Annotated in this window: 47 protein-coding genes (1 of these 47 only partly in view); 23 read left to right on the plus strand and 24 right to left on the minus strand. The window is 65.0% G+C overall.

Going from position 1 to position 57,671, the window contains the following annotated elements; all coding sequences use genetic code 11:
- The 3 genes in view from rfbC to rfbB are tightly spaced (at most 11 nt apart) and all read right to left on the minus strand, a layout consistent with a single transcriptional unit that may run on beyond the window.
- Positions 1 to 192, minus strand: the start of a protein-coding gene (gene rfbC / locus JMY28_RS01515; protein WP_201693895.1) for a dTDP-4-dehydrorhamnose 3,5-epimerase. The gene continues 360 nt to the left of window position 1, outside the view; 192 of the gene's 552 nt are visible here — the first part of the coding sequence; it begins with the start codon at positions 190 to 192; its stop codon lies off the left edge, out of view.
- Positions 177 to 1,070, minus strand: coding sequence for a glucose-1-phosphate thymidylyltransferase RfbA (gene rfbA / locus JMY28_RS01520; RefSeq protein ID WP_201693897.1), 894 nt, complete (start codon positions 1,068 to 1,070; stop codon positions 177 to 179). The genes rfbC and rfbA overlap by 16 nt, the downstream gene beginning before the upstream one ends.
- 11 nt (positions 1,071 to 1,081) lie before the next feature.
- The gene (gene rfbB / locus JMY28_RS01525) at positions 1,082 to 2,143 is read right to left on the minus strand and encodes a dTDP-glucose 4,6-dehydratase (protein WP_201693899.1); all 1,062 of its coding nucleotides are present in this window, start codon (positions 2,141 to 2,143) and stop codon (positions 1,082 to 1,084) included.
- A 375-nt stretch (positions 2,144 to 2,518) separates the two neighbouring features.
- Between rfbB and JMY28_RS01530 the strand changes: the two genes are divergently transcribed.
- Positions 2,519 to 3,367, plus strand: a complete 849-nt coding sequence (locus tag JMY28_RS01530; RefSeq protein WP_201693901.1) for a symmetrical bis(5'-nucleosyl)-tetraphosphatase — start codon at positions 2,519 to 2,521, stop codon at positions 3,365 to 3,367.
- Positions 3,368 to 3,403: 36 nt separating this feature from the next.
- Here JMY28_RS01530 and JMY28_RS01535 read toward each other — a convergent pair whose 3' ends face one another.
- The 8 genes from JMY28_RS01535 to JMY28_RS01570 all read right to left on the minus strand — a co-directional run bounded on the left by JMY28_RS01535 (position 3,404) and on the right by JMY28_RS01570 (position 10,339).
- Positions 3,404 to 4,177 carry a lysophospholipid acyltransferase family protein gene (locus JMY28_RS01535; protein ID WP_201693903.1) on the minus strand — a complete coding sequence of 258 codons (774 nt, stop codon included), beginning with the start codon at positions 4,175 to 4,177 and terminating at the stop codon, positions 3,404 to 3,406.
- A 55-nt stretch (positions 4,178 to 4,232) separates the two neighbouring features.
- Positions 4,233 to 5,522: a dihydroorotase gene (locus JMY28_RS01540; RefSeq protein WP_201693905.1), complete on the minus strand. Its 1,290-nt coding sequence runs from the start codon at positions 5,520 to 5,522 to the stop codon at positions 4,233 to 4,235.
- A gap of 26 nt (positions 5,523 to 5,548) precedes the next feature.
- Entirely contained in the window at positions 5,549 to 6,568 is a 1,020-nt protein-coding gene (locus JMY28_RS01545; RefSeq protein WP_201693907.1) for an aspartate carbamoyltransferase catalytic subunit, read from the minus strand.
- 92 nt (positions 6,569 to 6,660) lie between these two features.
- Positions 6,661 to 7,182 (minus strand): bifunctional pyr operon transcriptional regulator/uracil phosphoribosyltransferase PyrR, encoded by a 522-nt coding sequence (pyrR, locus tag JMY28_RS01550; RefSeq protein ID WP_201693909.1) that lies wholly within the window; start codon positions 7,180 to 7,182, stop codon positions 6,661 to 6,663.
- A 19-nt stretch (positions 7,183 to 7,201) separates the two neighbouring features.
- Complete coding sequence (gene ruvX, locus JMY28_RS01555) at positions 7,202 to 7,636, minus strand: Holliday junction resolvase RuvX (RefSeq protein WP_201693911.1); 435 nt, start codon at positions 7,634 to 7,636, stop codon at positions 7,202 to 7,204.
- A complete protein-coding gene (locus JMY28_RS01560; RefSeq protein ID WP_201693913.1) occupies positions 7,633 to 8,211 on the minus strand; it encodes a YqgE/AlgH family protein in 579 nt (192 codons plus the stop codon). The genes ruvX and JMY28_RS01560 overlap by 4 nt, the downstream gene beginning before the upstream one ends.
- Before the next feature lie 234 nt (positions 8,212 to 8,445).
- Positions 8,446 to 9,951 (minus strand): hypothetical protein, encoded by a 1,506-nt coding sequence (locus JMY28_RS01565; protein WP_201693915.1) that lies wholly within the window; start codon positions 9,949 to 9,951, stop codon positions 8,446 to 8,448.
- A gap of 217 nt (positions 9,952 to 10,168) precedes the next feature.
- Positions 10,169 to 10,339, minus strand: coding sequence for a rubredoxin (locus JMY28_RS01570; protein ID WP_008342674.1), 171 nt, complete (start codon positions 10,337 to 10,339; stop codon positions 10,169 to 10,171).
- A gap of 283 nt (positions 10,340 to 10,622) precedes the next feature.
- On the opposite strand from JMY28_RS01570, the gene JMY28_RS01575 reads away from it, so the two are divergent.
- Positions 10,623 to 11,468: a hydroxymethylpyrimidine/phosphomethylpyrimidine kinase gene (locus JMY28_RS01575; protein WP_201693917.1), complete on the plus strand. Its 846-nt coding sequence runs from the start codon at positions 10,623 to 10,625 to the stop codon at positions 11,466 to 11,468.
- A gap of 213 nt (positions 11,469 to 11,681) precedes the next feature.
- Here JMY28_RS01575 and groL read toward each other — a convergent pair whose 3' ends face one another.
- The 5 genes from groL to JMY28_RS01600 form a co-directional block, all read right to left on the minus strand.
- Positions 11,682 to 13,322 carry a chaperonin GroEL gene (groL, locus tag JMY28_RS01580; RefSeq protein WP_201693919.1) on the minus strand — a complete coding sequence of 547 codons (1,641 nt, stop codon included), beginning with the start codon at positions 13,320 to 13,322 and terminating at the stop codon, positions 11,682 to 11,684.
- 44 nt (positions 13,323 to 13,366) lie between these two features.
- On the minus strand, positions 13,367 to 13,657 hold the full coding sequence (gene groES / locus JMY28_RS01585; protein ID WP_028202123.1) for a co-chaperone GroES: 291 nt from the start codon (positions 13,655 to 13,657) through the stop codon (positions 13,367 to 13,369).
- Between the two features lie 574 nt (positions 13,658 to 14,231).
- The gene (locus JMY28_RS01590; protein WP_201693920.1) at positions 14,232 to 14,771 is read right to left on the minus strand and encodes a flavin reductase family protein; all 540 of its coding nucleotides are present in this window, start codon (positions 14,769 to 14,771) and stop codon (positions 14,232 to 14,234) included.
- Positions 14,772 to 14,948: 177 nt separating this feature from the next.
- The gene (locus JMY28_RS01595) at positions 14,949 to 15,770 is read right to left on the minus strand and encodes a class I SAM-dependent methyltransferase (RefSeq protein ID WP_201693922.1); all 822 of its coding nucleotides are present in this window, start codon (positions 15,768 to 15,770) and stop codon (positions 14,949 to 14,951) included.
- Positions 15,767 to 17,614 carry an alpha/beta hydrolase family protein gene (locus tag JMY28_RS01600; protein ID WP_201693924.1) on the minus strand — a complete coding sequence of 616 codons (1,848 nt, stop codon included), beginning with the start codon at positions 17,612 to 17,614 and terminating at the stop codon, positions 15,767 to 15,769. The genes JMY28_RS01595 and JMY28_RS01600 overlap by 4 nt, the downstream gene beginning before the upstream one ends.
- Positions 17,615 to 17,907: 293 nt before the next feature.
- Between JMY28_RS01600 and JMY28_RS01605 the strand changes: the two genes are divergently transcribed.
- Positions 17,908 to 20,067: an acyltransferase family protein gene (locus tag JMY28_RS01605; protein WP_201693926.1), complete on the plus strand. Its 2,160-nt coding sequence runs from the start codon at positions 17,908 to 17,910 to the stop codon at positions 20,065 to 20,067.
- Positions 20,068 to 20,095: 28 nt separating this feature from the next.
- A complete protein-coding gene (locus JMY28_RS01610) occupies positions 20,096 to 21,571 on the plus strand; it encodes an oligosaccharide flippase family protein (RefSeq protein WP_201693933.1) in 1,476 nt (491 codons plus the stop codon).
- Positions 21,572 to 21,646: 75 nt separating this feature from the next.
- On the opposite strand, the gene JMY28_RS01615 is transcribed toward JMY28_RS01610, so the two are convergent.
- The 5 genes from JMY28_RS01615 to JMY28_RS01635 all read right to left on the minus strand — a co-directional run bounded on the left by JMY28_RS01615 (position 21,647) and on the right by JMY28_RS01635 (position 27,382).
- Positions 21,647 to 22,768 carry a glycosyltransferase family 4 protein gene (locus JMY28_RS01615; RefSeq protein WP_201693936.1) on the minus strand — a complete coding sequence of 374 codons (1,122 nt, stop codon included), beginning with the start codon at positions 22,766 to 22,768 and terminating at the stop codon, positions 21,647 to 21,649.
- A gap of 167 nt (positions 22,769 to 22,935) precedes the next feature.
- A complete protein-coding gene (locus tag JMY28_RS01620) occupies positions 22,936 to 24,090 on the minus strand; it encodes a glycosyltransferase family 4 protein (RefSeq protein WP_201693938.1) in 1,155 nt (384 codons plus the stop codon).
- Positions 24,087 to 25,265: a glycosyltransferase family 4 protein gene (locus tag JMY28_RS01625; protein ID WP_201694588.1), complete on the minus strand. Its 1,179-nt coding sequence runs from the start codon at positions 25,263 to 25,265 to the stop codon at positions 24,087 to 24,089. The genes JMY28_RS01620 and JMY28_RS01625 overlap by 4 nt, the downstream gene beginning before the upstream one ends.
- Positions 25,266 to 25,279: 14 nt before the next feature.
- Positions 25,280 to 26,839 (minus strand): hypothetical protein, encoded by a 1,560-nt coding sequence (locus JMY28_RS01630; protein WP_201693940.1) that lies wholly within the window; start codon positions 26,837 to 26,839, stop codon positions 25,280 to 25,282.
- A gap of 9 nt (positions 26,840 to 26,848) precedes the next feature.
- A complete protein-coding gene (locus JMY28_RS01635) occupies positions 26,849 to 27,382 on the minus strand; it encodes a GNAT family N-acetyltransferase (RefSeq protein ID WP_201693947.1) in 534 nt (177 codons plus the stop codon).
- 269 nt (positions 27,383 to 27,651) lie between these two features.
- Here JMY28_RS01635 and JMY28_RS01640 point away from each other — a divergent pair, with 269 nt between their 5' ends.
- The 15 genes from JMY28_RS01640 (at position 27,652) to JMY28_RS01710 (ending at position 48,646) form a co-directional block, all read left to right on the plus strand.
- Complete coding sequence (locus tag JMY28_RS01640; protein WP_158757133.1) at positions 27,652 to 27,903, plus strand: acyl carrier protein; 252 nt, start codon at positions 27,652 to 27,654, stop codon at positions 27,901 to 27,903.
- A complete protein-coding gene (locus JMY28_RS01645; RefSeq protein WP_201693949.1) occupies positions 27,900 to 29,159 on the plus strand; it encodes an acyl-CoA dehydrogenase family protein in 1,260 nt (419 codons plus the stop codon). The genes JMY28_RS01640 and JMY28_RS01645 overlap by 4 nt, the downstream gene beginning before the upstream one ends.
- 1 nt (position 29,160) lies before the next feature.
- Complete coding sequence (locus JMY28_RS01650; RefSeq protein WP_201693951.1) at positions 29,161 to 30,204, plus strand: amino acid--[acyl-carrier-protein] ligase; 1,044 nt, start codon at positions 29,161 to 29,163, stop codon at positions 30,202 to 30,204.
- Positions 30,201 to 31,256: a DUF1839 family protein gene (locus tag JMY28_RS01655; protein WP_201693953.1), complete on the plus strand. Its 1,056-nt coding sequence runs from the start codon at positions 30,201 to 30,203 to the stop codon at positions 31,254 to 31,256. Before JMY28_RS01650 ends, JMY28_RS01655 begins: the two co-directional genes overlap by 4 nt.
- A gap of 79 nt (positions 31,257 to 31,335) precedes the next feature.
- Entirely contained in the window at positions 31,336 to 33,867 is a 2,532-nt protein-coding gene (locus JMY28_RS01660; RefSeq protein ID WP_201693955.1) for a glycoside hydrolase family 2 protein, read from the plus strand.
- Between the two features lie 46 nt (positions 33,868 to 33,913).
- Positions 33,914 to 35,005, plus strand: coding sequence for an acyltransferase family protein (locus JMY28_RS01665; RefSeq protein ID WP_201693957.1), 1,092 nt, complete (start codon positions 33,914 to 33,916; stop codon positions 35,003 to 35,005).
- Positions 35,006 to 35,916: 911 nt separating this feature from the next.
- The gene (locus JMY28_RS01670; RefSeq protein ID WP_201693959.1) at positions 35,917 to 36,651 is read left to right on the plus strand and encodes a Crp/Fnr family transcriptional regulator; all 735 of its coding nucleotides are present in this window, start codon (positions 35,917 to 35,919) and stop codon (positions 36,649 to 36,651) included.
- 26 nt (positions 36,652 to 36,677) lie between these two features.
- Complete coding sequence (locus JMY28_RS01675; RefSeq protein WP_201693966.1) at positions 36,678 to 38,072, plus strand: undecaprenyl-phosphate glucose phosphotransferase; 1,395 nt, start codon at positions 36,678 to 36,680, stop codon at positions 38,070 to 38,072.
- A gap of 19 nt (positions 38,073 to 38,091) precedes the next feature.
- Positions 38,092 to 39,048: a glycosyltransferase family 2 protein gene (locus tag JMY28_RS01680; protein ID WP_201693968.1), complete on the plus strand. Its 957-nt coding sequence runs from the start codon at positions 38,092 to 38,094 to the stop codon at positions 39,046 to 39,048.
- Positions 39,049 to 39,086: 38 nt separating this feature from the next.
- The gene (locus JMY28_RS01685) at positions 39,087 to 40,352 is read left to right on the plus strand and encodes a polysaccharide biosynthesis/export family protein (RefSeq protein WP_201693970.1); all 1,266 of its coding nucleotides are present in this window, start codon (positions 39,087 to 39,089) and stop codon (positions 40,350 to 40,352) included.
- A gap of 24 nt (positions 40,353 to 40,376) precedes the next feature.
- Positions 40,377 to 42,791 carry a polysaccharide biosynthesis tyrosine autokinase gene (locus JMY28_RS01690; protein ID WP_201693978.1) on the plus strand — a complete coding sequence of 805 codons (2,415 nt, stop codon included), beginning with the start codon at positions 40,377 to 40,379 and terminating at the stop codon, positions 42,789 to 42,791.
- 59 nt (positions 42,792 to 42,850) lie between these two features.
- Positions 42,851 to 44,023, plus strand: a complete 1,173-nt coding sequence (locus JMY28_RS01695) for a hypothetical protein (RefSeq protein WP_201693980.1) — start codon at positions 42,851 to 42,853, stop codon at positions 44,021 to 44,023.
- Between the two features lie 98 nt (positions 44,024 to 44,121).
- Complete coding sequence (locus JMY28_RS01700; RefSeq protein ID WP_201693982.1) at positions 44,122 to 45,444, plus strand: hypothetical protein; 1,323 nt, start codon at positions 44,122 to 44,124, stop codon at positions 45,442 to 45,444.
- Positions 45,445 to 45,517: 73 nt separating this feature from the next.
- The gene (locus tag JMY28_RS01705) at positions 45,518 to 46,633 is read left to right on the plus strand and encodes an acyltransferase family protein (protein ID WP_201693983.1); all 1,116 of its coding nucleotides are present in this window, start codon (positions 45,518 to 45,520) and stop codon (positions 46,631 to 46,633) included.
- 300 nt (positions 46,634 to 46,933) lie between these two features.
- Positions 46,934 to 48,646 carry a hypothetical protein gene (locus JMY28_RS01710; protein WP_201693985.1) on the plus strand — a complete coding sequence of 571 codons (1,713 nt, stop codon included), beginning with the start codon at positions 46,934 to 46,936 and terminating at the stop codon, positions 48,644 to 48,646.
- Positions 48,647 to 48,664: 18 nt separating this feature from the next.
- Here JMY28_RS01710 and JMY28_RS01715 read toward each other — a convergent pair whose 3' ends face one another.
- Positions 48,665 to 49,822: a hypothetical protein gene (locus JMY28_RS01715; RefSeq protein ID WP_201693987.1), complete on the minus strand. Its 1,158-nt coding sequence runs from the start codon at positions 49,820 to 49,822 to the stop codon at positions 48,665 to 48,667.
- A gap of 365 nt (positions 49,823 to 50,187) precedes the next feature.
- Here JMY28_RS01715 and JMY28_RS01720 point away from each other — a divergent pair, with 365 nt between their 5' ends.
- From JMY28_RS01720 to JMY28_RS01730, 3 genes are all read left to right on the plus strand, one after another.
- Complete coding sequence (locus tag JMY28_RS01720; protein ID WP_201693989.1) at positions 50,188 to 51,261, plus strand: glycosyltransferase family 2 protein; 1,074 nt, start codon at positions 50,188 to 50,190, stop codon at positions 51,259 to 51,261.
- Entirely contained in the window at positions 51,254 to 51,676 is a 423-nt protein-coding gene (locus JMY28_RS01725; RefSeq protein ID WP_201693991.1) for a GtrA family protein, read from the plus strand. The genes JMY28_RS01720 and JMY28_RS01725 overlap by 8 nt, the downstream gene beginning before the upstream one ends.
- A 110-nt stretch (positions 51,677 to 51,786) precedes the next feature.
- Positions 51,787 to 53,526, plus strand: a complete 1,740-nt coding sequence (locus JMY28_RS01730; protein ID WP_201693993.1) for a 6-pyruvoyl-tetrahydropterin synthase-related protein — start codon at positions 51,787 to 51,789, stop codon at positions 53,524 to 53,526.
- Between the two features lie 96 nt (positions 53,527 to 53,622).
- Here the strand turns inward: JMY28_RS01730 and JMY28_RS01735 are convergent, their stop codons facing one another.
- Both JMY28_RS01735 and JMY28_RS01740 read right to left on the minus strand, forming a co-directional pair.
- Positions 53,623 to 54,600 carry a glycosyltransferase family 2 protein gene (locus JMY28_RS01735; RefSeq protein ID WP_201693994.1) on the minus strand — a complete coding sequence of 326 codons (978 nt, stop codon included), beginning with the start codon at positions 54,598 to 54,600 and terminating at the stop codon, positions 53,623 to 53,625.
- Between the two features lie 186 nt (positions 54,601 to 54,786).
- Positions 54,787 to 56,028 (minus strand): glycosyltransferase family 4 protein, encoded by a 1,242-nt coding sequence (locus tag JMY28_RS01740; protein WP_201693996.1) that lies wholly within the window; start codon positions 56,026 to 56,028, stop codon positions 54,787 to 54,789.
- 239 nt (positions 56,029 to 56,267) lie between these two features.
- Here JMY28_RS01740 and JMY28_RS01745 point away from each other — a divergent pair, with 239 nt between their 5' ends.
- Positions 56,268 to 57,434 (plus strand): glycosyltransferase family 4 protein, encoded by a 1,167-nt coding sequence (locus JMY28_RS01745; protein ID WP_201693998.1) that lies wholly within the window; start codon positions 56,268 to 56,270, stop codon positions 57,432 to 57,434.
- Positions 57,435 to 57,671 lie beyond the last annotated feature (237 nt).

The following is a 57,671-nucleotide window of genomic DNA, read 5'->3' on the forward strand; positions in this document are numbered from 1 at the left end:
GTGCAGCCCGCGCAGCACCCCACGCGACGAACGCGAGTGATTGTCCTGCACGAATTCGACACCCTGCTCCACGTGCTCAGCGAACTCGCGCGCGTTAAAGCTCTCGTAAAAGAAGCCGCGTGCGTCACCGAACACCCTGGGCTCAATGATCTTGACTTCGGGCAATGCCGTCGCCGTTACCTGGATAGCCATGCAACCTGATTGATAAGAATGTTCTGGAGGTACTGCCCGTAGCTGTTCTTCGCCAGCGGTTTGGCAAGCTTCAACACCTGCTCCGCATCAATCCACTGCTTGCGATACGCGATCTCCTCGGGACACGCGACAACGAGGCCTTGGCGCTTCTGCAGCGTCGCAATGAAGGTCGCCGCCTCGATCAACGAATCGTGCGTACCGGTATCGAGCCACGCATACCCGCGCCCCATGATCTCGACGCTGAGCGCACCGTCAGCGAGATAGCGCGAATTCACATCCGTGATTTCCAGTTCGCCGCGCGCCGAAGGTTTGATGTCGGCCGCGATGTCGCACACGCGGTTGTCGTAGAAGTACAGCCCCGTGACCGCATAGTTCGAGCGCGGCTTCGCAGGCTTCTCTTCGATCGATACCGCACGGAACGACTGATCGAATTCGACCACGCCATAACGCTCGGGATCGTGCACGTGATAGGCGAACACCGTTGCGCCAGCCTCTTGCGCATTAGCATGCTCGAGCTGCTTCGCGAGATCGTGTCCGTAGAAAATGTTGTCGCCAAGGATCAGCGCGGACGGATCATTGCCGATGAAATCCTTGCCAATGATGAACGCCTGAGCGAGTCCGTCAGGCGACGGCTGCACCGCGTACTGGATATTCATCCCCCACTGGCTGCCGTCACCGAGCATCGCCTCGAAACGCGGCGTGTCCTGCGGCGTCGAGATGATCAACACGTCGCGAATGCCCGCCATCATCATCGTCGACAGCGGGTAGTAGATCATCGGTTTGTCGTACACCGGCAGCAGCTGTTTCGACACGACGTGCGTGATCGGATACAGCCGCGTTCCGGAGCCGCCCGCGAGAATGATGCCTTTACGTGCCATTGCCTTGTTCCTCACCCGCGCTTTGCATAGTTCGTCTCGACCCAGTTGCGGTAGTCGCCCGACACCACGTCGCCGACCCATGCCTGGTTGTCGAGATACCAGCCGACTGTCTTCGCCAGCCCGGTTTCGAACGTCTCGGCAGGCTTCCAGCCGAGTTCGCGCTCGAGCTTACGCGCATCGATAGCGTAACGGCGATCGTGGCCGGGACGATCCGTCACATAGGTAATCTGATCGCGATACGAGCCGGCAGTCTTCGGGCGCAGTTCGTCGAGCAAGTCGCACAACGTGTGCACGACTTCGAGATTCTTCTTCTCGTTCCAGCCGCCGATGTTATAGGTCTCGCCAACCTTGCCACGGGCGAGCACTTCGCGGATCGCGCTGCAATGGTCGCTCACGTAGAGCCAGTCGCGCACGTTCTGGCCATCGCCGTATACCGGAAGCGGCTTGCCAGCGAGCGCGCTGGCAATCATCAGCGGAATCAGTTTCTCTGGAAACTGGTACGGGCCGTAATTGTTGGAACAATTCGTCGTCAGCGTGGGCAAACCGTACGTGTGATGATAGGCACGCACGAGATGGTCCGAACCCGCCTTTGTCGCAGAATACGGACTATTGGGTGCGTACGGTGTGGTTTCGGAGAATTGCGGATCGGTTGCCGAAAGCGAGCCGAACACTTCGTCCGTCGATACGTGCAGGAAACGGAACGCAGTCCTTTCGGTGGCGGGCAAGTCAGCCCAGTAGCGACGGGCCGCTTCAAGCAAGGTGAAGGTGCCGACAACATTCGTCTGAACAAAATCAGCCGGACCATGAATCGAGCGGTCAACGTGGCTTTCAGCAGCGAAATGCAGTACCGCGCGCGGCTTGTGCTCAGCAAAGAGCGCGTCGAGCGCTGCGCGATCGCAAATATCCACGCGCGCAAAAACGTGCTTCGGATCGTTCTGTAGCGATTTAAGCGTCCCGAGATTACCCGCGTAGGTCAGCTTGTCAGCATTCAGGACCGCTTCGTCCGATTGACTCAGCCAGTCAAGCACAAAGTTAGCGCCGATAAAACCGGCACCGCCCGTAACCAGAATCATGGAACTCCTTTTGTTGCGCGAGGTGGCTACTACACTGGCATGCAAGACCCCGCGCCAGACGCATCAAAGAATGTTGCACACGCGGGTCAGCATCGGCAGTTATGCGACAGGCAATTGAACACATTCACGCCGCATATTCTGGCTCTGATTTTATCCGTAGAGATTATAAGGTTCGCCAGCGCGAACGCCACCCCCTCTAACATCTTGAAACAGCTTGACAAATTCCTTAGACCGCACTTTTCATGCCAAGCTAGGGTCTGAACGTTCATACTGTGGTGGATTTTCATCATTCCCGCGCGACCACGCGGGCGCATTGTTCGTGTGATACCGTCACAGGCTCATGTTCCACGCACGGCAATCCATCCCAACCCCACGATGACGCAAACGCCGCATCCCGCCCCTCTCGCTTTCGGCGACCTCCAGGGCTGCCTCACCCCGTTTCGCGAACTGCTCGCCAAGGCCGCACCCTCCGCGGACACGCCGCTCTGGTTTGCTGGCGACCTGATCAACCGCGGTCCCGCGTCGCTCGAAACGCTGCGTGAGGTGATTGATCTCGGCGAACGCGGCGTGGCAGTGCTGGGCAATCACGACCTGCATCTGCTGTCCGTTTCGGCGGGCATCCGCAAGTCGAAGAAAGACGACACCATCGACGACATCCTGAACGCGCCCGACGCCGAAGATCTGCTGCACTGGGTGCGTCATCGCCCGATCGCGCACTACGAGAACGGCACGCTGATGGTGCATGCCGGCGTTTTGCCGCAATGGGACGTCGATCTCACGATGGAACTCGCGCACGAACTTGAAAAAGCGTTGCGCCGCGACAACTGGCGCGAGACGCTCGCCGGCCTCTATGGCAACCAGCCGAACCGCTGGTCCAAGGATCTGAAAGGTATCGAGCGGCTACGCGTGACCTGCAGCGCGCTTACGCGCGTGCGCTTTTGCAATCGCGACGGCGTGATGGACTTCTCGTCGAGCGGCGGCCTCGACTCCGCGCCGCCGGGCTTCATGCCGTGGTTCGACGTGCCCGGTCGCAAAACGGCCGAAACGACGGTGGTGTTCGGCCATTGGGCAGCACTTGGCCTCACCTTGCGCAAAAACCTGATCGGGCTCGATTCGGGCTGCGTGTGGGGCGAGCAGCTCTCGGCAATCCATCTCGTCGAAGATCCGCGCGAGCGCATCCTCACTCAGGTGCCGTGCGAGAGTTGCCGCGCGATGAACGGCTAGCGCACACCTAGTCGCGCCGGCCCACGCAAGCAGGCGTCAGGTCGCCTGCGCCTCGCCATGCCGATGCGCCGCCGGTTCACCGCGCATCGTCTCCAACGCCTGCCCCACCGCCTCCTGCGCACGCGCCGCCAGCTTGCGTCGGTCGTCCCCGGCTTCGATCGCATCGCCCACGTAGACATGAGCGGTCAGCGGCCCAGCCTTGAGCATCGCGTCCAGCGAATCCTTGAGCGAAAGGTCGTCGATATACGCCGGCGCCACCGACTGCCGTCCCTGTGCATCCTCATACAGAATGCACAGCGGCTGCACAGGCTTCCCTGCCGATACCGCCGCCTGAAACATGTTCGAGTGAAACGGCAAGAGCGCGCGGCCGTCCGACGTCGTGCCTTCAGGAAACACGCACATCAGCTCACCGCGCGTGAGACGCTCGGCCAGTTCATGCATGATGCGGCGCGCGTCGCTGCGCTTCTCGCGCTCAACGAACACGGTGTCGAGATTCTGCGCAAACCAGCCAATGAGCGGCCAATGGCGGATCTCGGCTTTCGAGACGAACGGTGTGGGACGCCACGCGTTGATCACGTAGATATCGATCCACGAAATGTGGTTGCTGACGACGAGCGCGCCCGCGTCGAGCCTCGCCGCGTCGTTGTGCACGACGAGCTTCATGCCGCACAGCTCGAGCATCTTGAGGGACCACGTGCGGTTCATGGCGTGCCGCTGATCAGCGCTCGCGCGCGGAAAACGCATCGCAACGGTCAAGGCGCCGCGCAGTAGATGCGCGAGCAGGCGGGTCTTGCGAATGAAGAGGCTCATGTTCGACGATAGGCTGAATCGCGTGATCCTAGCAGACCCTCATGACACAAATCTGTCATGCGCGATCGAAGCCACGCTCAAAACCCACGCGCCCCGCCACGAGCGTTGCGCGCACCACGGCGGGCAGTTCGTAGCCGAGGAACGGCGTGTTGTGCCCCTGGCTCCTGAGCGCACGCGGCTCGACGCGCCAGTGCGCATGGCGATCGAACACGCAGAGGTCCGCACTCGCGCCCACGGCGAGCCGCCCGGCGTCACGCTGCATCACGGCAGCCGGCGCCGACGTCACATGCGCAAGCGCCTTCGCAAGCGGCACGCGCGCTTCCTGCGCCCATTTCAACGTGAGCGAGAGGAACAGCTCGAGGCCCGTTGCACCCGGAGTCGCTTCAGCGAAAGGCAGCAGCTTTTCGTCATCGTCCACGGGGGTGTGCTGCGAGCAGATCGCATCGATCGTGCCGTCTGCGAGACCCGCGCGAATCGCCTCGCGATCGCGTTGCTGGCGCAGCGGTGGGTCGAGCCGGAACTGCGCGTCGAAATAGCCGATATCCATGTCGATCAGATGCAGATGGTTGGCCGTCACGTCGCAGGTCACGGGCAGGCCCTCGGCCTTCGCGGCGCGCACGAGCGCCACGCCTGCGGCCGACGAAAGATGCTGCACGTGCACGCGCGCGCCCGTCACACGCATCAGTTCGAAGAGCGTATGCAGCGCGATCGTCTCAGCGCTCTCGGGCACGCCGGAAAGGCCAAGGCGCGAAGCCAGTGCGCCGCTCGCGGCCACGCCGCCCTTCGAGAGATACGCGTCCTGCGGCCGCAGCCACACGGCGTACCCATAGGTGCTTGCGTACTGCAGCGCGCGCATCAGGACCTGGGTATCGGCGATCGGTGCATCGGCCTGCGTGAAGCCGATGCAGCCCGCCTCGGTCAGCGACACCATCTCGGTGATCACCTGCCCTTTCAGGCCCACGGTGAGTGCGCCGAGCGGATGCACATGCGCACGCGCGAGCTTGCCCGCGCGGTGCTTGAGCATCTCGACGAGGCCGGCCTCGTCGAGCACCGGGTCGGTGTCCGGCGGACACACGAGGCTCGTCACGCCGCCCGCGAGCGCCGCGTTCATCTCCGAGTCGAGCGTGGCCTTGTGCTCGTAGCCCGGCTCGCGCAAGCGCGCGCTCAGGTCGACGAGACCGGGCGCGACCACGAGGCCACGCGCATCGACCGTTCTGTCCGCCTGGAAGCCCGCGGGCGCCGCGCCAAGCGCGGCGATCTTGCCCGCTTCGATATACACGTCCTGCTGCTGTTCCGTCCCGGCCGCAGGATCGATCAGCGTGCCACCTTGAATATGAATCTTCATCTGCTGCCCTTGTTGTTCTCGCCGCTTCAGTCGTTATTCCCGGCGACGATGCCCATCACCGCCATGCGCACCGCGATACCAAAGCTCACCTGGTCGAGGATCACCGACTGCGGGCCGTCTGCAACCTGCGAGTCGATTTCCACGCCGCGATTCATCGGCCCCGGATGCATGACGATCGCATCCGATGCGGCGAGCGCGAGGCGCTCGGGCGTCAAGCCCCAACTCTTGAAATATTCCTGCGCGGAAGGCAGCAGCGCGCCGCTCATGCGCTCGTTCTGCAAGCGCAGCATGATGATGACGTCGACGTCCTTCAGGCCTTCGTCGAGGTTATGAAACACGCGCACGCCCATCTGCTCGAGGCCGCCCGGCAGCAGCGTACGCGGGCCGATGGCGCGCACTTCGGGCACGCCGAGCGTCGTGAGCGCATGAATGTCCGAGCGCGCCACACGTGAATGCAGGATGTCGCCCACGATCGCCACACGCAGATTCGTGAAATCGCGCTTGTAGTGGCGGATCGTGTACATGTCGAGCAGCCCTTGCGTCGGGTGCGCGTGACGGCCGTCGCCGGCATTGATCACGTGCACGTGCGGCGCGCAGTGTTCGGCGATCAGGTACGGCGCGCCGCTAGACGCGTGGCGCACGACGAACATGTCGGCGTGCATCGCCGAAAGGTTGCCGATGGTGTCGAGCAGCGACTCGCCCTTGCTCGTCGACGAAGCGTTGATGTTCAGGTTGAGCACGTCCGCCGAGAGACGCTTCGCCGCAATCTCGAAGGTGGTGCGCGTGCGCGTTGAGTTCTCGAAGAACAGGTTGAACACCGACTTGCCGCGCAGCAACGGCACCTTCTTCACGTCGCGGTCGGTCACGCTCACGAACTGCGTGGCGGTATCGAGAACGTGCGTGAGGATTGCGCGCGACAGGCCTTCGATCGACAGCAGATGCTTGAGCTCGCCATTCTTCGTGAGCTGCGGATTGCCCTTGAGAAAGCCGTAGCGAAAACGCTTGTCGTCCGCTGTGGATGCGGCGGACGTGGGCTGTGTGTTCATCGCGTGAATCCTGGATGTGATGGGCGGCGCGTGGCCGGATTGCGCGCCTGTGCGCCTGCCGCCGCTGCCGCCAAATGTGTTCGATGTGCGCGTCAGGCGCCGCTGCCCGGCTCGACGTGAAAGGCGAAGCGGCCGTCGGTGCCGTGTGCGAGCACAAGCGTTTCGCGCGTACCGACGCTCACCGCGCCGCCGGTGAAACGCGCGGTCACCGGCAACTCGCGCCCGCCGCGTTCGGCGAGCACCGCGAGTTCGACGGAGGCCGGCCGCCCGTAGTCATAGAGTTCGTTGAGCGCGGCGCGCACGGTGCGGCCCGTGAACAGCACGTCGTCGACGAGCAGTATGTGGCGGCCTTCCACCGCGAAGGGCAGCGCCGTCGGGCTAGCCTTGCTGTGCAAGCCTTTCTTCGCATAGTCGTCGCGGTGCAGCGCAACGTTGAGCACGCCCCATTCGAGCGCCCCGACGTCATGGGCGAGCCGCTCGGCGATCCACGCGCCGCCGCTATGAATGCCGACGATCGCCACGCCACCGGGCGCGCCGAACGCATCGGCGTGATACGCCGCGCGGATCTCGTCGAGAAGGGCGTAATACAGCGCCTCAGCGTCGGGAATGATCATCGGGCAACTCGCGGGCTAGTTAGAGCGGGAGTTCGTCGAGGTACTGCTGGAGAATCACGGAGGCCGCTTCGGCGTCGACATGTTCGACGCGCTCGCCGCGCTCGCGCAGCCGCGCTTCGGCGTCGACGGACGAATAGCGCTCGTCCACCCACACCACCCGCAGACCGAAACGGCCGTTGAGCTGGTTGCCAAAGCGCTTCGCGTGCTGCGTCATGAAGTGCGGCGTGCCGTCCGGATGGCACGGCAAGCCGACCACGAGCAGATCGGGCTGCCATTCGCGCAGCAACGCGCCTATCGCTTCGAAGCGGTAGTCGCGACTCTTGTTTGGAATGACGGTGAGCGCCCGGGCGCTGCGCGTGAGCGCGTTGCCGAGCGCGACGCCGATGCGCTTTTCGCCATAGTCGAACGCAAGCAAGGTGGCCTCGCCGGCCCCTCGCCCAGCTGCCACGCTCATGCGTGACCCGCCTCGCCCGACAGCATCGTCGAGGAAATGCCGAGCAGCGCGAGCGCCGCTTCGAAGCGTTCTTCGGCAGGCACGTCGAATACGATCTTCGGATCCGCCTCGACCGTGAGCCAGCCGTTCTTCGAGATTTCGTCCTCGAGCTGACCCGCGCCCCATCCGGCATGACCGAGCGTGAGCAGGAAGCGTTCGGGGCCGCTGCCGTTGGCGACGGCTTCGAGCACGTCCTTCGACGTGGTCATCTCGAGCCCGCCCGGCACAGACATCGAAGACGTATAGGTCGTGCCTTCGGCGGGCGCGTGCAGCACGAAGCCCCGCTCCGTCTGCACCGGGCCGCCGAAATAGACGGGCACATGCAGCAGCGGCTCGATTTCGAGCTTGAGGTCGATGCGGGAAAAGAGCGCCTCGAGATCGATGTCGGTGGGCCGATTGATGACGAGACCGAGCGCGCCGCGCTCCGAATGATCGCAAAGGTAGACCACCGTTCCTGAAAACGTGGGATCCGCCATGTTTGGCATGGCGATCAGGAACTGGTTGGTCAGATTGATGCGATCGGTACTCTTGGACATGGTTTGAATTCTAGCAAAGACGATGCGCAATGGCGGCACGCTGCCAGGCCGGAGGTCGGGCGCCCGAAGGCTGCCTCGCACCTTGCCAGCCGCTGCGCGTTGCGCATTGCAGGGAATGGCTCACTCTAACACGCGCGTGCTGTGCCCTCGCAAGGCAATCGGCAGATGCCGCAAGGCCGATGCCTGGCCTCTGCGAGGTACGGTCCGCGCCTCGAATCCAGAGGCGCGGCGCAGTCAGTGCGCAATATTTTGCACTGCATTTTGCGGCGCGCCGTTGACGATCGCCACGCCGAGCGCACGCACCGCGGGCGCAGCGTCGGGCTGTGCGATCCCCGCCGCGACCTTGTGCAGCATGGCGCGCAGCGCCTCGCTGGCGTGCTCGATCGCCTCGGCGCCGGGCGGCTGAACCGTCGGTGCGCCCCGAGCCTCGAGTGCCGCGAGCGTTGCCGAGTGCGCGGTGCGCCGCCAGGCGAGGCCTAGCGCGTCCGCGAGCTGGCCGACGTGCCCGAGGCCGAGCGCCCAGGCGGCGGCGCCAATGCGGTACGCCGCTTCGGCCGCGACCAGCGCATCTGCAGGCTCCGGGGTCGCGCCCCCGCCACGTAGCATCAGCGTGCGCGAGTGCATGCCGAGCGCGATCATCGCCGCATCGGCGGTCTGCAGAAAATCTTCATACGCATTGCCGTTCACGACCAGCGCGCCCAGTTCGCGCGTGGACGCAACGCGCGCCGCTAGCGCGCCGGCCTGCGCGCTGCCGGCTTCCCACAGCGCCTCCGAGGCTTGCGTGCCGGCAATGTGCCATTCCACGGTCAAACCGTAGTCGTGCAGCAGATCGACGTCAGCGGTATCTTCCGCGGCGGCCCCGAAAAGCGCGTAGTCGCGCCATAGCAACGCCAGCGTCGAGCGCACGAGCGTTTGTGGCGCGAAGCGCAGGCCGCGCGCGTGCTCGCCGATCAGCAGATTGCAGCGCGCGTAAAGCCGCCGCACGCGTTCGTCGCCCCACGACGCCACGCCGCGCCGCAGCGCGCGTCCGCACGCAGCAGCAAGACGCCAGAAGTCGTAGGGATCGGGACTCGATAGCTCGGCCATGCAGGCGTCCATCTCGTCGAACGCCGCGAGCGCGAGCGCATTGGCCGCACGGCTGCCATTGCCGAGCTGGGATTTCAGCGCATGCAGGAGCGCCTGCTCAAAGCGCGCGCGCACCTGACCAAACCGCTGCGCAGGCTGCGGATGCAACGAAGCGGGCGCGATCGGCCGGCCCTGCAGCGCCACGTCCTCGTAGGCTAGCGCGACGCCCGGCATGTGCTGCGCAAGCGCGGCCACGAGCGCATGCTGCCGCGCGAAAAGCGAGGGCGAGCACGCCAGCTCGCGCAGATTGCGGCGTTCGAGCGCAGCGGCAAGATCTTCGAGCGCCTCGCTGAACGAGGCGCGGATTTCAGCGCCCTGCGCTTCCTCGGGCGCATGGAGCGGCCGCACGGGCAAGCCCGGCGGCGGCGCTACTGGCACCGGCGCGGCAAGCGCGAGCGGGGAAGCGAGGAGCAGCGTGTCGGCAAAGCGCGCGGCAGCGAGCCAGCCGGCGTCGTGCAGCGTGCGGGCGGCCTGGCGCAGCGGCCGGGCGACGTCACGCTGCTCCTGGAACGCGGCGAGCGCCTGCGCGAGCGCGCCGTGCGCGAACGGCACCGTGCCGCCGCGCGGATTCGGCAACGCTTCGAACCGCACATCAGAGCTTGAAGGATGACTCATAGGGCAGCGCCGAAAACGTTAGCGGGCCGACCAGGCGGGCAATTTCGACGAAAGCGTCGACAACCGCGACGGCAATCGCAAATACGGTGCCACCCGTTGCGGCACCGCACTCGACACACTTCTGGAATCTGCAGCCAGACTGCGCGCCGGCGACCACCAGCTACCTGTGAACCGACTCAGAAACGCGCGAAAACCGCGCTCAGCCGCCAGCGAGGTCTCAGATCTGCACCATTTCGAAGTCTTCCTTGCGCGCGCCGCACTCAGGGCAGGTCCAGTTGATCGGGACATCCTCCCAGCGCGTGCCGGGGGCAATGCCTTCGTCTGGCAAACCGGCTTCTTCGTCGTAAATCCAGCCGCAGATCAGGCACATCCAGCTTCTATATTCCATTCTTATGCCGCGTCGAAAAGTCCGAAACCAGTCGGAAAAAAATCGGGGAAACGAGAGCCATGATGGTACCTTGTTGCCGTTTCCATGCCTAGCAAGAGGAAATCTGGCCTGCACGGGATCAAACGAAATGCGTCGCCGCGAGCGGCTGGTGCAGCGCGAAATAGTCCTCGCGCGCGCCAGGGTCATCCGTCCCCCGGATTCATCGATAAGCCGCATAATTAAAGCATTCTCTTATGACGGCGCGGTACGCCGCGCCCGAAGTTCAATCCATCTCGCCACGTTCATGCCCAGCGACACCCCTCCCATCGTCCTCACCTTCGGCCTTTCCGACCCGACGGGTGGCGGCGGACTGCAAGCCGACCTGCTCACGCTCGCCAGCATGGGTTGCCACGGCGTCACCGCGCTGACCGGCTACACCGTGCGCGACTCCGCGGGCTGCGACGAAGTGACCGGTCTCGATCCGGAAACCGTCGCCACCCAGGCGCGCATGCTGCTCGAAGACATGCCCATCGCGGCGTTCAAGGTAGGTGCGGGCGCGCGCGCCGAAGTCGTAACCGCAATCGCGGAAGTGGTCGCCGACTACGACGACTTACCGCTTATCCTTGCTCCCGACTTCACGCTCGATGACGAGCACGTACTCGCCGCCGACGAGCTACGCGAAGCCATGGCCGACCTGCTCGTGCCGCAAACCACGCTGCTTGTGGCTGACTCCGCCACGCTGATCGCGCTCGCGCAGCCGGACGGCGACGCGGAGGCGCCCAGCGTCGACGCGGCCATCGCGCACCTGCTCGCCACGGGTTGCGAGTACATCCTGGCGATGGAAACGGGCACGCATCGCGTGGTCAACACGTTGTATTGCGAAGACGGACAGCTGCGCCAGGACCTGTGGGACCGCTCCACGCAGCCGATGATGGGTCTGACGGACACGCTCGGCGCCGCCATCGCCGCGCTGCTCGCGAATGGGCAGGAGCCGCCCGAGGCCGTGCGGGAGGCGCAAGAGTATCTGTATCAGGCCGTGCAGAACGCGTTCAGGCCGGGCATGGGTGCCTGGCTGCCAGATCGCTTCTTCTGGGCGCGGAGCAACGATACGGATGCGGACGAGGCCACGCCTGGCGAAGCGAAGCAATAACGCTCGCGGCGCGGCTTTCGGCTCCGAGGCAGGGGCGCGCAACGTGCAAAAACCGCACGGACGAAAAAAAACCCGCATCGCTGCGGGTTTTTTCTTTTCGGGCTAGGGAAACACGCCTCACGGCGCATTTCCCGCACGTCGATGTAATTTCGGCGCGAGCCTTGCTCTGCATGAGACCGGAGTAGGCGCTGAAGCGCCAACTCCGGATCGCAATTACATGTCCATGCCCATGCCGCCCATGCCACCGGGCATGCCACCACCCATCGGAGCATCTTCCTTCGGCACTTCAGCAACCGCTGCGTCCGTCGTCAGAAGCAGGCCAGCAACCGAAGCTGCGTTTTGCAGCGCGGTGCGCGTGACCTTCGTCGGGTCGACCACGCCGGCTTCAACCATGTCGACGTACTCACCCGTCGCTGCGTTGTAGCCGTAGTTGCCTTGACCAGCCGCAACCGCTGCCACGACCACCGACGCTTCTTCGCCACCGTTCGTGACGATCTGGCGCAGCGGCTCTTCCATGGCGCGCAGGACGATCTTGATACCGGCGTCCTGGTCAGCGTTGGCACCCTTCACGCTGGCGATCGCCGTACGTGCACGGATCAGCGCAACGCCGCCGCCCGGGACGATGCCTTCTTCAACGGCAGCGCGGGTTGCGTGCAGCGCGTCTTCCACGCGTGCCTTCTTTTCCTTCATTTCGATTTCGGTCGCAGCGCCGACCTTGATCACTGCAACACCGCCTGCCAGCTTGGCAACGCGCTCTTGCAGCTTTTCACGGTCGTAGTCCGACGTCGCTTCTTCGATCTGCGTGCGGATTTGCTTCACGCGTGCTTCGATCGTCGAACCTTCGCCAGCGCCGTCGATGATCGTCGTGTTTTCCTTGCCCACTTCGATGCGCTTCGCTTGACCGAGTTCGGCCAGCGTTGCCTTTTCGAGCGTGAGGCCGGTTTCTTCCGCGATGACTTGACCGCCGGTCAGGATCGCGATGTCTTCCAGCATGGCCTTGCGACGGTCGCCGAAGCCCGGAGCCTTGACAGCAACGGTCTTCAGGATGCCGCGGATGTTGTTGACGACCAGCGTTGCCAGAGCTTCGCCTTCGACGTCTTCAGCGATGATCAGGAGCGGACGGCCAGCCTTCGCGACTTGTTCCAGAACCGGCAGCAGATCACGGATGTTCGAGATCTTCTTGTCGAACAGCAGGACGAACGGGCTTTCCAGCACGGCGACTTGCTTGTCCGGGTTGTTGATGAAGTACGGCGAGAGGTAGCCGCGGTCGAACTGCATACCTTCGACGACTTCCAGCTCGTCTTGCAGCGACTTGCCGTCTTCGACTGTGATGACGCCTTCCTTGCCAACCTTGTCCATCGCTTCAGCGATACGGTCGCCGATCGACGTGTCGCTGTTTGCCGAGATCGAGCCGACTTGAGCGATTTCCTTGTTGGTCGTGCAAGGCTTGCTGACCTTGCGCAGTTCTTCGATCGCTGCTGCGACGGCCTTGTCGATGCCGCGCTTCAGGTCCATCGGGTTCATGCCCGATGCGACGTACTTCATGCCTTCGCGGACGATCGACTGGGCCAGAACCGTAGCCGTCGTCGTGCCGTCACCGGCGTTGTCGCTGGTCTTGGAAGCCACTTCCTTGACCATTTGCGCGCCCATGTTCTGGAGCTTGTCCTTGAGCTCGATTTCCTTTGCGACCGAGACACCGTCCTTGGTGACCGTCGGGCCGCCGAACGAGCGCTCGAGGACCACGTTGCGGCCCTTCGGACCCAGCGTGACCTTCACTGCGTTGGCGAGAATGTTCACGCCTTCAACCATCTTGGAACGGGCGGAATCGCCGAACACGACGTCTTTAGCTGCCATCTTCTAACTCCTTGGATTCTTGAATAGTGAGCGGTGGAATGAACTTACTTGTTCACCACGGCCATGATGTCTTCTTCGCGCATCACGAGCAGTTCGTTGCCATCGACCTTGACGGTCTGGCCAGCGTACTTGCCGAACAGGACGCGATCGCCGACCTTCACGTCGAGCGCGATCAGGGCGCCCTTGTCGTCGCGCTTGCCCGGGCCGATGGCGAGGACTTCGCCTTGGTCCGGCTTTTCTGCCGCTGCGTCCGGGATCACGATGCCCGAAGCGGTCTTGGTTTCTTGATCCAGGCGCTTGACGATCACGCGATCATGCAAAGGACGAAGGTTCATGGATGTTCCTCTGTTGATTGGGACTTGAAGAGACTCAAGAAAACCTGGCTGCCGACAACCGCCAGCCAGAGATGTTTATGCACCGAGCGTTGTTAGCACTCTCATGCGGTGAGTGCTAATTATATGGACGAGGGATGACAAATTCAAGAAGTGGGGCGGAACGGGGGAATGCGGGCGTCAAGACAGCCTGGATCGGTGTCCGACAGCAGCGGCCGACACGCAGCCAATCATCAGAATTTCTCAATAAAAACAAAGCCATAGAGAAAGGCTGCGCTGAATGCGGCAAGGCCCGGGAGGCGCTACGGCCCACCGCACCAAGGCTGGATTTGCCCCGCGTCGCAACGATTCAGACTTCCCAGGGGAATCCCGAAGCTGGCTGAGAAACCGTCCGTCACGCGGCTGTGAAGCCGCCTCTCCTGTATCGGCAACAAAAGGGGCTGGATTGATGGATATGTCCCGAATAGAGCGCTGGGGCGCCAGTCGATCGGAAAGCGCGGCGACCAGAAAAGCGCCGAACTCCCGGTAAGCTGGATTTGAACCGATGAATCCGGGCGCGACGGAAAGTCAAAGCGCCTCAGCGCCCCTGCGCGACCGACGCGTAACGGCCACCGTAAAACACGAGAGGCGCATCCTCTTCCAGCGAGAACGAAAGCACCTCGCCGACGAACAGCGTGTGATCGCCGCAAGGGTGCCGGTCGACGACCCGCGCGGCGAAGCGAGCGAGCGCGCGGTGCAGCAGCGCCACGCCGCCCAGTCCATCCACCTCTGTGAAGCACGGCGCGAGCCATTCCTGGGGCTCTCCGGCGAAGTGCCGGCTGTGCGACTCCTGCTCTTCGGACAGCACGCTCACGCCGAACAGCTCGGCCTGCATCATCCGCGTGTGCATGCGCGCGTGATGTCCCACCGAGACGACGATCAACGGCGGCCTGAGCGACCCCGACATGAACGCATTCGCGGTCATCGCGTGCAGCGCTTCGCCCGTGCCCGTGGAAATCACCACGACGCCAGTGGCGAAACGGCCGAGCGCGTTACGTAAGCGGCGTTCGTCCAGCTCGCCGCCGGGCACCGGACTTTCCGCCGAATTCTCAGCCCTGCGCAGTACGTTCGCGTGCATTGTCGCTCTCCTCCATGCGGCCGTATCGTCTTCGCGGCGAACAACACCGCCTTCGACCACGTCATTGAAACCGCGCGGCCACCGCCCGATCTGTGCGAGCGCAGACAGATCCCTTGCCCTTCCCACTTCGCTCGCGCGCTTGTGTGAAGCACCGCACGCAAGCCGCGAGCGCGCCCCTCAACCCTGCTTCGGCTTGCGCGCGATGAAATGAAACCAGAACGCGTCGCTCGAGGTCTTTTCCGCCGGAATGCGCTGACCGTCACAACTGCCGAACACCGCATCGATTTCGAAGCCGAGCGAGGTGAGCTGGCGCCGCTGCTCTGGCAACGTCGTGTAAACAATGACAATGCCGAAGAAATGCGCGCCCGCGGTCTTGATCGAATACCCCGGGTAGTCGCGATGAAAACGCACATGCCGCAGGTAGTTATACGTCGCGAGCGGAAACACGCGCATCGAGCGCAGCGTGCGCCAGCCAAAACGCAAAGGATTCGGCGAAAACCGCGGCAGCAGCTTCCAGATACTTTCGTTAAAGCCCGGGCCTTCGCGGTTATGCGTCGAGAACAGCACGAGGCCGCCGGGCCGCGTCACGCGGTACATCTCCTTGAGGATGCGCACGCGGTCTTCATAGTCCACACAGTCGATGCCGTTCCAGCTGAACGCCGTGAGCGCGAAGTGGTCCGACGGCAGATCGGCCATGTCGCGCGCGTCCATGTGGCGCAAGTCGAGGCCCGGAAAGCGCGTGCTCGCCTGCTCGAGCAGCTTCGCCGTGTAGTCGATGCCGGTGTACTTCTGCGAAATCCGCAACATCAGCGGAATCGTGCGGCCCGCGCCAATGCCAATATCGAGAATCGGCTCGCCCGCGCACTCGGCATAGACCCAGTCGAACGCGGCTTCTTCGCCGAGATCCGTGAAGGTCTTGCCCATCGTGAATTCGCGCATTGCATCGTGCGAGTTCCACGCGCGCTGGTTGATCTGGTCCAGCGGAAGCTCAATGTTCATTGATGCGCTCCATCAAGATGAGAACTGCAAGTAACCTGGCTTGCTCGCTCGACCGCCACACGCGGCCGTGCAACCGGCACAGGGCCGTGCCATGCTGTTTCGTCCTGCGTCTGCCGCTTGCAGAAACGCTCGAAAAACCACTGCCGCGCGTCGGCCATTGCCGCTTCGCGCGCAGCCTGGGTGAAAAGTGCGTGATCGAGCTTCGGCAGCGTCGCCGCGCGCACGCGCGTAAAGCCGCGCAAACCGCCCATCTTTGCGCCGAACTGGACCTTGAGTTCGTCGAGGCCGAGATCGTAGTCGCCATACACGAGCCGCACTTCGGCGCCCTTCGCGTGAATACGCTGCATCAGGCGTCGCGCCTCGCCCGGTGCCGGCGACCAACCGGTAGTCGCGTCGATGAAGTCAATCACACGGCGCGTCATCGTGCGGGTGAATCGCTGCGCGAGGCCACTGACCACACGCGAAAGCGAGGTCTCGCCGCGCAACACCTTTTTCCATTTCTCCACGCTGACCGCGGATTGCCTCAGCACCCGGTTCGACGCGAGGCCCGTCGTGCCGGGCGTGCGGTCGGCGCCGTCCCAGATGAACTTCTGCAGGTTCACGCCGAAGCTGCCGACGACATTCGGATGCTGCGCGCACGCGTGCAGACCGACAAAGGCGCCACCGCACACACCGAACACGACCACGCGAGCATGGCCGCGCGCCACGAGCCAGTCGACGCCACGCGCCGCATCCGCGGAGGACTCCGGAGAATAGATCGTGTCGAGCGTGACCGAACGCGCGGCCGGCGTGCTGTCGCCGAGACCGCCGAGATCCATTCTCAGCGACGAAATACCGAGCGCCGCGAGCCGACGCGCGAACAGCACGAAAATGCGTCCGTCGCCAATATGGTGGCTCGCGCCCGTATTGAGGAACAGCAAGGCGGGCGCATCCGCGCGCGGGTCGGCGCTCTGGCAGTGCACGCCGAAGTAGTCGCCGAAGACCACCGGCTGCTCGATGAATTGCGTAGCTGCGAGTTGCGGTTGCGCCCAATCGCGCGGTTCGAACGCGGGCGTCGCGCCTGCGTCCTCACGCAGCGGCGCATTAGCGAGCCACTGCGTCACGGCATCGAACGCAACGACAGGCTCTTCGCTGTACAGCGCCTCGACCAGGAAGCGGTCCGCCTCGTCGAACGACTGGCGCTCTACTTCAACACCATGCGCCACGTAGTGATCGACGAGCGCACCGGCGCGCGCGCGGTCGCTCGCATCGAGCAGCAAAACACGACGCGCGGGCGCTTTCGTATCGGCGCGCAGATCGACCACACCAAGCCGCGCGATATCGTCGCCGTGCAGGCCGAAGCCGAACGCTTCGACGTAAGCCGCCGATTCGGGAATCGGGTCCGCCGTCATGCCTGCCGGCGTGCTCAGCCAGCTTTGCCGATGCGCTCGCAATTCCCGCAGATAGTTGCGGCCCGACAACGCGGGCGAAAGCAGCACGAGGCCGTCGATATCGCCGATGCGCTCGCCTGCGAGCGCCGCGAGCGTCGCGCCCAGGCGCAGGCCGCACAGGGACACCTGCGCCACGCCCGTGCGTTCGCGCAGATGGCGCACCGCGGCCGCGATGCTCTCGATCCAAGCCTCGACGCGGCCCGGTTCTTCCTCGTCGCCGAGCGAATCGCCGGCGCCGGGATAGTCGAAACGCAGCACGGGCATCCCGCTCGCCGCCAGGCGTTCGGCGAGGCGCCGCCAGCCGCGATGGGTGCACAACGCGTCATAGCCGAACGGATTGCACAAGACCACCCCATGCCGGCCGTTAGCCGGATGAAGCCAGCCGAAACAGCCGTCGAAGACGACAGGTTCCATCGGATATCCCTATGCGATGACGCGGCAAGAATGAAGGATGCGTATGACAGCCGCTCGGGCGCGTCGCGGTATTGGTCAGGTGCAACGCAACGGTGTGGGACAAACCCTTACTAACTGGGGAGGATTTAACCAGACGCCTGTCGGTGTATCTGTACGGCCGGCCACACTGCATGCCGCGCTGCAGCGGCACAATTGGGCCAACGATAAAAGCCGTTTGCTCCGATGAATGCGGTGCTGCGGCTTGGCCCGGCATGCGCCGCCCAATCACCGGATCCGCTCAGTACGAGTCCGCCATGCGAATGACAAACCACGCCGCCCCACTCTCCGTGAGCGACGGCGGCACGCCATCGAGCATCGATGCGTCCGGCGTCGCGGCACGCTCTGGCGCGCTTTATCGCGACGGAGGCGACGCAGCCGCCGCGCCCGACACACTCGGCAAAACCGCCCGGTCCGGCGCCGCGCACGCAGCGCCCGAACACCTGCGCGCACCGAAGTACCGCCCCGACATCGACGGGCTGCGCGCCGTCGCCGTGCTCTCCGTGCTGGCCTTTCACGCATTCCCGTCGCAACTGCGCGGCGGTTTCGTCGGCGTCGATCTCTTCTTCGTGATTTCGGGCTTCCTGATCAGCACGATCATTTTCGAGAGCGTCGAAGACGGCCGCTTCAGCTACGTCGAGTTCTATATCCGGCGCATCCGCCGCATTTTTCCCGCGCTGCTCGTCGTTCTCGCCACCTGTCTCGTGGCCGGCTGGTTCCTGCTGATGCCCGAGGAGTACCAGCAACTCGGCAAGCATCTCGTTGCAGGTGCAACGTTTCTCTCGAACATCGCGCTCTGGCGCGAAGCCGGCTATTTCGACGATACCGCCGCAACCAAGCCGCTGCTGCATTTGTGGTCGCTCGGCGTGGAAGAGCAGTTCTATATTTTCTGGCCGCTCCTCGTGAGCTTCGCGTACCGCCGCCGGCTCGGCTTCCCGCTGTTGCTCGGCGGCATTGCCGCCGCATCGTTCGCTGTGAGCCTCGTCACGTCCGTCTCGGATCCGACCGCGGCGTTCTACTCGCCGCTCTCGCGTTTCTGGGAACTGATGATCGGCGGCTCGCTCGCATGGCTGCTGCTGCACCGCCCAAGCCTCGTGCAGTACGGGCCGCGCGCGTCGAATGCGCTCTCGGCGGCGGGGCTCGTGCTGATTGGCGCGGCCGTCCTCTTCATCAACGAGAACGACGTATTCCCCGGCTGGCGCGCGCTGCTGCCCACCGTCGGCGCGTTTCTCGTCATCTGCGCGGGGCCGCGCGCGTGGCTCAACAAGCACGTGCTCGGTACTCGCATGGCCGTTTCGATCGGCCTGATCAGCTACCCGCTGTATCTCTGGCACTGGCCGCTGCTCTCGTTCGCGAACATTCTGGAGGGCGGCCTCCCCGTGCCCGTTTCAACGCGCCTCACGCTCGCGCTCGCGAGCATCGTGCTCGCCGCGCTGACCTACCGCTTCGTCGAGATTCCCATCCGCACGAAAAAGGCCAACCGCCGGCAAACCGTCGCGCTATGCGTCATGCTCGCTGTGCTCGGCGCGGCTGGCGCGGTGCTGTTCGCACGCGCTGGCGTGCCCACACGCGCAGCGGCCGACAATCCCGGCTTCGCGCTGTACACGCAGAACGGGCAGATGCGCCGCGTGCCCCCGCCTGAGGCTTGCCATCTCCCCGACCCGAAAGCGGAAAGCTTCTGCACGGCTTACAACTCCGCCGCCACCGGCAAGTTGATGGTTCTGTGGGGCGACTCGCACGGCGGCGCCTGGCTGCCGGTGCTGCAGAGCATCGCGCTGGAGCGCAACATGCGTCTCATCGCGTTCGTGCATGTTGGCTGCCCGCCGCTTCTCGACACGCGCCGCAGCGACGGCGCGCAAGACGGCCGCGAATGCAGCCAGCTCGGTCTCGCCGAACCGATTGCCTCGGCAATCGGCCAGCTCAAGCCCGCCGTGGTGTTCTACATCGGACGCTGGAGCCTCTACGGCAACGGCTGGACGCGCGCTGGCGAATTGCAGAAGGCGACCCACTTCGTGACGACGGACCCGAACGGCGCGGCCACGCTCGCCACGTCGCGCGCGGCCCTCGCGAGCCAGTTTCCGCTCACCGTCAAGGCGCTTGCCGCGAGCGCGCCGCGCCTCGTGATCTTCCAGAACCCGCCCGTGCTCGAGGGCAAGCTGCTGCCGCGCTTCTACGCGAATCCCGCGCGCATCGAGCCGTCGGCGGCCGCGAATCTGCAGACCGAGGCGTTCGAGCGCAAGCTCGTCGAATCGGCCGCGTCGATACCGAACGTGCGCATCTTCGATCCGGTGCCGCGCCTGTGTCCCGGCGCGACCTGCCAGGCGGTGCTCGACGGCGTGCCTATGTACGAAGACGACAACCACGTGAGCGCGCAGGGTTCGCTGCTGTTCAGACAGGCCATTCTCGACGCGATGTGATTCACCTGCTCAACCGATCGCCACACTCATGGAAAAAGCCGTTCTCCGCAACATCGTCATCAACTTCGCCGGGCTCATCGCGCCGACGCTCGTCTCGTTGATGACCGTACCGGCCTACATCAAGCTGCTGGGCGTCGAGCGCTACGGCGTGATCAATCTCGTGTGGGCGCTGATCGGCTACTTCAGCCTGCTCGATCTGGGCACGAGCCTCGCGACCGAAAACCAGATCGCCAAGGTGCGCCGTGCCGAAGGCGACGCCGTCGAACGGATCTTCTTCGGCGCATGTTTTCTGAACCTGTGCACCGGCATCATTGGTGGGCTCGTCGTATGGTCGTGCGCATCGCTCTACATCACGTACGCCATGCACATCGAACCCGTGTTCCGCCACGAGCTGATGAGCATCCTGCCGTGGATCGCCGTGGCCGTGCCGCTTGCGAACGTCACGTGGGTGTTCGCGGGCGCGATCACGGCCGTCGAGCGCTTTGGCAGCTACAACACGAACCAGACGCTCGGCACGTTCCTGTTCCAGGTGCTGCCGCTCGCCGCCGCCTACTGGCTCTCACCGACACTTTCGGTGGCGATTCCGGCCGCCGTCATCGCGCGTCTGATCGCGGGCGTGCTGCTCGGCTTCGCCACTTTCCGAGCGCTCGGCATCACACGTCTGCGCAAGCCCGAGCGCAAGGTCATGGCCGATCTGTTCGCCTACGGCAAATGGACGCTGCTCTTTTCGGGCGCGGGCGCGATTGCCGGCACGCTCGACCGCGTGCTGGTCGGCGCGATTCTGGGTGCGCGCTTCGTGACGTTCTACTCCGCGCCGCAGAACCTCGTCACGCGCCTGAACATGCTGCCTTCCGCCATGCTGCGCACACTGTTTCCGCGCCTTTCCGCTGCGACGCACGAAGATGCGCACAAGCTCGCGCGCGACGCACTCGCGTTCCTGAACGGCGTGTTCACGCCGTGCATGATCGTCGCGCTCTTCGCGCTCAAGCCCTTCCTCGAAATCTGGCTCGGCGCGGCGATCGCAGAGGCTGCGGCGCCGGTCGGGCGCGTGCTCGTCATCAGCGTATGGCTTGCCGGACAGTCGGGCATTCTCGGCATCCTGATCCAGGCGCAGGCGAATCCACGTAGCGTCGCGCGCATCAGCTGGCTGCAACTGCCCTTCTTCGCCGCTGCGCTCTGGGGCGCGACGCACGCATTCGGCCTCGTCGGCACGGGCGTCGTCGTCGTGGCCAAAGCGCTGTGCGATTACGTCGTCTACACGTACTTTGCCCGCGTGCAAACGCGCGGCATCGTCGGCAACATGCTGACGCACCTCGCGTTCCTCGTTATCGCGTTCGCCCTCGCCTGTCTGCCGCTCGGCATCGCGGCGGCAGCGGCGATCGCGCTTGCCACGGTGGCAGCCAATCTTGCGCTGTCACTGCATCAATCTGCGGAGTTGCGCAAGCTCGCGCGGCGCTTCGTGATGCGTACGCGCGTGTCTCAGGGCCAGGATCGGCTTACGTGAATTGAGCGATTGTCAGGCGGATAGAGGGGAAGTCGGCCGAGCGGGCAACGCAGATCGAGCGCGTTGCCCCGAAACTCAAGGCAAAACGTTGCGCGACGGCGCAGCAGCCACGGCCTCGCGGCCGCGCGGTGAACGCGCCGCCGCGAGCGCCTGCTCGTAAAGCGCCACATAGCCGTCGCACACCGTCTGCGCGGAGAACTGCCCGAGATTGCTCTGACCGCGCTTGGCCAGCAGCGCGCGAAACGCGGGATCGTCGAGCAGGCGCACGATGGCCTGCGTGAGCGCCTGCGGCTCTGCCGCCGGCACGAGCAGCGCAGCCTCTTCGCCGCCCACCATCTCGGGGTTGCCGTCCACGCGCGTCGCCACCACGGCGCAGCCGGACTCGCGGGCCTCGCACAGCACGAGCCCGCCGGGCTCGCGGTGCGCGGCGTTCACGAAGACGTCCGTTTGTGCGAGATAGCCCGTCGGGTTGGCGACAAAACCGGTGAAGTGCGCGCGGTCGGCCACGCCGAGCTCGCGCGCGAGCGCTTGCATCATCTCGCGATCCGGCCCGTCGCCGACGAGGTAGAGATGGGCGTGCGCAAAACGCTCCGGCAGTGCGGCGAACGCGCGCAGCAGGTCATGAATACCCTTGCGCTCGTACATGCCCGCCACCGTCGTGATCGCAGGACGGTGCAGCTCGGGCGCGGGCCCCAGCGGCAAGCCGCTGCGGCGCGGCGAGCCCACGGTGCCGTTGCGCACCACCGAGAGCTTGGCGGCAGGCACGCCGCGCGCTTCCATGGACTTCGCGACGACACCCGTCACGGCGACGACACGGTCCGCAAGCCGCATCAGCACGGCGCTCTTCTGGAACTCGTTGTGCACGGTCGCGAACAGCACGTAAGGCCGGCGCACGCAGGCGAAACGCGCGAGCATCGTGCCCGTCACCATGTGCGCGTGCACGATGTCGGGCTGGAACTCGCGAATGAGCCGCCGATAGCGCGCGAGCATCGCCGGCGCGCGGCGCAGCTGGCGCGATTGCGGCACGTGCACGTGGCGCACGCCATTGCTCGCGTAGAGCGATTCGAATTCGCCGCCGGAGGACGCGACGACCACGTCGTGGCCCGCCTGCGCCTGCAGGCAGGCGAGGTCCGTCATCATGTTGACGATGCCGTTGCCGATCAGTTGAGCGTGATTGGCCAGATGGATGATTTTCATGCTGCGCCCAGGTCCGTCCCGCGGTGAGAAAAGCGGCCTCTGCCGCCGTTTCGCCTGACCGGCGCGCGAACACCGCGCACCGGCAACATGCCGATCATAAAAAGGGCGCGTGGGCGCGTCTGTGCGGCTGCGCTCGCTCGGATGCGGGCGCCTCGCCCGCCGCTCAATCAGCTTTGGTCCAGCACCTCGCGATACACCGCAGCCACCTGCGAAGCCACCGCCGCGTAGTCGAAACGGCTGCGCGCGTACTGGCGGCAGCTCTCGGCATCCGGCAGTGGATGCGTGCCGAGCAGGCAATCGACAATGCCACGGCCGATCGCATTGAAACCGATCGAGGGCAGCACGAGCCCTGCTGAAAGCGGCGCTACCGCCTCGGGCAGGCCGCCCACCGGCGTCACCAGCACCGGCGTGCCCGCCGCCAGCGATTCGACCGTGGTCAACCCGAAGCCTTCGAGCGTGACCGTGGGCACGACGCTCAGATCGGCGGCGCGATACCACAAGGGCAAATCCTCGTCGGAGACAAAGCCCGCGAGCGTGACGTGAGACTCCAGCCCGCGCGCCGCGATGCGGGCCCGCAACTGAGCTTCCAGCATGCCTTTGCCGGCAATCGTCAGATGCACGTCCGGCACGGACTGCTTGACCACGAACATCGCGTCGATCAGATCCTCGAGGCCCATGCGGGGAACGAGGCGCCGAATGCAGAAGAGCTGCGGCCGGTCCTGATGCAAGCCGAGCCGCTCGCGCGCCTGCGCTTTCGTATGCGGCGTATCGAAGCGCGCGACGTCGACGCAGCCGGGCACGACCCGAATCGACTCCTCCGGAATGCGGTAATCGGTTTGCAGCACGCGAGCGAACGCCTGCGAAAGCACGATGTGCCGGCGCGCGCCGCGATAGACCGTTTGCTCGATCGCGTGCCGCACGGCATGCGAAAGCTTGCCGCGCCCGGACGCCGACGATTCGGCCGCCCACGGCCCGTGGAAATGCACGATGCGCGGCACGCGCGCGAACACACCGAGCGTGGGTGCGGCGTAGAGTGCGAAATGGCTGGCCACGACGTCGGGCGCTCGGGCGCGCTTGAGCCGGATCGAGTGCCGGCGCGCGCCGCGCAGTCGCGCGCCCAGACCGTCGCGCTCACCCGCGAACGCCTGCACGAGGCCGTTGGTCTCCGTCTGCACGTTCCCGGTGCCGGCCACGAGGCCGCGCACGTCCACGCCCTGCGCCGGCAGGGATTGGATCAAGGCCATGAACATCCGGTCGAGTCCGCCTGGGCGCTCCCGAAACCAGTGCATGCCGATCTGAAGCGAGTCGATACGCTCGGTCATGATCGTGCCGACATCGCGGGCGCCGCGACCTGCGCCCGCCTGGCTGCGTCGCTTCGCGCGATCTCCTCGTACAGCGCGAGATAGCGCTCGGCCATGGCCTGCCACGTGAGCGTTTTGGCAAGCTCGCGCGCCGCGCGCCCCATTTCGCGCGCATAGTCGCGGTCGCGGGCAACGCGCTCGACGGCGCTCGCAAGGCCTTCCACGTCCTCGGGGCTCTCGAGCACCACGCCGCAACGGCTGTCGATCACTTCGGAGCCGCCCGCCGTCGCCACCGTGATGACGGGCAGACCCGCCGCCAGCGCTTCGAGCATGACGAGGCTCATCGCTTCGTAGCGCGAAGGAAACACGAAGGCGTCGACCGAGCGCATCAACGCTGGCATGTCCTTCACCAGATCGAGGAAATGCACGCGATCGGCCACGCCCAGCTCGCGCGCGAGCGCGGGATAGGGGCTGTTGCGCAGGATCCCGGCCACGGCGAGATGCACGTGCGCCGGCGTCGACGCGAGCGCGCGCAGCACGGCGTCGAGGTTCTTGCGCGACACGCGCAAATCGCCCGCGAAGAGCAGCATGAACGGTTCGCCTGGAAGTCCGAATCGATCGCGTTCGCTTGCGCCCGGCGAGAACTGGCAGGCGTCGACGCCGTTGTGGATCACGCGCAGGCTGCCCGGCTCGATGCCGAGCGCGCGCACCTCTTCGCCCACCTTGTGCGACACCGGCACGACCACGCGCGAGCGGCGAAACGCCCAGCGTTCGCACCACGCGTTCAGGCGCGTATAGATCACCTGATAGGCGCCATACCAGCCGTCGGCGAGCCGGAACGGATAGAAGCCGCACCGATACCAGCCGTCATGCACGAAATGCACGGCGTTCACATCCGCGCGCGTCCAGGTGATGAAGCCATTGACATGCACGATGTCGAACTCGCGGCGGTGAGCCCGGATCCACACGGCGCTTTTGATCGCGAACATCTGGTACTGGAGCAGGCGGCTCGGCAGGCGGCTTTCGCGGATCGGCACGTGGCGCACACGAGGATGCGCGAGCAGTTCCGGCGCGACCATCGAGGACACGATCGTGACGTGATGCCCCGCCGCCAGCAACGCGCGCGCGATTTCATAGTTCACGCGCCCTTGCCCGTCGTTATCCCTCACGACGTGCGTGACGATCAGCACTCGCAGTGCGCTGGCGGCGTTCATGCGCGCCTCCGCCGGCGCGCGCGGGCGATTGCCTCGTTGCGCCGCTGCTGTTCGCGCGAGTAGCGCACGCCGATCACCGGCATCACCACGCCGAACATGAAGTACATCCCGCTGGAACCCTGCATCGTATCGATCATGACCATGATGGCGAGAATCGCGATCGCCACGCCCACGACGGAAATCGCGAAGCGGTCGCCCGGCCGCGCGAGGCTCGCGAGAAAAGCCCGCCAGAGCAGTGCAACGAGCCCGGTCACGTAGAGCAACCCGCCGCCCCAGCCGAGCACCCAGACGATGTCAACCACGCCGCTGTCGAGCGACGCGATGATCTGCGCGTGCGGGTCGGCGAGCTTTGCGGCAAGCCCCGTCGAGCCAAGACCGTGTCCGGCAAAACTCTCTTCGGCGATCGAGGCAAAATTGGTGTAAAAGCCTTGGCGTGCCTGAAAGCTGTTGTCCTCGCTGAGGTTCCCGATGGTGGCCATGCGCTTCGCGAGCGGCGCGGTGATCTGATCGATCAGAAGCATGGGCGTGCACAGCCCGGCGAACAGCAAAATGGCCATGATGAGCCGCAAACGGCTGCGCACATCGAGCATGGCAAGCGGATAGATGAGGCCGATGACGACCGCGCCCCACGACGTGCGCACCGCCGTGAACAGCAGCGCCGGCACGCCCGCAATGCCCGCGGCGATTTTCAGCTTGCTGGGCGACGCGATCGACATGAGAAGGCCGACCATCATCGTCATGGAGAACGGCCCGGCGGAGTTCATCGTGCTGCAAATGCGCATGCCGAATGGCACGGGGCTGCCCGACGACGACTCCATGCCCGACTGGGCAAGCCAGAATATGGTCCACGGCGGCGGCGACACGTATTGATAGATCCCGTAAAAGCCCATCAGGATCGTGCCCCAGACGAACGTCTTGAACAGCACCTGCCGAAATTGCGGATAGAGCCGCCAGTTCTGCATGATGTACCAGCCGATGAAGATCGGCTGCACCCAGCCGACCATCGTGTAGGTGGCGGGCACGATGCCGAACTGGGCCACACCCAGCACGTAGCCATACGCGACGGCGATCAGCAGCATGATGAGCGGCGCGGCGCGGCGCTGGCCGAGCTGCCGATAGTTCAGCACCATCGAAATGCCGCACAGGCTCGCCGCAACGAACGGCGTCATCATGATGATGCTGGTCGAGTTGAACGCGCCGTTAAAGAAGTCCGCGAAGCGCCGCACTTCCGGCGTGAGGAAGAACAGCCAGCATACGTACGACAGATAGTGGGCCGGATAGCGCCGGTACAGCCAGTACGCGACCGCGCAGCCCATCGGCATGAAGGTCATCTCGAGCAGACGCCCTTGATGCGCGAGGATCAAGGCGAACGTGAGCAAGAACATGGCCATCGGCGTGGCGAACGGGCCGATCAGGAAGCGCGACATCGAGCGCGAGCGGGCAGGCGCGCGGGCGCGCACCGGCCTGCGTGCCGGGATCGGGCCGGGTGCGGAGCCGGGCAAGGAGCCGGGTCGTGACCCGGGCAGCGACCCGGGCATGGCAGTAGCCTCACTCATCTCGCGCCCTCAAAGCAGCTCGAACGTGCTCGCGGCGGAAAGCGCGCCGCGCTCGCGCCGCCGCGCGGTGAACGTGCCGTGCTCGCCGCGCATCTGCCGCACGAGCCCGATGAACGGCACGCCGTGCTCCAGAAACGGCCCTTCCGTCTTACGAAAGCCGAACTGCTCGTAAAAACCCTTCAGGCTCGCCGGCGCGCTCACGCGCACGGCGCGCCCCGGCCAGCGCTGCGCGATCGCCGCAAGCGAGCGCTCGATCAGCATCTCTGCCGTGCCGTCGCCGCGCCGCGCGGGGCTCGTGAGCACCTTGTCGATGGTGATTTCGGGGTCCTCGGCGTCGCCGGGCTGGATGCGCGCATAGGCGACCACCGGCATGGGCCGGCCCATGTCCTCGACGGCGAACACATGCAGCGCGCGCTCGTCGTGCCCGTCGGCGTCGAGACATACGTGGGACTGTTCGACAACGAACACAGCGCTACGCGCCCGCATGACCAGATACAGCTCGCGTGCGGTGAACTGTTCGAATTCGAGCGTTTTCCAGTTCATTGATCCTCCTCAAGCTTTCGTTCCTTCGCGACACGCGGTGTCGCCATGGCCACACGTTACGCCTCGCGACCCGTCGATCTCCGTGCGGAAGCGAACCGACGATGCTGCATCGCGATCCGTTTAATACGAACAACCGGCACGCCTGGCTGCCCGCGCAACGCTTGAATCGCCGGAGCACCGCGCACAAGGCAGTCCGGGACATCGACTTTTAGCCGTGAAGATCCAACCCCAAGCGTCCAAGCGACCTTTTCTCTGAAGGGGGCAATTTCATGAAAACAGCACTGCGCCGCATCCTGTCCGAGTCCGCCCGTCTCGACGTACCGCCCGACACCCTGGCGGACGACGCCGATCTCTACGCCGCCGGGCTCTCGTCGCTCGCGACCGTGCACCTGATGCTCGCGATCGAGGACGAATTCGGCATCGAGATTCCCGACCGGATGCTCACCCGCCGGCTCTTTTCCAGCATCGATTCGCTTGCCGCGGCCGTGACCGAGCTTCAGCAGGCAAAGGCGGCCGTATGAACGCGCCGTTGATGCAAGACGCCGCGCCCGCCACAGGTGACGCGCCGGCCGCCCCGCTCACCGCCATTGAGCCGGCCGCGAGCTGGCGTGCCGCCGCGCAGCGCGCAATGCAAGTTGCGGCGCAGCACGCCGATTCCGTGGACCGGGAAGCGCGCTTCCCGACCGAGGCCTTCGACGCCCTGCGCCGCGAGCGCCTGCTCTCGGCCATGGTGCCGACGCGCTTTGGCGGCGCGGGCCTCTCGCTCGCGGATGTCGCGACGATCTGCGAAACGCTCGCGCAGGGTTGCGCCTCGACCGCCATGGTCTACGCCATGCACCAGATCCAGGTGGCCTGCGTCGAGGAACACGGCAGCGGCACGCCGTGGCACGAGGCGCTGCTCGAGCGAATCGTTTCCGAACAACTGCTGCTGGCCTCGGCAACGTCTGAGGAAACCATCGGCGGTGCAATGCGCACGAGCGCCTGCGCGGTCGAGGTGGACGGCGAGCGTTTTCGGATCGAAAAGCTCGCGCCGACGATCTCGTATGGCGCGCAGGCCGACAGCATTCTCGTCACGGCCCGCCGCAACGCGGAAGCCGCCGCCTCCGACCAGGTGATGATCGTCACGCTGCGCGAGCAAACCACGCTGGAAAAGCGCGGCGTGTGGGACTCGATGGGCATGCGCGGCACCTGTAGCGAAGGCTTTCGCTTCATCGCGAGCGGCGACGCCACGCAAATCCTGCCCACGCCGTTCAGCGAAATCGCCGACCAGACCATGCTGCCGGTCTCGCACACGCTGTGGGCGGCCGTGTGGACGGGGGTGGCTGGCGACGCCGTGAACCGCGCGAAGGCGTTCTTCCGCGCCCAGGCGCGCGCGAAGCCCGGCTCGGTGCCGCCGGCCGGCATGCGCCTCGCTCAAGCCACGGGCCTCCTGCAGATGATGCAGGCGCGCCTCGCCGTCGCGCTCGACGCCGCGCGCACCGCGCACAACGCCAAGCACGGCGCGAACCAGGCCGACTTGCCGCTTTCGGCGCTGCTCGGCTTCGCCTCCGACATGAACACGCTCAAGACGAGTGTCTCGACCACGGCGCTGCAGGTGGTCCAGGAAGTTCTGATGATCGTCGGCATGGCGGGCTACAAGAACGGCACGGAATACAGCGTGGGCCGCCACCTGCGCGACCTCTACTCCGCGCCGCTGATGATCAACAACGACCGCATCGCGCAGAACACCGCGAGCCTGCTGCTGGCCCAGCGTCCTGCCGCTCCTGGGGGAGTCTGAAATGAGCACGATCACCGATACGTCCGCCGCGGCCCAAGAGGCTGCCGCCCGTGAAGCCGCCGCCGAACTCGAAGCCGACCCGACCCTGCGCGATCGCCTGCTCGCGAAGGGCATCCTGATCGACACGGGTGAAAACGGCCTGTACGGCCGCAGCGCGGTCTTCGAGGACATCGTCGACCGCCTGAACGTGGCGATCTCGCACCTCGGCGCGGACCAGCAGCCCGAGCTGCTGCGCTTTCCGCCCGCCATGCGCCGCACGGACTTCGAGGACAGCGAGTACCTCAAGAACTTCCCGCAGCTGGCCGGCACGATCCACTCGTTCTGCGGCGACGATGGCGGCCACCGACGCCTGTTGCGCGCGCTCGACGACGCCATGGCCGAGCGCGACGACGACCGCGACGACGCCTGGCTCGGCCAGCAAAAGGCCACGCGCGTGGTGCTCACGCCGGCTGCGTGCTATCCGATCTATCCGGTGATCGCCCGGCGCGGTCCGCTGCCCGAAGGCGGCGCGACCATCGACGTGCTGTCGTACTGCTTCCGCCACGAGCCTTCGCTCGACCCGGCCCGCATGCAGATGTTCCGCCAGCGCGAATACGTGCGCCTTGGCAACGCGGAGCAGGTCATGGCGTTCCGCCAGATGTGGATCGACCGCGGCTCGGCGCTCGTGCGCGCGCTCAATCTGCCGCTCGACGTCGATCTCGCCAACGACCCGTTCTTCGGGCGCGGCGGCAAGATCGTCGCGGACAGCCAGCGCACGCTTGCGCTCAAGTTCGAGCTGCTGATCCCGGTGGCGAACCCGGAAAGCAAGACCGCGTGTCTGTCGTTCAACTATCACATGGACCACTTCGGCGCGATCTGGAAGATCGCCTGCGCCGATGGCTCCGTCGCGCATACGGGCTGCGTGGGCTTCGGCATGGAGCGCATCACGCTCGCGCTCTTCCGCCACCACGGCCTCGACGTGAACGCCTGGCCCGACGACGTGCGCGCCTTGCTCTGGGGCGACACGCGTGCGCGCATTGCGCAGGCGCTGGAGGGCCTGGTATGAGCGCGCCGCTCTCGAGCCCCGAGTCGCTCACGGCCGCGGCGCCCGCGGCACCTGTGGCACCGGCTGCGCCCGCCGTGGTCGTGCCGCTGCGCCCGCCGCGCGGCGAGCACGCTTCGCACGTGCTGCACCAGGGCGAGCGCGTGTGGGTGGAGACCAACTGCTACGTCGACCTGTGGATCGAAGTGCTGCACGGTTTCGGGCTCGACCCGCGCGCCGGCTTCGCGTTCACGGTCACGCAGGACTTCGAGGGCGACCAGTTCACGTTCTTCAAGTTTCCGCTCGAAGACCTCGAAACGCTCTACGGCACCCAGGTGCAGGAGCTGGCGATCTACGACTCGCTCGAAGACCGCGTGCACGCGCAAACGCTGCGCGGCCACACGGTGCTCGTGGAAGTGGACGGCTATTACCTGCCGAACACGCGCGCCACGTCGTACCGGCGCGAGCATCCGAAAACCACGGTCGGTATCGATTTCATCGATCCGGTGGAAAGGCGCCTCGGCTACTTCCACAACACGGGCTACCACCGGCTGGAAGGCAGCGATTACGACGGCGTGTTCCGCAAGCTGCCGCAGTTTTTTGACCAGCCCGACCTGCTGTTTCCGTACGTGGAGTTCTGCAAGCAGGCGCACGCGCCGCTTACCGGGCTGGACCTCGCGGAAGCCTCTGCGGAGCTGCTGCGCACGCATCTCGGACGCCGGCCGCGGCACAACCCGGTCACGCAGTGGCGTGCGGCGTTTCCCGAGCAACTCGACGCCCTGCTCACGCGCGGCGAACGGTACTTCCACCTGTACTCGTTCAACTTGATGCGGCAGTTGGGCGCGAACTTCGAGTTCCTCTCCAAGTACCTGCAGTGGCTGAACGAGCAGGGCTTCGACGTGCCCGAGGAAATTGTTGCGAGCGCGCAAACCATTGCGTCGGAGTCGATGGTGATGCAGTTCCGGCTCGTGCGGGCCATGGCGCGCAAGCGCCCCGACCTCTGCACCGACTGCTTCGATACGCTCGAAGCGGCCTACGACAACACGCTGCCGCCGCTTGCCAGGCTGATGGGCTGATCGCCGGGTCGTGGGATTGAGCGTTTGATTGGCTGTGCCGGCCGGGCAGCAACCACAAGTCCATAGAAAAGGAGCCGCCGTGCGGGCGTTGCCAACCGATATCTTCGATCCGCCGGGCCGCCCAGCCGACACGGCGCACGAAGCCTCTCTCGAGGGCGCGGCCACCGTCTGGCCCCGCCCGCTCGACGCCGGCTGGCAATGCCTGACCACGCGCGCGGGCGAGTGCGCATCGCCCGCCGACTGGCCCGCCGAGGGTTGGCTCGCCGCCTCGGTGCCGGGCACCGTGGCGGCGGCATGGCGCGCCGCCGGGCGGCTCGACATCGGCCATCCGCCGGCCTTCCAGCAGGACGATCACTGGTATCGCGTCCAGGTGACCGGGAATGGCGTGCAACGCCTGCGCCTGCACGGTCTCGCGACGCTCGCGGAAGTCTGGCTCGGCGGCGAGAAGCTGCTCGACTCGGACTCGATGTTCGTCGCGCATGACCTCGACATCGCGCTCGAAGGCCATGCCACGCTCGCGCTGTGCTTCCGCTCGCTCGCGCCGCTGCTCGCCGCGCGGCGCGGCCGCGCGCGCTGGCGCCCGCGCCTCGTGAATCCGCCGACGTTACGCAACGTGCGCACCACGCTGCTGGGCCATATGCCGGGCTGGTGCCCGAGCGTGGAAGCCGTGGGCCCGTGGCGTCCCATCGAATGGCTCGGCGACGCGCCGCATGCATTCGACACGATCGACGTCGCCACCTCGCTCGACGGCGACGACGGCATCGTGTCGTTCACGCTCACGTTCGTGCGCGAGCAACCGGCTACGGCAGCAGCGCAGCTCTCGTGCGCCGGCGCACAGGCCGCGCTCGCCCGGCGCGACGCGCGCACGCTAAGCGGCGAGTTGCGCGTGGCTGACGTCGAGCGCTGGTGGCCGCACACGCATGGCACGCCGACGCTTCATGCCCTCGCGCTGCGACTGGGCGGCGAAACGTTCGATCTGGGCCGCGTGGGCTTTCGTACGATCGAAGCGAACCACGGCGACGACGGCAATGGCTTCGCACTGCGCATCAACGGCACGCCCGTGTTCTGTCGCGGCGCCTGCTGGACGAGCGCCGACCTCGTGACGCTCTCAGGCCACCCCGACGAACTCGCGCGCTGGTTCGCGCTCGCGCGCGACGCGGGCATGAACATGCTGCGCGTGGGCGGCACGATGGTCTATGAATCGGACGTTTTTTATCGTCTCGCGGACGAGCACGGCATCCTCATCTGGCAGGACTTCGCGTTCGCCAACTTCGATTACCCGAGCGACGACGCCTTCCTCGCCTCGGTCACGCGCGAAGCCACGCAGTTTCTCGCACGCACGCGCCGCCATGTATCGCTTGCCATCACCTGTGGCGGCAGCGAGATCGACCAGCAGGCCGCGATGTTCGGCTTGACGCCCGAGCAGCGCGAGCAGCCGCTCTTCACGAAACACTTGCCAGAACTCGTCGCGCGCGAGCGGCCCGACATCCAGTACGTGACGAATTCGCCCTCGGGCGGCACCTGGCCGTTCGGCACGCGCTCGGGCATCACGCATTACTATGGCGTCAGCGCCTATCAGCGGCCCATGAGCGACGTGCGGCGCTCCGACGTGCGTTTCGCGGCCGAATGCCTGGCGTTCGCCAACATTCCCGACGACGCCACGTTGCACGACGGTCTCGGCACGATCCACTGCCACGATCCGCGCTGGAAGGCCGCCGTACCGCGCGACCCAGGCGCCGGCTGGGACTTCGACGACGTGCGCGACCACTACGTGCAGGCCGTGTACGGCCATGAGGCCGCGCGGCTGCGCTACGAAGATCCGCAGCGCTTTCTGGACCTCTCACGCGCCGTGGTGGCCGAACTCATGACCGAGGTCTACGCCGAATGGCGGCGCGCGGGCTCGCGCTGCGGCGGCGCGCTCGTCTGGCAGTTTCAGGACCTGCGCCCGGGCGCGGGCTGGGGCGTGGTCGATTCGCTGCGGCGCCCCAAGAGCGCATGGCATGCGCTTGCGCAGGCGTTCAAGCCCGTGCACCTCGGCATTACCGATGAAGGCTTGAACGGCCTCGACCTGCACCTCGTCAACGAGACGGCGAAGCCGCTCGACGCCACGCTCGAACTGCTCTGCCTGCGCGATGGCGCGGTCAGGGTGGCCGAAGCGAGCCGCGAGATCGAGCTTGCGCCGCGCAGCGCGCGCACCGTGAGCGCCGCCGACTGCCTTGGGCGTTTTTTCGACTTCACGCACGCCTACCGCTTCGGCCCGCGTCCGCACGACGTGACGATTGCCACGCTGCGCGATCGCATAAGCGGCGCGATCCTCGCCGAGGCGTTCCACCTGCCCGAAAAACGCGCGCTGGAGCGCCACGATCTGGGCATCACTGCCACGCTCGAAGAAACATCCGAAGGATGGCAACTCGTGCTGCAAACGCTGCGCTTCGCACGCTACGTCTACGTGGCCGACGCGCACTACGTCGCGGTGCCGAACTGGTTCCATCTCGTGCCGGGCAGGCCGCGCACGGTCGCGCTCACGCCGCACGGCGAGACGGCCCGGCGTGCGGCGCCCGAGGGCGAGATTCGTGCGATCAATGCGTCGGCAACGGTCTTTTATCCGTAATGCCGGTGCAAAACGATCGCAGGATCGAACAACGACAGGACAGGCCATGAACACACGCAACCTGATCTCGCCGCCCGGTGCATTCCGCCTCGCACTGGCCGGCGCCGTTTGCCTTGGCCACGTACTGCCCGTCTCGATCGGCGCCGCCGCCGTGCATCTGTTCTTCGCATTAAGCGGCTACTGGATCTACCAGATGTGGCAAGCGGAATACGCGGTGCTGCCGCGGCCTTACACGTCGTTCGTGCTCTCGCGCGCGTGGCGCCTGCTGCCGGTGTTTTACGCAACCCTCGTCCTGCTCGCGCTGTGCGTCTGGCCGCTCGGGATTTTCGCGTTCCGCCTGCCCGCGCAGTGGACACCGTCCGCATTCAACTTCTACGAATCGCATCTGGCCATCTTCGGCTACGCGCAGCTCGATGCCCCCGGCAATGTCATTCCCACTGTCTGGTCGCTCGACATCGAGCTGCAGTTCTACGTGGTCGCGCCGATCGTGATCTGGCTGCTCACACGCAGCACGCATCGGGCCGCGATGGAGGCCGCCTTGATCGCCGTTGCGCTGGCAGGTTTCGTCGTGCTGTTCGGCAATTTCGGGCCGTGGCCGTCTCATTCGGTCTTGCCGCTCTACTTCGTCTTTTTCCTGGCCGGGATGCTGGCCGCCCGCCACGATTGGTCCCCGTCGAAGCAAACGGCTCATGCGAGCCTCGCCGCCGGCGCGCTGTTCTTCTTCGGCTGCCTCGCGCTGCCTCGCGCGCGCGAGCTGTTCCTGTGGGGCAGTTTCACCGGCCCGCTCATCCGCTATACGTTGGCCGCGAATTGCGTGCTGTCGCTGCTGCTGATCCCTTATGCGCTCGCCACTGTACGGCAGCCGGGCACACGCCGCGACCGCATGCTCGGCAATCTTTCGTACGAGGTGTATATCGTGCACGGCGCGGCGTTCACCGTCTTTCTCCAGCACTTCGAGCAGCTTCCGCGGGTCGCGCGGCTGCCGTGGATCGCGCTCATGCTCGTTGTCGTCGCGGTGCTGTCCTTGCTGATTTATCGCTGGGTCGACGAACCGTCCGAAAAACTGCGCCGCGCATTCTTCCGCTCGCGCCGCACGCAGGCCGCAACGCTCCCGCCCGGCGCGACGACGCCCATCTGACGTTCCCGCATGGCGTTTGCCGCGCTTTTACCAGGTAGCGAACCCATGCGCACCCCGAGCTTTTCGCACGCTCGGCACGGGCGCAATTGTCGAATCTAGACGCTCAAAAACACGCGATCTGTGCGCCTGCGCACGGTTGCTCGCCACCGGCCGAACGCTTCGAGTAAGCACTCGACGAAGCGTCTGCGGTGCGCAAAACGCAATGCAACAACAACGAAACAGGTTCGGCGCGAGCGAGCCCGGCGATGCGCAGCACACGCGCCGCCGCCGCCCTCTCCTGCGCCGCCAGACGCACGTGGCGTGTCTTGGCGCAAGCCCACCGTGGGAACCCGCATACACGCGTGCTCTTGCGCTCATGACGTGTCGGATTCGCGCTTCGCAGCGCGCTGCCGCTGTTTGCGTGCAACCAACATTCCGTGCGCCAGCGCACGCTAGTCACGGAACACATCTGAATCAATTTCGATTCGCGGCCGCAGGCGCTTCGAGACGCTCGCAAAACTTGTGTTTCAGCCGTGGGAGTTCACGCGAAACATTAAGTGCGCGTCCGGCAGGCCCGTCAAATCAAGGTGTTGCGAGCGAACCACGCCGCGCGGCGCATTGAGCCACGCCGCGCGCACTGTACAGAATTGAAACAAAAAGACCGACTTTTCCAGATGGCGATCCGCAGCCTGCGCTGCTGCGTCGCGCCACTGCTCGTTTTCGGGTCCGCTGGCACGCTCCTCGCTAACAGTCATGCCATACCAGCGCGTAACCGGTGACCACAAACCAGCACCGACGCGTCCGGGGGTATACGGGGCCCACACAACGTACTCATGGCCGCACGCCAGACATCAAGGCACAAGGCACACGGGACGACGTAGCGGGGAAAAACAGAACGCCGTGTTCGACACGGCTTCGTGCGAGGACCAATCATGCTTACCCTTCAATCCGATTTGCACGGCAATCATTTGCTCGGTGCTCTCCCGTCGCATGAGTGGCAGGCGCTTGCGCCCGATCTCGAGCTCGTCAATCTGCGAGCCGAGCAGCTGCTCTGCGACTCCGGCCAGCGGATCCACCACGTCTACTTTCCCACCACGGCGGTCATCTCGCTGTTGTCGACGATGGAAGACGGCGGCTCGGTCGAGCTGACGGCAGTTGGCCGCGAAGGCATGACCGGCGTGCCGATCCTCACCGGCGGCGAAACCATGCCGAGCCGCGTGCAGGTTCAGCACGCGGGCTTCGCCTACCGCATGAGCGCCCAGGCACTGCGCCAACACTTTGCGCGCTCGGACATGCTGCGCCGGCTCATGATGCTCTACATGCACGCGCTCCTCACGCAGATCGCCCAAACGGCCGCGTGCAACCGCCACCATTCGCTCTCCAGCCAGCTGTGCCGATGGCTCCTGAGCGAGACGGACCGCGTCGCGTCGAACGAACTCGCCGTTACGCAGCAGCGCATCGCCGACATGCTCGGCGTGCGCCGCGAAGGCATCACCGAAGCGGCGGGCAAGCTGCACGACCAGGGCCTCATCCACCACAATCGCGGCCGCATCCAGGTGCTGGACCGCGAGGGGCTCGAAGCGCGCGCCTGCGAATGCTACCGCCTCGTGCGCAGCGAGTTCGACCGCCTGCTGCCGCGCCTGCGTCAAGCCGAAACCGTCGCCTGAACGCAGCACGAGCAGGGGATTCGGACATGTTTCGCAATTCGGCTCGGGCCTTCGATGCGCTCTTCGTGATCGCCGGAGGCCTCCTCGCGCACGGCGCGCGCTACTCGGCGGCCATCGGACTCGAGGACACGCAGCGGCTCCTCGTCGCGTTCAACTGCGCGCTGGTGCTGCTGCTCTTCCCCGTGTTCGGCATCTACGAGACGTGGCGCGGCAAGTCGCTGCCGACGATGCTCGCGCGCACCGCCGCCGCGTGGCTCGTGGTCGTGGTGACTGGCCTCTTGCTCGTTTTCACGCTGCACCGCGCCGACACGATCTCGCGGCTGTGGTTTGCCTACGCGACGCTCATTTCCGGCGCGCTGATTCTCGCCACCAAGCTTGCCGCCCATCTGCTGCTGCGCGTGGCGCGCCGCCGCGGCCTGAACTACCGCACTGTCGCACTCGTGGGCGCACCGGGCTTCACACGCACACTGCTTGCGCATCTGGAGCAGCGCGCGCACGCGGGGTTCAAGCCCGTGTTCATGCTCGACACGACCCAGGCTGATCGCGATCCGACACACGCGGGGAACGCGAGCGTCAGCGGCTTGCCCATGTTCACGGAGATGAACGCGTTCGTGCAGAAAGTGCGCGACGAGCACATCAACGAAGTATGGCTCGCGCTGCCGCTCTCCGAGGAGCACACGATCTACCGCTTCACGCGCGCGTTCCAGAACGACTTCGTCAACCTGCGCTTCATTCCTGATACGCGCAGCCTCGCGCTCTTCAACCACACGCTCGTGGACGTGCTCGGCCTGCCCACTATCAGCCTGACCGGCATGCCGATCCCCACGCCGCAGATGTGGCCGAAGCTCGTGTTCGACCGCGTGTTCGCGCTCGCCGCGCTCGTGCTGATGATGCCGCTCTTCGCGCTCATCGCCATCGCGATCAAGCTGAACTCGCCGGGCCCAGTGTTCTTCAAGCAAAAGCGCAAGGGCATCGACGGCCGGACGTTCGAGATCTACAAGTTCCGTTCGATGACCGTGCATCACGAAGCCGCTGGCGTCATCACCCAGGCGAGCCAGCACGACGCGCGCGTGACGAAGGTGGGCGCATTCCTGCGCCGCACGAGCCTCGACGAGCTGCCGCAGTTCTTCAACGTGCTGCTCGGGCAGATGTCGGTCGTGGGTCCGCGCCCGCACGCGCTCGAACACGACGATCTCTACAAGGACCTCGTGTACGGCTACATGCACCGCTACCGCATCAAGCCCGGCATCACCGGCTGGGCCCAGGTGAACGGCTATCGCGGCGCCACGCGCAAAGTGGAAAAAATGGAAACGCGCGTGAAATTCGACCTTTTCTACATCCACAACTGGTCGTTCTGGTTCGACATCAAAATCGTGCTGATCACCCTCGTGAAGGGCTTTGTCGGCCATAACGCGTATTGAAACGCATACGGGGAAACACGTGAATGAGGAATCGAGCCAGTCAGTAAATCTATCCGTGATCGTGCCGACGTACCGCCGGCCCGCCGATCTCGCACGCTGTCTCGCGGCGCTCGACACGCAGTGGCGCCCCGCCGACGAAGTGGTCGTCGTCGTGCGCGAGGACGACCACGCCACGCACGCGATGCTCGACGCGCGGCCAGCGGGCCCCGGCACGCGCAACCTGCGCGTCGCGCGCATTACGCAGCCGGGCGTCGTGGCCGCCTACAACCTCGGCATGGAAACGGCGCGCGGCGACATTCTCTGCTTCACCGACGACGACGCCGCGCCGCACCGCGACTGGACCCAGCGCATGGCCGAAGCGTTCGCGCGCGACAGCACGCTCGGCGGCATTGGCGGGCGCGACATCGTGCATCAGCTCGGCACGATTCTCACGGGCGCGGCGCCCAACGTCGGGCTTGTGAGCTGGTATGGGCGGCCGGTTGGCAATCACCATATCGGCGCGGGTTCGGCGCGCCGCGTGCAGGTGCTCAAGGCCGTCAACATGGCGTTCCGGCGCGCCGCCGTGCAAGGCGTGCGCTTCGACGAGCGGCTGCGCGGCAGCGGCGCGCAGGTGCACTGCGAAATGCTGTTCAGCCTGGATGTCGTGCGGCGCGACTGGAAGCTGATGTACGACCCGACGATCCTCGTCGATCACTTCCCGGCGGCGCGCAGCGACGATGATCAGCGGTATGTGTTCAACCGCACAGCGTTCTACAACGCTTCGTTTAATCTGCGATTCATCATGCGCGACCACCTCTCACCGGCAGGTCGCTGGGCTTTTATCTTTTACGCCACGCTGATTGGCACGCGCGCGGACCCGGGGCTTGGCCGCGCGCTCACGCTGGCATTTGGCCGGACCGGGCCGATGGTGGCCATGCAGCAGTGGTGGATTGGCGTACGCGCTCTTTTTGGCGCCTGGCAGCAGGAAAGACGCTGAAAGGATCGGCGCGCACACGTAACGCGGGGAAACAGACCATGCAGACAAAAACGATCATCGCGGGGTTGGCAATCTCGTCGCTATGCGCGTGCAGTTTCACGCCCGGCGGTTTCTTCGACGAAAGCAACCTGCGCGAACCCCCTCCGCCGGCACAACAGACGGCGCCGCCCGTCTATGACGTGCAGCAGATCAACGCGCAATTTTTCGCCCAGCATCCGGACGATGACACGGCGTTGCTGACCTGCCCGCTCACGTGCCTCACGCCGACCACGCGCGCGGAATACATCTATCACATCGGCATCAACGATTCGCTGCAGGTGATCGTGTGGGATCACCCCGAGCTGACCTCGCAAGGCGGGGCGAGCGCGGGTACGCCGCCGTTGCCGGGCCTCTCGGCGGGCGGCAGCGCCGGCGGTTCGGCGGGCGGCGGTGGTGGCGCAGCCGGCGGCGGCGGGGGCGGTGGCGCACTCGGTGGCACCACCGGCGGCGGCCAGATCGGCGGCCTGGAGCTGCGCGTGGCGAGCGACGGCACGATCTTCTTCCCGCGCGTGGGCCGCGTGAAGGTGCTCGGCCTCACCGCCGAACAGGTCCAGCAAAAGCTCACGCAGGGTTTGAGCAAGACGATCCGCAACCCGCAGCTCGACGTGCGCGTGACGGGCTTCAACAGCAAGCAGATCCAGGTGCTCGGCGACGTGCGCCAGCCCGCGGGCCAGGCGATCACCGACATGCCGCTGTCGATCGTCGACGCGCTCAACCGCGCGGGCGGCGCCAACCAGGACGCCGACCTGCAAAACATCGGCGTCACGCGCGAAGGCGTGCGCCATCAGATCGACGTCGATTCTCTGGTCTCGAGCGGCAATATCAACCAGAACGTGCTGCTCAAAGACGGCGACATCGTCGACGTGCCCGACCGTGCCAACAGCCGCGTGTTCGTGCTCGGCGAAATCGCGCATCCGTCGATCGTGCCGATGAACCGCGGCAAGCTCACGCTCGCCGACGCCATCGCGAACGCCAACAGCATCGACAACCGCACGTCGAACCCGCATGCCATTTACGTAATTCGCGGCATCGATCCGCAGCCCGGTCCGAACCACACCGTGAAGACAAAGCTCGCCACGCCCGAGGTGTATCGCCTCGACATGACCCAGGTCGACTCCATCATGCTGATGACCCGGTTCGAGCTGGAGCCGCGCGATGTGGTGTACGTGCAGATCGCCCAGTCGGCGCGCTTTAACCGCCTGCTCGACCTGATCACGCCGTCGCTGCAGACGATCTTCTTCACGAAAGAACTCGTGAACCCCTGATTACCGCGATCGAGAGAGCTGACAATGAGTACCTATGACATTGAAGACGTCTCGCCGGCCCGCGGGAGCGACGAGGACGAGGTGATGCGCGATCTGGTGCGCATGGTGGTCGACCAGATCTGGTGGGTGATCGGCATCGTGGCGGTCGTGCTCGGCGCCGCCGTGTTCTACGCCCAGACCGCCACGCGCATCTATTCCGCGGACGCCATGCTGCAAATCGACCCGGCGCAGCAAGGCTCGGGAACCGCCGCGGCGATCGGCTCGCTTTCGACCTCTGGCGGCGGCATGGTGCGCACCGACGCCGAAATCGAAATCATCAAGAGCCGCAGCGTGGTCGAGCCCGTGGTCGAGCAGTTCAAGCTGAACTTCGGCGCGGGCCCGAAGACGATGCCCTACCTCTCGCGCATCTCGCATCTGTTCGCGCGTCCGGGCCACCCGATGCCCGCCTGGTTCGGCATGCGCTCCTATGCATGGGGCGGCGAGCAGTTCGCCGTCGATTCGATCAGCGTACCCAAGGCGCTCGAAGGCGTGCAGCTCACGCTGCGCGCGCTCGGCGACGGCCGCTTCAATCTGTTCGATCCGGCAGGCCGTTTGCTGCTGACCGGCAACGCCGGCAAGCCGGCCGAAGGCAACGGCGTCACCATCAACGTAACGCAGCTCGTCGCGCGCCCCGACACTGAGTTCTTCGTCACGCGCGCCAATCAGCTCGACGCCGTCATGGGTCTGGCGGGTGGCCTGGGCGTCATGGAGCGTGGCCACGACACCGGCATCGTGCAGCTTTCGTTCATGGGCACGGACCCGAAGGCGATCACCGCGATCACCAACGCCGTCGCGCAGTCGTACCTCTCGCAACGCACGACGCGCGCGCAGGAGGAAGCGAGCAAGATGCTCGACTTCCTGAATAGCGAGCTGCCGCGGCTGCGCGAGGACCTGCAACGCGCGGAGCGCGCGCTCTCCGAGTACCAGGCGCGGGCCGGCACGTTCCAGCCGTCGGCGGAGGCCTCGGTGTATCTGGCAGGTGGTCTCGATTACGAAAAGCAGATCGCGGCGCTGCGCATCGCGCGCGCGCAGCTGATCACGCGCTTCACGGTCGACAGCCCCGAGGTCCAGCAGGTCGACGCCCAGCTGGCCGCCCTTTCCGCCGAACGCGCGCGCTTCGAAGATCACTTCAAGGGCCTGCCGGGCACGGAGCGCGAAGCCGTCTCGCTGCAGCGCGACGCGAAGGTCGCCAACGACATCTACGTCGCCCTGCTCAACCGCACCCAGGAACTGTCGATCCAGAAGGCGGGTACGATCGGCAACGTGCACATCATCGACGAGGCGCTCGTGCCGACCGTACCGGTCGCGCCCAAGTCCGGCCTCATCATTTCCGCGGGTGCGCTCCTCGGCGTGCTCGCGGGGATCGGCTTCGCGTTCTGCCGCCATATGTTCATCACGGGAATCTCGGACCCCGAAACGATCGAGCGGCGCTTCTCGCTGCCGATCTTCGGCTCGATTCCGCTCTCGGCCGAGCAAACGCGCAGCGATCTGCAACTCGTCAACAGCAAGCACGCCGCGCTGCCCGCGCCCTCGCGAAGCGGCATGATGCGCGTGCTGCCCTCCAGCGTCGCGCGCCTGCTCCGCCCGCATGGCGCACGCAACAGCGCTCACAACGGCGCCCGCGTGGGCGAGCGCGGCCACACGGCGGCGGCCGACACGTTGCCGGTTCCGGCACCGTACGCGCCCACCCGCGCGCTGCTCGCCAAGACGCATCCGTTCGACACCTCGGTCGAGGGTCTGCGCGGGCTGCGCGCGACGCTGCAATTCGGCCTCGTCGATACGCCGAACCGCATCGTCGCGTTCACGAGCCCGACGCCCGCCGACGGCAAGAGCTTCCTGTGCGCGAATCTCGCCGCCCTGTTCGCCGAGTCCGGCAAGCGCGTGCTGCTGATCGACGCCGACCTGCGGCGCGGCCGCCTCGCGCAGTACTTCGGCCGCTCGCCCAAGGGCGGGCTGACCGAGTTGCTCACGGGCCAGGTGGACTTCGATATCGCCGCGCGCGCCACGGGCGTTTCGGGGCTGCACTTCATCGCGGCCGGCGCGTATCCGCCGAACCCCTCCGAAATCCTGACGTCGAGCCGCTTCGCGGACGTGTTGCGACGCTTCTCCGACGAGTTCGATCTCGTGATCGTCGACACGCCGCCGCTGCTCGCCGTAGCCGATTCGTCGATCGTCGCGAACCTGGCCGGCGCGACGGTGCTCGTGATCCGCGCGGGCGCCCATACGGAGCGTGAGATCGGCGCGTCGCTCAAGAAACTGCAGCGCGCGCGGGCGCATGTGGTCGGCGGCGTGCTGAACGCGGTGGAGGTCAAGCGCAGCGCCCGCTATGGCCACTATGACTACGCGTACGCCTACACGTACACCACAGACCCGTCCAGCACGGACTATTCTCAGCCCTGACGTGTGAGCCCGCGGGGCCGTGCGAACGTGCGGCCCCGCGCTTCTTGACGGAGTGTCCCATGGACCGGCAGCAGCCCTTTGGCGCGCGCGTCACACGCAGCGTGATGCGCTTGTGCATTTACCTGCTCGTCGCGGCAGCCGCCTTCTGCGGCAGTTACGCCAAGCACAGCTTCGGTGATGGCCACGCGGGCACCTCGCTGACGGACGTCCTCGACGGCACCGCCGATCGGCCGTACGTCTATCGCCAACTGCTGCCCGCTATCGCGAATGCGGGGGAAAAGCTGCTGCCGGGGTCCGTCAAAGCGCATTTTCTCGAGCATCTCGCGAAGGATGCCCCGGCGCACAACCCGCTGCGCGCCACGTTCGCGCGCGCGACGAGCACGGACGATCCCGCCTATGCGCTGCGCTATTACATCGTGTATGGCCTCTCCTTCGGTTCGTTGCTCGTCGCGATGCTGATGCTGCGTCGGGTCTGCCTCGACCTCGTTGGCCACGAAGTGGCCGCCACGCTGGCGCCGCTCGTCCTCGCCATCGCCGTGCCGGCCACGTACTACTACGATTTTCCCGAGATGATGTTCATGACGATCGCCGTATGGCTCGCGTGCCGGGCGAAGATCGCGTGGCTCGTGGCCCTCGCGCTCGTGGCGACGCTCAATAAGGAGTCGTTCCCGCTCTTTGCCGTGACGCTCTATCCATTCCTGCGCCTGCGCGCCTCGCGCCGCGCGGCCGTGGCATGCATCGGCGCCTGCGTCGTCGCAGGTGTGATCGTCAATGCGTGGATCAAATACCGGTATGCGGGCAACGCCGGGAGCCCGGCGCTGTTCAATCTCTGGTTGAACCTCCACTTCTTTGCCAATCCGCGCAACTACTTCCTGACCGAGTGGACGTATGGCATTCCGATGCCGCGCCCGACCCATATCGTGCTGCTCGTGCTGCTCGCGCTGCTCGCGCTCACCGGCTGGGGCGCGCTGCCAGCGTGCGCGCGCCGGCACGCGTTGCTCGCTGTAGCGTGCAACGTGCCGCTCTTTCTCGCACTCGGCTACGTCGACGAAGTGCGCGCGCTCAGCATGCTCGACGTGAGCGCGACGCTCTTGCTGTGCACCACCGCCACGGTCTATCTCGCCGGCACGGGAGACAGGCGGCGTACCGCGTCCACCCGGGCCCATGGCTCGCCTGTGGCGTCTGGCGGCGGACTGCCCGGCCGCCCGGCCCAAACAGTCAGCGAGACCTAGACAGTCCGCAAGCAACAGATGCTCAGCCGCCGCAGCGGGTCCATTCGAATCGCCGTGCGAAGCCGGTCGATCGATCCGGAGAAAGATAGGGGGATACAGTGAAACGAGTGAATTTATGGATCGTCCTCGCGCTCATGGGCGCGGGCGTTGCGCTCGTCTGGGGTGTGACCGCGTACGCGCCCGAAACCATGAACTGGAGCGCGTATGGCTATACCGACTGGCTGATCACCTATGACCTCGGGTTCGTCCGGCGCGGTCTCGGCGGCGCGCTGCTCGGACTCGTGCGCGAGAACGCCAACTGGATCAGCACGATCAACCACCTCGTGTTCGTGAATTACACGGTGCTGTGCGTGCTGATGTTCGCACTGTGGCGCGCCTCGCGCTGGCAGAGCACCCCCGCGATCGTGCTCGCGTTGCTGCTGCCGGGCGGGCTCCTGCAAATGGCTTTCGGCGACGAATACTTCTTTCGCAAGGAGATGCTGTTCCATATCTCGCTCGCGATCGATTGCCTGATTTACGTGTACATCTGCCGCGCCAACTCGGATGCTGCGCGCTCGCCCGCCGCGTGGCTGTTCTACGTCGTATTCCTCGCGCAGTGCGCAATCCTCCCGTTGTTTCACGAAGGATTCGTGTTCATCTCGTTCCCGGCCTTCTACCTGCTCGCACGACGCATTGCACAGATGTTCCCCACGCGCCGCGCTTTCACGTGGCTCGTGCGGCTCGGGCTTTTCATCCAGCTGGTCATGCTCGGCGTGTGCTTCGCCTTTCGCGGCAACCCGCACCTCGCGGGCGAGATGTGGATGATGCTAGACCCTGCGCTGCGCGCCTCCTTGTCGCCCAAGTCGCCGGATATCCCCTTCGGCGCGGTGACCGTGCTCGGCTGGAGTGCGCTCGCCAATCTCGCGCTCTCGCTGCATGTGATCGTCTCCGGGCAGTTCTGGGAATGGGCGCTGGGCGCGGTCGGCATTGGCGCGGTGCTCGCCTTCGTCACGTCGCGGCGCGATGCGAGCGGCGGAGTGTGCTCGCCCGACCTGCTGCGCCGTCATCTCGCGGTCCTGTGGTTTCTTGCGCTCTGCTCGACGCCGATCTTCGTGCTCGCGATGGACTGGGGACGCTGGCTTTCGGCCGTCTCGCTGTCCTACGTGATGCTGCTGCTCGCCGATGGCACGGGGTCGATCACGACGCCCGATCTGATACGCCTCGTTCCCGCGGCCTTGCGCGCGCGCCTCGAACCGTCGATCCAGTACGTTTCGCGCGACCTGATACCCGCGATCGCCTATCGCAGCGGGCGCAACGGCAAGATGCTCTTCGCGCTGTCGCTGTTCTACTGCCTGACATTCCGGCTGCCCGAATGCTGCATGCTGATGGGCTTCAGCCCCTTCTACCGGTTCCGGCCACTGTTCGACCAGTTTTTCCACTGAACCGCCCGAGGGCTTGCACACCGCAGAAGCGCCACGCGCAACCCTGCGCCCCTGTCGGGCAGCGAGAAGCACGATGAAAAACAACGCCGGCCGGGGCAGCAACGGCAAGATCGATTACCTCGAAGCCCTGCGCTTCATTCTCGCGTGCCTGACCATGGCCTGGCACTACTACTATTTCGGGCCGCTGCTCGGCGTGATCGGCGCCGCGCCCATCCATTTCCCGGGGGTGCGCTACTGCTCGTTCGGCGTCGATATCTTCTTCGTCATGAGCGGTTTCATCATCATCGGTTCGGCGCTCTCCCACACTGCCGGCGAATTCCTCACGAATCGACTCGTGAGACTTGGCCCGTGCCTGCTCGTCTGCGCCTCGATCACCTTTGCGGCGACCTTCGTCGCCGGTTACTCGCCTTCGCCTCTGAGCCTGCTCAGTTCCATTCTCGTGCTGCCGCTTCCGGTCATTTCAGGCGTCGACTGGTCGTACTGGTCGCTCGGCATCCTCGTGACCTTCTACGTCATCGTGTTCTTCACGATGCAGGTCGTCGACATCAGCAAACACATCACCACGCTCGCGCTGCTGCTCACTCTTTACAGCGCCGCGACACTGGTGCCAGGTTTTCCGCTCAAGGCCAGCCCGATGAGCCCCTTCCCGTTCGAGCAGTACGCGCCCTACTTCGCGGCCGGGATGCTCCTCTACCAGATCATCATGAAAAAGCGCCGCTCGGCCGGCGTGCTCGTGACCCTGGCGGTCACCTTTGTCCTCATCGCGATTCGCTCGTGGATGGACGCCGCGCGCATTTCGGAGCTGCTCACGAATACGAGCGCGGCGCCCATCAGCGGTCCCTTCATGGCACTGGCCGCGCTCGGCATTTTCATTTGCTTTACGCGAAAGGCAAACTACGCGTGGCTCCAACGGTTCTACTCGGTGCTCGGCAAGACGGCCTATCCGATCTATCTGATCCACCAGAATCTTGGCTATATGATCATCAGTTTCGCCGAGAAGCGGCTGCATCTCAGCCTTGATATGCGCCCCTTCGTGATGGCAGGCATGATCGTGCTCTCAATGGGGATCGCCGTGTATCTCGAGCCGCGCCTTGCCGTGGGCTATCGCCGGTTCCTTAACCTGTTGGCCATCGCGACGCGCCCGATTTGGGCACGCGCCTCGAAGGCGACAGTGCACGACGCCGAATAGCCCCCATAGCCGCCATCCCCGCTCCGCTCAGCCACATCGCACCGCGTCGTGCTGCGCGACCTGCGACGCGCCTTGTCGCGCGTCATGGTGCGCTGCCGTACAGAGCAGCGCCCCCGCCACTCATAGCATCAGGCCTGACAACGCCGGATTGCTCCCGGCACGGCGCCGCTGCCACGTGCAAACGGCGAGGTCCGCAACACATGCGGCCCCCCGCACGCACTGCCCGCGTCCGTCATCCCCTCCGCGCCGATACATCACGGCACGCTCCGGCATCCGGACCTTCATTCGGGCTTTGTGCATATGGACACGCTTTTCACCACCAAACCGCTTGCGAGCGACCGTCGTGACTACGTCGCCATTCTGCTACCGGTAACAATCTGGCTGATCGCGGTCATCGCCGTCAATCCAGTCGGCAACATCCCGCTCAACGACGACTGGTCGTACGCGCTTACGGTACGCACGCTGCTCGAAACCGGCCAGTTCACGCCGGGCGGCTATACGTCGATGACGCTGGTTGGGCAGACCCTCTGGGGCGCGCTCTTTTGCCTGCCGTTCGGCTTCTCGTATACGGCGCTGCGCGTCTCGACGATCGTCGCCGGAGCCATCGCGCTTGGCGCGCTTGCGTGGCTCTTGCAGGACGCAGGCTGCGACCGCCGCAAGACTGTGGCGGCGACGCTGGTGCTGGGCTTCAATCCGATCTGGCTCCTGCTGTCCCTTTCGTTCATGACCGACATCGAGTTCGCCGCGTACTCGATCGTCTCCACGATGATCTTCTGCCGCTTCCTGCGCAGCCGCAAAACCGGCACCTTGCTCGCGGCCATCGCGTTCGCGCTCGCCGCGGTTTCGGTGCGCCAGCTCGGGCTGAATCTGGCGATGGCGATGTTCGCCGCGCTTGTGCTCGAATCGCGCAAGGACAAGCGCGCCATCGCGCTCAGCGCCGCCGGAGTCGCCGCCGGCATTGCGCTCCTCGCCGGTCTCGCGTTCTGGCTGAACGCGCGCCACGCGACGCCGGCCTTGGCAAACGCACCCACCGAGTGGCTCGGGCGCTCGTTCGCCTCGCTGCATACATTCGCTGTCAAGTTCGAGCAGTACGGGCGCGGCATTTTTGTGCACATGGGCTGGTTCCTCTGCCCAGTGCTGCTCTGGCGTGCCCCCGCCATGATCGCGAGCTATCGCCGCCAGCGCTATGGGCGAGCGATCCTCGTTGCCGCCGCCGTGCTCGGGGCGCTCTGGTTCGTGCTGATGGCGGCCGTTCACCCGCTGCCGCTCGACTGGGTCACGATCAACGACGGCGGCCTGGGTCCCGTCCGGCTGCACAGCGCGCCCGACACGCTGCCCGGACCCGCGCCGCTGCCCAAGGCGTTCTGGATTCTCATGACCTTCATCGCGGTCAGCGGGGCCACGCTCATGCTGCTCGAAGTGGGGCTCGTGCTCAGATCGCTCGTCAACGCGCTACGCAAACGCCAGTTCGATGCCACGGCGTCCGTGCGTGCGTTCCTGCTGTTCAACGCCGTCATCTATCTCGGGCCGCTTTTCGTGGCCGGCTATTTCGACCGCTATCTGCTCGTGCCGACCTTCGCGCTGCTCGCGCTCTTCACCATCGAATGGCAGTGGGCCGAGAACGCGGCGCCCTGTGAGTTGCCGCACAAGCGCGCCCGTGGATTCGCCGCGGCGGCCGTGTTCTCCCTTGTCCTCACGGGCGCCTATGCCGTGGCCGGGACCCATGACTACATGAGCTGGAACCGCGCCCGCTGGAGCCTTCTCGACACACTGCTCAGTCAAGGAGTGAAGCCGGAGCAGATCGACGGCGGCGAGGAATTCAACGGTACGTTTCTGTACGACCCCAACTACGTCGAGTCGCCGACGAAGAGCTTCTGGTGGGTCATGGACGACGAGTACCTCGTGCAGTTCGGCGGCGAGGACGGCTATCACACGGTCGCGAGCGTCGAAGTGGACGGCTGGCTGCCCAACTTCCGCACGAACCTGCTTGCGCTGCGGCGCGATGCGCACTGACTGAGTTTCGCGTACCGGTTAGTGGCGCGAGATCGCAGGCGTCGCGTGCGGGTCGTGACGGGACTCAGTCACGATCGCAAGCGCCGGAGCGCTGCGGCTCGCATTCTCCATGTACACCGCAATGCCCTCGCACAGCAGCAGTGCCGAAGGCACGTAGAGCATGCTGAGTGCTCGCACCTCGTCGCCCCAGCCAAAGAGCAGATAGAGCGGCACGTTGATCGCAAGCGCGATCAGCGCGTGCTGGCGCGCCGCGCGCGGCAGCCGCTTCCAGCCCACGCGCGCGATCGTAAAGAGTGCGAACAGGATGATGACGTTGAAGCCCTTCGGCAGCAGGATGCCGTACGTCCAGTCGCTGAGCAGGTAGTTGCGCGGATCGGCGAGAAAGCGCAGGTTGACCATCAGGTTGAACTGGGCGATGTCGCCGGGATTGGCCGCATAGTGCAGCTTCATCACACCATTGACAGCGCCGCCCGCCAATACGCAAAGGCCCGTCACCGTCAGCGCGTGGCGCGCGGACAGTCGATCGCGCAGGAACGGGTACAGGCACACCACGAAGAACATGAACGATTCCTTGTTCAGCGTGGCGACCGGCGTGAGCACCAGCAGCCAGATCCCCTTGCCACGCGCGGCGAGCCACACGGCCAGCGCCATGAAGAAGAACTCGGGGAAGTCCCAGAAATTGCCGGCCGGCATGGCCAGTGCAAACGCGAGCGGTGCGAGCGTGGCGGCCGCGGCATGGCCGGTGATGTCGGCGCAGACGGCACGGAGCACGAGCATGCCCGCAAGCAACGCCACGAATAGCGTTCCATAAACCATGTAGTAGCGCAGCACGTAAGCCGGGTCGCGTGCTTCGGTGGCACGCTCGAACGTGTTGACGATCCAGTCGTGCTTCGGGTACTCATTGTGCAGGTGTGCGACCAGACTGGATTTCAGGTTCGCGGGCAACGCCTTGTCGACAAGGTTCGCCGCATACGGCACGAGTTGCCGATAGACGTACGGGCGATCGGCGGTGCCGTCGAGCATATGCACGATCGAATCGTGAGGGGAGTCGTCGCGCAATGCGTACTTCGAGAAGAAGCCGCAGTACGACGCGGCCGCAACGAGCACATACAGGGCAAATATCAAGGCACGCTTCGCGAGCGCGCCCTCGGCCACTAAACCTCCTGAAAGCTTCATCGTCGACTCCGTAGCGCCATGAGCGAGGCGCGTGCTCCGATTGGTGTCTGACGATAGCGGCCACTGGCCGCCGGCACAGTACGATGCGCCACATTGCGCGCTCGCGCAGCCCGCCCGTCGTGGCCTGGATCAGGGGCGCCCCGGCGATTTGCGGCTCCTGCCTCCTCCTTCCCCAATTGTTCCGATCGCCAGCGCGATTCGCAACGCAGGCCCGCGCACACGCAACGCATAAGCTTGCGAGTGTGCGCGTGCGAACGATGTTGTCGCTCGTCCCAGGCTAGATTCTGGCTCAGGCTGCATACATTGCGTTTCGAAGGGCCTTAGTTCTGCGCTTACAACCTCGAATTCCGCGGGAGAGGCAGGTCATGGACTACCTCGTTGGCCAGCAATTGCATGATTCCGCTCTTCTGAGGGAATCACCTGGAGAGCCGCTACCGTTGCGCGAGAGATATGTGGCCGGACTGCCCTTGACGCAACCGTGCGACACGGACGTCAAACTCCTGTCACTGGTCGTCCCTTTTTTCAATGAAGAGGAGGTGATCAGCCCGTTTTTCGATGCGACACTGCCGGTTCTCGATCTGCTCAAGGGAGTCACGTTCGAGATCGTGTGCGTGAACGACGGCAGCCGCGACAGCACGCTGCCGAGGCTCTACGCGCGGGCCGCCGCCGACAGTCGCATCCGGGTCATCGATCTCACCCGAAATTTCGGCAAGGAAGCGGCCCTGTCCGCCGGTCTCGACGAAGCATTGGGCGACATCATCGTGCCGTTCGACGCCGATCTGCAGGATCCCCCGCACGTCATCGCCCTGCTGCTTGAAAAGTGGCGGGAAGGCTATGACGTCGTCGTTGCCCGGCGCGTGAATCGCGATTCCGATACCTGGCTCAAACGCAAGACCGCGGCCATGTTCTACCGGATGCATAACGCCGTTTGCGACACTCACATTCCCGAGAATGTCGGGGACTTCCGGCTAATTACCCGAGAGGTTGCCGATGCACTGAAGCAGTTGCCGGAGACTCGGCGCTTCATGAAGGGGCTGTTTGCGTGGGTAGGCTATCGCACGGCGTTCGTCGACTATGTGCGCGAACCCCGCGCCGCTGGCGAGTCCAAGTTTTCCGGATGGAAACTGTGGAACTTTGCGCTGGAAGCATTCACCAGCTTTAGTACGTTGCCGCTGCGCGTGTGGACCTACGTCGGAAGCTTCGTGGCGTTGATCGCCTTCCTGTATGCCGCGTTTCTCATCGCGCGCACGCTGATCATGGGCGTCGCCGTCCCGGGTTATGCATCGATTCTGACTGTCGTGCTGCTGTTGGGAGGCGTTCAACTGATCGGCATTGGCGTACTCGGCGAATACGTCGGACGTATCTATGCCGAATCCAAAAAACGGCCGGTCTATCTGATAAGAAGCCGCTACCCCGCAGCGACAAAGCAAGATGTTTAGCACCAGGGTAGCGCTCAAATTCGTGACGTATGCCAGCATCGGTGCGCTTGGAACAGCCGCGCAATTTCTGACGCTGTACCTGGTTGTCCGCTCGGGCTGGAGCAACGCTGTGACCGGTACGGTCATGGGCGGGACAGTCGGCGCGGCGGTCAACTATGTCCTGAATCGAAGAATTACCTTCAAGACACGTATTCGGCATCTGTCGACGCTACCCAAGTTTCTCGCGATAGCCAGTCTGGGTGTGGTGGTCAGCGGTCTCACGATGAAGGCGCTGACCGACATCGTTCACCTGAATTACATGATTGCCCAGATTGGCGTCTCTGGCGTCGTGCTGCTTTTGACCTTTTTTCTCAACTCTATCTGGACGTTCGGAACGCGCAGCGCAATTCCGGACGCTGGCAGCACTCATGTTTAGTTCTGTTCCGTTGCATCTACCTTTTATGCGGTCCACGTCGCGAATCGCATAACTGGATTGTGTCCACCTTCCGGCCGATCACGACGTATCCAACGTAATCATCAAGCGCCATGAACCAGGTTCCGTTTCCTGAAAAGCTGATTCCGAGGCGCCCGGCCGATACGCTGCGTGCCTTGCAGTTTTTCACGGCCGCACAATTGCTGATCGGCATATCCGTTGCAGCCATGATCGGCTACGTGCTCGTCGTCATGTTCGGCCCGATCGCTCGCGGAGGAGACACCTACTATGCATTTTCGCGTCTGTACATCTGGACAGCCGCGCTTCGCGAGGGCGACTTACTGTCCACGTGGACACCCGTCGACGCGAACGGCTTCGGCTCGCCGGTTCCCTTTTTCTACAACAAGACTTTCAGTCTCGTTGGCGCGCCAATTTCGCTCGTGTCCGGTGACGTCATCATTGCCTACCGGCTTGCCGAATTGTTCTTCTCGGCGCTTCTGTTTGCCGGCGTTTACGCCTGCGCAAAACGCGTGACCACGGATCGCACCTCGTGCATCGTGATCTCGACATTGTCGCTGCTCGCGCCGTACATGATCGACCAGTCGATCTTCAACGGTAGCATGGCCGAGTTTTCGGGCATGGCGCTCGTGCCGTTCATCATCGCGCTCACACTGGACGCGTACCGTGAACGCCTCTCCTGCGCGCGCAGCGCCGCATTCTTTGCGCTTGTGCTTTTGCTGGCCCTCACGCACGTGCTCGTTTTTGCTATCGTGCTGGGCGTGCTCATGCCAGCGCTTCTCGTTCTCTTTGTCAGGTCGCCTTCGAAGGCATGGGTGCCACTGGCTCTCACGATCGTCGCGGCCGCGCTCTTCGCGACGGTCATTTACGTTCCGTTCAGCTATTGGAAGAATGACTTCTGTCCTGAGCAGGCGGCAATCTACAAGCAGCCAATCGCGAATCTGCTGATCAGTCCCCGGGACATTTTCTGGCGTTACTACCATTCGGTGTTTGGCTGGCCGTTTTTCGCGCTGGCGATCCTGATCCCGATCACTGCGGCCCGCTGGCGCCGGATCGAAGACAAGGGCGTTCGAACGGCATTTATCGTCGGCTGCGTCGTGCTGGTCATTCTGTTCATGATGACGCACCTCTCGCGACCGTTCTGGCTGATTTCCGGGCCGCTCGAGTTCATCCAGTTTCCGTATCGTCTGCTCTCGGTTGCGGTGCCGCTGTGCCTGATCGCGGTAGTTGGCATGATCGACCAGTTCACACTGCCTACGAGGCGCGCGCTGCAATTCGTACTCCTGTTTTCCGCGCTGTTCGTCACGGCGCGCTTGTTCGACCAATACTTGCAATACCACAAGATGCCCGCTCCCGAACTCCGCCGCGAAGCGCCGCCGGGTTCCACACACGGACCCGATGCAGGCGGCGAATTTCTTCCCGCGAATTATCGACCGCAACTCGCCACGCTAATCCTGGCAGAGAAGTCCCCGACCAGCTTTTTGCCGGCGCGGCGCCCGTTTGTCGAAGCGCGAGGCTGCTCGCACGATGACATTGCTCCCCCGGCGTATTTCGATCGGCTGGTTATTCACGCGAGCTGCCCGTCTGGCGGCACGTTGCGCGTGAATCAGTTCTCGACCGCGTTTCTGACCGCCGATGCGGTCGACGCTCAAGGCCGTACGCTCGTGCCCGTGAACGGCAATCCCGTCACAGTGAGCCAGGTCAGCGGTACTGAGCCGCGCTTCATCGATTTCTCGCTTCCCGCGGGCAACTGGACGGTTACGGTGAGAAAGCGCAGCTATCAGGAACTCGTCGAGCTCGCCTGGCGCGCGGAACTGGCCAGGCTGTCGCGCTAACGGAAAATAGAAAACGTACTGCGTGAGAACTTCACGCAGTACGCTTGCCCTCACTGTCCATTGAAATTCGAATATCCGGCGACCCGGTGCTTGCGCTCAATGAGCAGCGGTACCGGCGCCCGGCAGACAGGCGCGCCAAGCCTTCGAAGTGCGGACGATCGGCAGAATCTGCGAGAGCGCCCCGCGCTTCGCGAGATATAACGTCAGGTGACCAAAATAAATGACGAGAAACGCGGCAAAACGCAGCGGCGCACGCTCGATCACGCCATAGCGCTTCACGCCAATGTAAAGGCGCGCGGCTTCGCAGCATACCTGGTAGCGGGTCAGGCCCGTCGTGATCTTCGTCGCGTTGAGCACGCCGCCGCCCGGCATCGTGTCGAGCGAGCGCATGCCGGGCTCCAACTCGATCGTATAGCCGTGGCGCAACGCGCGCAGACACAGTTCGGCATCTTCGGTACCGAAGAAGATGTTCTCGTCCCAGAGATCGCGCGTGAAAAGCGCGAGCGGGAACATCGAGCAATGCATGTTCACGCATTGGGGCACCTCGCCGCGCGTGAAATAGCAGGCAAACGAGAGCCGCAGCGGCCAGCACTGGTGGAGATACGGGCCACTCGACGCTCCGCCTGTGAGAATCGTCAATGGTCGCCGCGCTTCGGGCAGCTTCAGCAGGTGCACCGACGCCTGCTCGAAGAAGTCCGCATCGACGAGCACGTCGTCGTCGACGAACGATACGTGACTGCAATAGGGCGCCTGTTCGAGGCAACGTTGCACCGCGTTGTTACGATTCGCGCAAACGCCGCGCCGCGGACCGGTCAGATAGACGACGCCCGGATGGGCGGCCACGGCCGCCTGATTCGCCGCGCGCACGGCTGGGTCCGGCGAATCGTCGCTGACGAATACGACCGCGGGCCGCAGCGTGCAGCGATCGAGATTGGCGAGGCAGGCTTCGAGGCGCTCGACGCGGTTCATCGTCGTGATGCAAACGGCGAATGCCGGCTGCGCTGCGGCGTCCCCGCCCGGCGCAGGTGCGATCTCATGTGGCGGCACTTCGGATGTGTTGGTATGTGTCGTCATTCTCGGCGCTCCTCGCGCGCAGGGGAAACGTGAATTCGCAGTGTGCCCGGCGTGGCCGCAGGCGCTGCACATTCGGCTGGCCGGTGCAACGTCCGCATACCTCTGGGCTCGATCGTAGAAGCGCGCGCAGACAGAGTCTGTACGCGCGCGCACCCTCTCGCGGACCCCGCGTTCCCCAGGGAAGACTCATGCGGATTTGTCTGCCTTGCCCCCGTTACCCGCGCGCGCGAGCAATGCCTTCATCCGCTCGAGATAGACATCGACCGAAAAGCGCTTCGCCACCTCGGCGCGCGCCTCGCGCACGAGTGCGCTCGCCATGGCGGGGGCACGGCGCACGGTTTCGATCGCATCGACAAGCGCCGCCGGATTGCCTGGCTGGACGAGCCAGCCGTTGCGCCCATGGTTGACGATCTCGGTCACGCCGCCCGCCGCCGATGCGATCACCGGACGGCCGGCCGCCATGCCCTCCACAATCACGCGGCCGAAGGGCTCCGGCTCCGTCGACGTATGCAGGATCACGTCCACGGCCTGCATCCACGCGGGCATGTCGTCGCGAAATCCGGCGAAGATCAGGCGGTCCTGCACGCCGAGCCGCGCGGCCTGTTCGTGAAGCGCCTTTTCGTACGCCTCTTCGCCGAACATCGCAGAGCCAACGAGTACGAGATGCAGGTCTGGCATGCGCGCAAGCGCTTCGAGCGCGATGTGCTGGCCCTTCCACGGCGCGAGCCGTCCGAACAGCCCGGCGAGATACACGTTCTCCGGCAGTCCGAACTGGCGGCGTAGCGCGCCCATATCCGGCGCATCGGCGCGGCTGAACGCTTCCAGATCGATTCCGTTATGCACGACCGGCACGTCTTCGGTCGCGCAATGCGCAAGCGTGACGAGCGAATCGGCCGAGGCGCGCGAGTTCGCGATCACGTGATCGACCGCGTAGCGCGTGAGCCAGCGCACCACGAGCCGCTGCAAAGGGCCGAAATGCTCGCTGGACATCACATCGTGCAAATACCAGACGATACGCTTGCGATGCAGCGGCTTGCCGAGCGCGCCCAGCACGAGCGCCTTTTGCGTGTTGAGAAAGAGGATGTCGAATGACTCTGCGTGACGCGCGATGGCGCGCACCTGGCGCACGATGCCGGGCAGCGCGCCGAGCCAGTTCAGACGCAGCGTGTCCTTGCGGATGCCCGATACGCTCGCTTCGCATGCGAGGCTCACCGGCACGCCGAGCGATTCGAGCCGCGTGCGAAAGGGGCCGTCCGAGAGCAGCAGCACTTCACGGCTCGCGCCCCATGTGGCCGCGAGCGGCATCAGTGAGAATTCCGCGCCGCCCAACTGACCGCTCTGGTCGACGAACAACACGCTGGGCGTGTTCGTGCGCGCGGTGGGCGGCACCGGGTCCGAGGAAACAGCAACGGGCGCGAGAGTATGCATGGCGACAGATCCACTCGGTTGATCGATGCCTCCCAGCGAGGCGCGTTACCGGGTATTTCCGGCCACATTATTCACGCGCCTCGCGCGAAGCAGTGTGGTCGCCCGCACTTACGAATCACGAAGGCGCCTCTACGCTATGCATGAATGCTGGTTTATGGATTTGCGCACGGCCAGAAAGCACCAGGCAGTACCAGAAACCACCAGGAACCAACGGGAAGCTCAGGAGGGGAGTCGCTGTCATGAAAGTGGCCATCGTGCATGACTGGCTCGTCGTTTCTGGCGGAGCCGAAAAAGTACTGCAACAAATCATCGAGTGTTTTCCCGATGCGGACCTGTTCAGTCTCGTGGACTTTCTCGAAGACCGCTCGGTCGTGCGCGGCAAACCCGTACAGACATCGTTCATCCAGCATCTGCCGTTCGCGCGGCGGCGCTATCGCGGCTACCTGCCGCTGATGCCGCTCGCCGTCGAGCAGTTCGATCTCGCCAGCTACGATCTCATCATCACGAGTTCGTATGCCGTCGCCAAGGGCGTGCTGGTCGGCCCCGACCAGACGCATGTGAGCTACGTGCATTCGCCCATTCGCTACGCGTGGGATCTCCAGCATCAATATTTGCGCGAGTCGCACCTCACGCGCGGCATGCGCTCGTGGGCCGCGCGCGCGCTCCTGCACTATCTACGCAACTGGGACTCGCGCTCGGCCAACAGCGTCGACCAGTTGCTGTGCAACTCGCACTTCGTCGCACGGCGCATCATGAAAACCTATCGGCGCGATGCCTGCGTCGTGGCACCGCCTGTCGACGTGCAGGGGTTCGAGTTGCGCGCCGATAAGGAAGACTTCTATCTGTGCGCTTCGCGCATGGTGCCGTACAAGCGTATCGATCTCATCGTCGAAGCCTTTGCGGCCATGCCGGAGCGCAAGCTCGTCGTGATCGGCGACGGACCGCACATGACGGAAGTGCGCGCGAAGGCCACGCCCAATGTGAGCATTCTCGGCTATCAACCGTTCGAAGTCCTTAGGGATCACATGCAGCGCGCGAAGGCCTTCGTGTTCGCCGCCGAGGAAGACTTCGGCATTGCCATTCTCGAAGCCCAGGCGTGCGGCACGCCCGTGATCTGCTACGGCAAGGGCGGCGTGCTCGAAACCGTCATACCGCTTGGCGAACCCGAGCCGACAGGCATCTACTTTCCCGAGCAGACTGCGCAGTCGCTGAGCACGGCGGTCATGGCGTTCGACCGCAGTATCGACAGCTTCACGCCTCAGGCCTGCCGCAAGAATGCCGAGCGTTTTTCGCCCGCGGTGTTCCGCCGTGCGTTCATGGTCGAAGTGATGAGAACCATCGCCGCACAAAGCGCGATTCGCGACACGCTGCACACTGAAGAAGACCTGCGTCTGAGTGTGCGCTAGCGCACGCAGCCCCATCTGCCTTTCTGGCGCGCCCGTGCGCAGCGCGGCGCGCGCCTGCCTTCGCCAACATCCCCAGCTTTCCAGCACGGTACCGACGTCGCTCCTCTCCTCTCCTCGCCATGCCGTCTTGCTTTGCATAGCTAAGCATCTTCCAGCTCCACACTGATGCACACCATTCAATTAGCTAACAGATAGCGGGGAAATCGCGGCAAAATGTAATGCCAACGTCAGTTGGGG

This window comes from Paraburkholderia hiiakae, assembly GCF_904848665.1.
Taxonomy (GTDB): Bacteria; Pseudomonadota; Gammaproteobacteria; order Burkholderiales; family Burkholderiaceae; genus Paraburkholderia; species Paraburkholderia hiiakae.

What these genes read in the sequence shown, in the direction of transcription:
- rfbA (WP_201693897.1), bottom strand. Translation starts at nt 1,070, where the DNA reads ATGGCACGTAAAGGCATCATTCTCGCGGGCGGCTCCGGAACGCGGCTG.
- rfbB (WP_201693899.1), bottom strand. Translation starts at nt 2,143, where the DNA reads ATGATTCTGGTTACGGGCGGTGCCGGTTTTATCGGCGCTAACTTTGTG.
- JMY28_RS01530 (WP_201693901.1), top strand. Translation starts at nt 2,519, where the DNA reads ATGACGCAAACGCCGCATCCCGCCCCTCTCGCTTTCGGCGACCTCCAG.
- JMY28_RS01535 (WP_201693903.1), bottom strand. Translation starts at nt 4,177, where the DNA reads ATGAGCCTCTTCATTCGCAAGACCCGCCTGCTCGCGCATCTACTGCGC.
- JMY28_RS01540 (WP_201693905.1), bottom strand. Translation starts at nt 5,522, where the DNA reads ATGAAGATTCATATTCAAGGTGGCACGCTGATCGATCCTGCGGCCGGG.
- JMY28_RS01545 (WP_201693907.1), bottom strand. Translation starts at nt 6,568, where the DNA reads ATGAACACACAGCCCACGTCCGCCGCATCCACAGCGGACGACAAGCGT.
- pyrR (WP_201693909.1), bottom strand. Translation starts at nt 7,182, where the DNA reads ATGATCATTCCCGACGCTGAGGCGCTGTATTACGCCCTTCTCGACGAG.
- ruvX (WP_201693911.1), bottom strand. Translation starts at nt 7,636, where the DNA reads ATGAGCGTGGCAGCTGGGCGAGGGGCCGGCGAGGCCACCTTGCTTGCG.
- JMY28_RS01560 (WP_201693913.1), bottom strand. Translation starts at nt 8,211, where the DNA reads ATGTCCAAGAGTACCGATCGCATCAATCTGACCAACCAGTTCCTGATC.
- JMY28_RS01565 (WP_201693915.1), bottom strand. Translation starts at nt 9,951, where the DNA reads ATGAGTCATCCTTCAAGCTCTGATGTGCGGTTCGAAGCGTTGCCGAAT.
- JMY28_RS01570 (WP_008342674.1), bottom strand. Translation starts at nt 10,339, where the DNA reads ATGGAATATAGAAGCTGGATGTGCCTGATCTGCGGCTGGATTTACGAC.
- JMY28_RS01575 (WP_201693917.1), top strand. Translation starts at nt 10,623, where the DNA reads ATGCCCAGCGACACCCCTCCCATCGTCCTCACCTTCGGCCTTTCCGAC.
- groL (WP_201693919.1), bottom strand. Translation starts at nt 13,322, where the DNA reads ATGGCAGCTAAAGACGTCGTGTTCGGCGATTCCGCCCGTTCCAAGATG.
- groES (WP_028202123.1), bottom strand. Translation starts at nt 13,657, where the DNA reads ATGAACCTTCGTCCTTTGCATGATCGCGTGATCGTCAAGCGCCTGGAT.
- JMY28_RS01590 (WP_201693920.1), bottom strand. Translation starts at nt 14,771, where the DNA reads ATGCACGCGAACGTACTGCGCAGGGCTGAGAATTCGGCGGAAAGTCCG.
- JMY28_RS01595 (WP_201693922.1), bottom strand. Translation starts at nt 15,770, where the DNA reads ATGAACATTGAGCTTCCGCTGGACCAGATCAACCAGCGCGCGTGGAAC.
- JMY28_RS01600 (WP_201693924.1), bottom strand. Translation starts at nt 17,614, where the DNA reads ATGGAACCTGTCGTCTTCGACGGCTGTTTCGGCTGGCTTCATCCGGCT.
- JMY28_RS01605 (WP_201693926.1), top strand. Translation starts at nt 17,908, where the DNA reads ATGCGAATGACAAACCACGCCGCCCCACTCTCCGTGAGCGACGGCGGC.
- JMY28_RS01610 (WP_201693933.1), top strand. Translation starts at nt 20,096, where the DNA reads ATGGAAAAAGCCGTTCTCCGCAACATCGTCATCAACTTCGCCGGGCTC.
- JMY28_RS01615 (WP_201693936.1), bottom strand. Translation starts at nt 22,768, where the DNA reads ATGAAAATCATCCATCTGGCCAATCACGCTCAACTGATCGGCAACGGC.
- JMY28_RS01620 (WP_201693938.1), bottom strand. Translation starts at nt 24,090, where the DNA reads ATGACCGAGCGTATCGACTCGCTTCAGATCGGCATGCACTGGTTTCGG.
- JMY28_RS01630 (WP_201693940.1), bottom strand. Translation starts at nt 26,839, where the DNA reads ATGAGTGAGGCTACTGCCATGCCCGGGTCGCTGCCCGGGTCACGACCC.
- JMY28_RS01635 (WP_201693947.1), bottom strand. Translation starts at nt 27,382, where the DNA reads ATGAACTGGAAAACGCTCGAATTCGAACAGTTCACCGCACGCGAGCTG.
- JMY28_RS01640 (WP_158757133.1), top strand. Translation starts at nt 27,652, where the DNA reads ATGAAAACAGCACTGCGCCGCATCCTGTCCGAGTCCGCCCGTCTCGAC.
- JMY28_RS01645 (WP_201693949.1), top strand. Translation starts at nt 27,900, where the DNA reads ATGAACGCGCCGTTGATGCAAGACGCCGCGCCCGCCACAGGTGACGCG.
- JMY28_RS01650 (WP_201693951.1), top strand. Translation starts at nt 29,161, where the DNA reads ATGAGCACGATCACCGATACGTCCGCCGCGGCCCAAGAGGCTGCCGCC.
- JMY28_RS01655 (WP_201693953.1), top strand. Translation starts at nt 30,201, where the DNA reads ATGAGCGCGCCGCTCTCGAGCCCCGAGTCGCTCACGGCCGCGGCGCCC.
- JMY28_RS01665 (WP_201693957.1), top strand. Translation starts at nt 33,914, where the DNA reads ATGAACACACGCAACCTGATCTCGCCGCCCGGTGCATTCCGCCTCGCA.
- JMY28_RS01670 (WP_201693959.1), top strand. Translation starts at nt 35,917, where the DNA reads ATGCTTACCCTTCAATCCGATTTGCACGGCAATCATTTGCTCGGTGCT.
- JMY28_RS01675 (WP_201693966.1), top strand. Translation starts at nt 36,678, where the DNA reads ATGTTTCGCAATTCGGCTCGGGCCTTCGATGCGCTCTTCGTGATCGCC.
- JMY28_RS01685 (WP_201693970.1), top strand. Translation starts at nt 39,087, where the DNA reads ATGCAGACAAAAACGATCATCGCGGGGTTGGCAATCTCGTCGCTATGC.
- JMY28_RS01690 (WP_201693978.1), top strand. Translation starts at nt 40,377, where the DNA reads ATGAGTACCTATGACATTGAAGACGTCTCGCCGGCCCGCGGGAGCGAC.
- JMY28_RS01695 (WP_201693980.1), top strand. Translation starts at nt 42,851, where the DNA reads ATGGACCGGCAGCAGCCCTTTGGCGCGCGCGTCACACGCAGCGTGATG.
- JMY28_RS01705 (WP_201693983.1), top strand. Translation starts at nt 45,518, where the DNA reads ATGAAAAACAACGCCGGCCGGGGCAGCAACGGCAAGATCGATTACCTC.
- JMY28_RS01710 (WP_201693985.1), top strand. Translation starts at nt 46,934, where the DNA reads ATGGACACGCTTTTCACCACCAAACCGCTTGCGAGCGACCGTCGTGAC.
- JMY28_RS01715 (WP_201693987.1), bottom strand. Translation starts at nt 49,822, where the DNA reads ATGAAGCTTTCAGGAGGTTTAGTGGCCGAGGGCGCGCTCGCGAAGCGT.
- JMY28_RS01720 (WP_201693989.1), top strand. Translation starts at nt 50,188, where the DNA reads ATGGACTACCTCGTTGGCCAGCAATTGCATGATTCCGCTCTTCTGAGG.
- JMY28_RS01725 (WP_201693991.1), top strand. Translation starts at nt 51,254, where the DNA reads ATGTTTAGCACCAGGGTAGCGCTCAAATTCGTGACGTATGCCAGCATC.
- JMY28_RS01730 (WP_201693993.1), top strand. Translation starts at nt 51,787, where the DNA reads ATGAACCAGGTTCCGTTTCCTGAAAAGCTGATTCCGAGGCGCCCGGCC.
- JMY28_RS01735 (WP_201693994.1), bottom strand. Translation starts at nt 54,600, where the DNA reads ATGACGACACATACCAACACATCCGAAGTGCCGCCACATGAGATCGCA.
- JMY28_RS01740 (WP_201693996.1), bottom strand. Translation starts at nt 56,028, where the DNA reads ATGCATACTCTCGCGCCCGTTGCTGTTTCCTCGGACCCGGTGCCGCCC.
- JMY28_RS01745 (WP_201693998.1), top strand. Translation starts at nt 56,268, where the DNA reads ATGAAAGTGGCCATCGTGCATGACTGGCTCGTCGTTTCTGGCGGAGCC.